This is a genomic window from uncultured Pseudosulfitobacter sp. (assembly GCF_963976325.1).
In the GTDB taxonomy this organism is placed as follows: domain Bacteria; phylum Pseudomonadota; class Alphaproteobacteria; order Rhodobacterales; family Rhodobacteraceae; genus Pseudosulfitobacter.
Genome location: NZ_CAXBJW010000002.1, coordinates 1 through 56,211, shown reverse-complemented (window position 1 = coordinate 56,211; position 56,211 = coordinate 1). Strand labels below are relative to the sequence as shown.

Here is a 56,211-nt window from a genome sequence, read left to right as displayed (position 1 = left end):
CCGGACGGTCCAGTGCAATCCGCGTGCTTGAGGATCTGGGGTTCGAGGTGATCGACAACATGCCATTGCGTCTGATCCGGCCCTTGCTGGACGATCCGTCCAGCACGCGGCCACTCGCTTTGGGGATCGACCCGCGCACCCGCGACTTTTCCGTCAATGCGGTGATGGACGCCATCGGCCAGATCGCCGCCGTGCCCGGGTTGGTGCCCGAACTGCTGTATCTTGATTGTGACACCGATGTGCTGTTGCGCCGCTTTTCCGAAACCCGCCGCAGGCACCCGCTGGCCGATGGTGACCGGCCCGAAGCGGGCATTGCCCGCGAGCTGGAGATGCTGGGGCCCTTGCGGGCGCGGGCCGACATCCTGATCGACACATCGCAGTTGAACGTTCACCAGTTGCGCGCTGCGGTCGAAGAATGGTTCGCGCCGGGCGATCAGGGGCATTTGTCGGTGTCGGTCGAAAGCTTTTCCTACAAACGCGGCCTGCCGCGCAGCGTCGATATGGTGTTTGATTGCCGGTTCCTGAAAAACCCGTACTGGGAACCGTCGTTGCGGGCGGCCAATGGGACCGAAAAGGCGGTTCAGGACCATATCGCCACAGATTCGCGCTATGCGGAGTTTGTCGCCAAGACCACCGATCTCGCGTTATGGTTGTTGCCTGCCTTCGCGGAAGAGGGAAAATCGCATCTGTCGATCGCATTTGGATGTACCGGCGGGCAACATAGGTCGGTTGCCATAGCGGAAACCTGCGCAGTGGCCCTTGCGAAGGCAGGCTGGCAAGTGTCAATTAGGCATCGCGAATTGGACCGCCGGAAAAAGGACGGAGCAGAGTGATCGGAATTGTGATTGTGGCGCATGGTGGACTGGCACGAGAGTATCTCGCTGCCATCGAACATGTTGTCGGATCGCAATCGGGCGTCCGCGCCATCGCGATCGAGGCCAACCATGACCGCGCGGAGAAACAGTCCGAAATTTGCATCGCTGCCGATGAAGTTGATGACGGCGACGGAGTTGTCGTGGTCACCGATCTTTATGGCGGCTCGCCCTCGAACCTGTCGCTGCTGGCCTGCCAGCCGCAGGGGCGCCGCATACTTTACGGCGCGAACTTGCCGATGTTGATCAAACTCGCCAAAAGCCGTCACAAACCCGTTGGCGATGCAGTACGTGCAGCACTGGACGCTGGCAAAAAATATATCGACAGCCAGAACGTCAGCGCAGAAAGCCCGAACCACGTATGACCAAATGCACTTTGAAGATCGTCAACGAAAAGGGCCTGCACGCCCGTGCCTCGGCCAAACTGGTCGAAGTCGTCGAAGCTTTTGACGCCCAGGCCGAAGTGGCCAAGGACGGCATGTCGGCCTCGGGCGACAGTATCATGGGGCTTTTGATGTTGGCAGCCTCCAAAGGAACCTTTATTGACGTTGAAACCTCTGGACCGGATGCCGAGGCACTGGCCGAGGCGCTGACGGCACTGGTCGCTGACAAGTTCGGCGAAGGCGCCTGAGACATCGGCGATCTCGGACCTGACAGCATGACAAAGGGTGACACAGACGTGGTTGACAGCTCGCAGGGCGCACAAGGCTTGACGCAGGCACAAGGCGAAACGGTTACGTTTACCAAATACGACCGTCGCAGCCTGTCCTACGCCTCGACCTTTGACGACCCGTGGAAAGCGTCGTTCATCCGCGTCATGGAAGCGTTCACCGGCAAGCTGACGATCCTGCGTCTGATCCGCAAGTTCGAGCGTCAGGGTGCCCCGCAAGGGCAGGCTTTTTGGCGCGCCTGTCTGGATGTCATGGGCATCCAGCTGACCACGCCGCAGGTGCAACTGGACCGTATCCCCAAAGAGGGACCGGTGATCGTTGTGGCCAATCACCCGCACGGCATGGTTGATGGGATGATCTTTGGCGATCTGATCGGCCGCGTGCGCCCGGATTACCGCATTCTGACCCGCTCGTTGCTGACCGCCATCGACGAGGTGGCGGGCAGCTATATGATCCCGGTGCCGTTCCCGCATGACCCCGACGCGCAGCGCAAGGGCGTCGAGATGCGCGCCAAGGCGATGAAGCACCTGAAAGAGGGCGGCGTTGTGGCGCTGTTCCCGTCCGGACAGGTCGCGGCGTCGGAAACCTATTTTGGCCCGGCGGTCGAGGCTGAATGGAACGTTTTCACCGCTGCCCTGATCCGTCGTTCGGGCGCCACGGTCGTGCCGATGAAGTTCCCCGGTCAGAACAGCCGCGCCTATCAGATCGCCAACAAACTGTCGCCGATGCTGCGTCAGGGCCTGTTGCTGCACGAAATCGTTTATTCGCTGAACAAGCCGCAAGGCCCCATCGTTGGCGATCCGATCCCGCAGGAAGATGTCAAAGCCTGGGCCGATGATCCGCGCGGCTTTATGGCGTGGCTGCGCGAGCACACGCTGAACCTCAAGGGCTGACAGCGCTTTTCACTTTGCCAAAGCGTTTCGGGAAATACCTGAATCACTTGTTCGCTGCCTTTCGCCTTCGGCTCAAACGCGAAAAGTGATGCCGTGTGATTTAAGGGTGATTTAAGGTTTTCCCGAAACGCTATGAGAAACTCCGGGACAGGCGCCAAGCGCCGGGGGCAGCGCCCCCAGCCCAGAGCATTTTCAAATAGCGTCCTAGCGCGTTGGAACAGGTGTCTCGCCGCGATAATCATAGAACCCACGCTGGGTCTTGCGGCCCAGCCATCCGGCCTCGACATATTTGGTCAACAGCGGGCAGGGGCGGTATTTCGTATCGGCCAGCCCGTCGTGCAGCACGTTCATGATGGCCAGGCAGGTGTCCAGACCGATGAAATCCGCCAGCTCCAGCGGCCCCATGGGGTGGTTCGCGCCCAGCTTCATCGAGCTGTCGATCGACTGCACGTTGCCCACGCCTTCGTACAGGGTATAGACCGCCTCGTTGATCATCGGCATCAGGATGCGGTTGACGATGAAGGCGGGGAAATCTTCGGCGCTGGCCGCTGTTTTGCCCAGCTTGTCCACCACCTTTTTGCACGCATCATAGGTTTCGGCGTCGGTGGCAATGCCACGGATCAATTCGACCAGTTGCATCACCGGCACGGGGTTCATGAAGTGAAAGCCCATGAATTTCTCGGGCCGGTCCGTGCGGCTGGCCAGACGGGTGATCGAGATCGACGAGGTGTTGGATGTCAGGATCGTGTGCGGTTTCAGATGTGGCAGCAGATCCTCGAAAATCGCCTGTTTGACGGTTTCGCGTTCGGTGGCCGCTTCGATGATCAGATCGCTGGGGCCCAGATCGGTCAGCGTCACCGTGGTGGTGATTCGCGCCATCGCGTCGGCCTTGGCCTCGGCGGTGATCTTCTCGCGGCTGACCTGCCGTTCCATGTTGCCGTCGATCAGCTTGACGGCTGCTTGCAACGCGTCCTCGCTGATGTCTGTCATGGTCACGTCATAGCCTGCCAGCGCCATCACATGGGCAATCCCGTTGCCCATTTGACCCGCGCCCACGATTCCGACTGTTTTGATGTCCATGCGATGCCCCTTATTTGTTAGCGCACCATATCCGCGCCATCCGTCTGGCTGCAAGGTGTGAACGGCCCTGCGTTTGGTCAGACCCCGTTAGCAATTTCTAAGGACCTGCGCGCTATACCCACCGTTGGGTGAAATTGTGAGGTGGGTGTAATGACCTATGATGCTGTGGGCCAAGGGTCCCTTGACTATCTTCCGTGCCGGTATGGCACATCCAAAGTGTTGTTTCGCGGGCCACGGAAGTCTTTGAAGAAACCGTATATCGCGTTTTTCGGCGGCACGGAAACCTATGGTAAATTCGTGGCCGAGCCGTTCCCCGACCTGCTTGAGAAAAAGCTGGGGATGCCGTGCGTCAATCTTGGCTGCACCAACGCGGGAATCGAGGTGTTTGCATCCGACGCGCATCTGACCGAAATCGGGGCAGGGGCCAAGGTAACCGTGATGCAGGTGCTAAGCGCGCAGAATATGTCCAACCGGTTCTATTCGGTCCATCCGCGCCGCAACGACCGTTTCCTGAAACCGTCCGGTCTGCTTGAGGCTATTTTCCGCGATGTGGACTTTGCCGAGTTCAACTTTACCAAACATATGCTGACGCATCTGAACACGGTGTCGCCCGAGCGGTTCCGCACGGTTCGCGAGGAACTGCAAAGCGCCTGGGTCGCGCGGATGCGTCATTTGCTGGGCCGGATCACCGGGCGGACCGTGTTGCTGTGGTTCGGCGAGGCTGACCCGGACAACCGCGACAACGGGATGGCCCGCGATCCGTGGTTCATCACCCGCGAGATGATCGAGACGCTGCGCAGCGATGTGACCGAGATTGTCGAAGTGCTGCCGTCGGAATACGCCCGCGAGCAGGGCACCGAAGGCATGGTGTTTTCCGAACTTGAACGGCCGGCGGCGGAAACCATGCTGGGCCCGGTTGCCCATCAAGAGGCAGCAGCGGCCCTGGCACCGGTGCTGCGCAAGCTGGTGGGTCAGGCGGCCTGCGCCGACACCTGAGAGCAAAAAGGCCCGCCGTTACGGGCGGGCCTTTCGTTCGTGATCCTGTGACGGATTACAGTTTTTCGATCAGTTCCGGCACAGCGGTGAACAGGTCGGCGACCAGACCGTAATCGGCCACCTGAAAGATCGGCGCCTCTTCGTCCTTGTTGATCGCGACGATGATCTTGCTGTCTTTCATGCCTGCAAGGTGCTGGATCGCGCCCGAGATGCCGACGGCGACATACAGTTCGGGGGCGACAACCTTGCCCGTCTGGCCAACCTGCCAGTCGTTCGGGGCATAGCCGCTGTCCACAGCCGCACGTGACGCGCCGACGGCGGCGCCCAGTTTGTCGGCCAATTGTTCGATCAGCTTGAAGTCTTCTTCCGAGCCGACACCACGGCCACCGGACACAACCACACCGGCCGATGTCAGTTCGGGGCGGTCGCTGGCGGCAACCTTGTCTTCGACCCAGGACGACAGACCGGGATCAGCGGCTGCCGACACGGTTTCGACCGAAGCGGAACCCCCTTCACCGGCCGCATCGAATGTCGATGTGCGGAAGGTGATGACCTTTTTCGCGTCTTTCGACTTCACGGTCTGGATCGCGTTGCCTGCGTAGATCGGGCGTTCGAACGTGTCGCCATCGACAACGCCGGAAGCGTCGGAAATGATCATCACGTCCAGCAGCGCCGCAACGCGGGGCATCACGTTTTTTGCGTCGGTGGTGGCGGGGGCGACGATGTGTTCGTAGTCATCGGCCAACGACACGATCAACGCGGCCGTGGATTCCGCCAGACGGTGGCCCAGCGTTGCATCCTCGGCGACCAGCACCTTGGCCACGCCGTCGATTTTCGCAGCCGCGTCGCCTGCCGCAGCAGCAGAGCCGCCCGCGCACAGAACGGTCACATCACCCAGCGCCTTGGCGGCGGTGACAGCCTTGGCGGTGGCGTCCATCGCCAGTTCGCCGTTGTTGACTTCAGCAAGAAGCAGAACAGCCATTACACCACTCCCTTTTCTTTGAGTTTCGCAACCAGTGCGTCCACGTCTGCCACGATTTCGCCAGCCGCGCGGGCTTCGGGCTCTTTCGTGCTGACCACTTCCAGGTGCAGCGCCGTATCAACGCCGTAATCGGCTGCTGTTTTCTCATCCAGCGGCTTTTTCTTGGCTTTCATGATGTTGGGCAGCGACGCATAGCGCGGCTCGTTCAGGCGCAGGTCGACCGAGATGACGGTCGGCATGTTGACTTCGATGGTTTGCAGACCGCCGTCAACTTCGCGCGTGACCTTGGCTTTGTCGCCCGCAATCTCGACTTCCGAGGCGAATGTCGCCTGGCTCCAGCCCAGCAGGGCCGACAGCATCTGGCCGGTGGCGTTCATGTCGTTGTCGATCGCCTGTTTGCCGCACAGCACAAGGCCGGGCTGCTCTTCGTCGACGATCGCCTTCAGGATTTTGGCGACGGTCAGCGGTTCGATGTCTTGGTGTACGTCGTCCGCCGCGATCACCAGAATCGCACGGTCCGCGCCCATGGCCAAAGCTGTGCGCAGGGTTTCCTGCGCTTGTTTGACACCAATGGACACCGCAACGATTTCTTCTGCCTGACCGGCCTCTTTCAAACGGATTGCCTGTTCTACGGCAATCTCGTCGAACGGGTTCATCGACATTTTTACGTTTGCAAGATCAACACCCGATCCGTCCGCTTTCACACGAACTTTCACGTTATAGTCGATCACGCGTTTGACAGGCACCAGCACCTTCATGAGCGTTCCTTCCTTGACAAAATTCGACTCACCAGATGGCAAGCCAACAATTCATTCCGAACGGTTTACCCAAGCCCGCGTTGGGGAAACAGGGTAAAATCGTCACAATATGGGCTGGCGACGCCGCGTTTCGGCCTTGCCCGCCCGGTTTGAATGCCTAGCGGTTGGCGCCGGGCACCCACAGAACGTCGTCTTTGCCGCCATTGTTGGCGATCCGCGAGGCGACAAAGAACCAGTCGCTTAGCCGGTTCAGGTATTTCACCGCTGCCGGATTAACCTGTTCCAACGTGGCAAGTTCCACCGCCAGCCGTTCCGCGCGGCGCGATACGGTGCGGCACACGTGCAGATGCGCGGCCAGCGCGGCACCGCCCGGCAGCACGAAGCTGCGCAGCGGCTCAAGTTCGGCGTTCATCACGTCGATCTCTTCTTCCAGCCGCTTCACCTGCGCGTCGATCATGCGCAGGGGCGGGTATTCGGCCGCGGCGTCTGCTTCCATATCGGGGCGGCACAGGTCGGCGCCCAGATCGAACAGGTCGTTCTGGATGCGCGCGAGGGCCGCATCGGTTTCGCCAGTTGCCTCAAGCCGCGCGACACCGACAAAGGCGTTCAACTCGTCCGAGGTGCCATAGGCGTTGACCCGTGCGGCGTGTTTGACCACGCGCGTGCCGTCGCCCAAGGCGGTTTCGCCCTTGTCGCCGGTGCGGGTATAAATCTTGTTCAGTACAACCATTTCAGCCCCCTGACTGACGCCACAGCACGGCGATCACGATCAGCACCACGGCGATAAATTGCGCGATGATCCGCATCCGCATCAGTTTGTTCGCATTTTTGGACGCCCAGCCATCGCCTTTGGCAAAGCCGCCCAATCCAGTGACCAGCACCAGAACGACCGCCGCACAGGCCAGCAGGATCAAGATGAACATTGGATCAGAGGTCATGCCCGTTTCCTTATTGCGTCTTCGACATCAGATGTAGCGGCCCGCGCGCCGAAAGCGAACCTGTTTCGCCAATTCGTCTTGCGCCAATTAGACGCGCGTCAGCAACCAGTCCAGCGCGCGGGTCGGCAGTATGCGGCGCATCACCCCCATGAAATGCGTGGGGACGGTCACGAAATAGCGGGGACGGGGGCGGCGGCTTTCGATGGCATGGATCAGCTTTTTCACCACGGCCTCGGGTGGCAGTTCAAAACTGTCGGGGCCGCTGTCCTGCGCGTACAGCCGTTTGCGCAGTTCGGTTTCGTACTGCGTGGCGCGGGCCGATGCCTTCCAGTCGATCCAGCGTTCGAAATGTTCCACCGCGTTGATGCGAAACCGGCTGGTGACGGGGCCGGGTTCGATCAGGCAAACGTGCACGCCGGTGCCACGCATTTCGATGCGCATGGTGCTGCTCAGACCTTCGAGCGCGTGTTTGCTGGCGTTGTAGGCACCGCGCATGGGCAGGGTGATGAACCCCAGAATGGACGAACATTGCACAATCCGCCCGTGCCCTTGGGCGCGCATCACCGGCACCACGGCGCGGGTCAGCGTGTGCCAGCCAAAGAAATTCGCCTCGAAAATAGCGCGCAGGGCGTCGGTGGGCAGGTCTTCAACGGCGCCGGGGCAGGCGTGGGCGCCGTTGTTGAACAGCGCATCCAGCGTGCCGCCTGTCGCCTCAAGCACTTCGGCCAGCCCGCTGGCGATGCTGTCCTCGTCGGCGTAGTCGATGCGCGGGCTGTCGAACCCCTCGGCTTGCAGCCGGGCGCAATCCTTGGACTGGCGACAGGCCGCAAAGACGCGCCATCCGCGTGCGCGCAGGCCATGGGCCGCTGCATAACCGATGCCCGACGAACATCCGGTGATCAGAATGGTTTTCATATAAAAACTGCCCGCAAATTCATGCGGGCAGGTGTGTCACGCTGTCGTGCGTTTGGCAATCAGCCGCTGGTCAGCAAAAAGTCGGCCATCCACCCTTCGGGGCCGCCGTCCATCGGGCGCAGTTTCACCCAACCGTTGCCGGGGTCTTGCAAAATCTCGACCTCGACGCCGCGTGTCAGGCTGTCGACCACACCGAAGCTTGTGCCGGGACCGCCGCGCACGTTCACGCGGTTGCCGGACACCGCGCGGACATCAAGCGCGCTGGCATCTTCATCAGGCAAGATGTCATTTTCGGGCAGTGCGTCCTGAGACACCTGCACGGCAGGCTGGGCGGCGGGGATCAGGCTGGGGATGACGATGCTGTTGGTGTCCAGCGATGCGGTGCTAAGTGTCGCGCCACCGAATTTGGCAGGGCTGGCGACCGCAGGGCTGGCGACGGCTGCGGTTGGCAGCGTCTTTGACGGGGCGTCTACATTGCGTGTCGTGGTCAGGTTCAGGGCGACGCGTGACACTTCAGCCGTGTCGATATTCTGGGATTTCACGCCTGCCAACAATGTCTTGGGCGCATCGGGTGCAATCGGATTTGGCTCAACCGGATCAAGGCGCGACATGCGCAGCACTTCGCCGTCGAAATCGGCCCCCCCGCTCATTTCGAAAAAGACCACACCCAAAAATAAAAACGTCAAAACAATAAAACGAAACATTCCAAAATCCCCCAAGGAAACCCGGCAGACGCGGCAGCTTTAGCGCGGGTGAGTTGAACTTATCAGGCGGCCGCAGGACGCGCAGTGAGAAAACCAAGCCATTGTTCCCCGCATCCATCGCCGTGTTGAAAAAGCAACGCCACTACCGGCGAAGTTGTTCCCCAATAAAGTTCAGGTGTTTTGCCCTCTTGTTCCGTTTGGGGCAGATAGCTACACACCCCCTATGTCAGATATTATCCAGCCGCCCAACATGGACCTGTCCGAGCCCCTGCGCCGCGCGCTGGGGGATCGTTATCTGACCTATGCGCTGTCCACGATCATGCACCGCGCGCTGCCTGATGCCCGTGATGGTCTGAAACCGGTGCACCGCCGCATCCTGTATGCGATGCGCGAATTGCGCCTGTCGTCCAAGGGTGGCTTCCGCAAGTCGGCCAAGATCTCGGGCGACGTGATGGGGAACTATCACCCGCACGGCGATGCCGCGATCTATGACGCGATGGCGCGTCTGGCGCAGGACTTCAACGTCCGCTACCCGCTGGTCGACGGTCAGGGCAACTTTGGCAACATCGACGGCGACAACCCCGCTGCCAGCCGCTATACCGAGGCGCGCATGACCGCCGTGGCCGAGGCACTGCTGGACGGGCTGAACGAAAACGCCGTTGATTTCCGCGACAACTACGACGGCACGCTGACCGAACCGGTCGTGCTGCCCGCGCAATTCCCCAACCTGCTGGCCAACGGGTCGTCCGGGATCGCTGTGGGGATGGCCACCAACATCCCGCCGCACAACATCGCCGAGCTGTGCGATGCCTGTCTGCATCTGATCAAGGTGCCCGATGCGCGCGACGACACGCTGCTGAATTTCGTCAAAGGCCCCGATTTCCCCACCGGCGGGATTATCGTCGAGCCACCCGAAAGCATCGCTGAAAACTACCGCACGGGCAAAGGCGGCTTTCGCCTGCGCTGCCGCTACGAGGTCGAGGACCTGGGCCGTGGGCAATGGCAGATCGTTGTCACCGAGATTCCCTATCAGGTGCAGAAATCCAAGCTGATCGAAAAGCTGGCCGAGGTCATCCAGACCAAGAAGGTTCCGATCCTGGGCGACGTGCGCGACGAAAGCGCCGATGATATACGGCTGGTGCTGGAACCGCGTTCGAAGAACGTCGATCCCGACGTGCTGATGGGGATGCTGTACCGCAATTCCGATCTGGAAGTGCGGTTCTCGATGAACATGAACGTGCTGATCGACGGCGTCACGCCCAAGGTCTGCTCGATGAAGGAAGTGCTGCGTGCCTTCCTTGATTTCCGCCGCGAAGTGCTGGAACGGCGCAGCCGCCACCGCATGGAAAAGATCGACCACCGGCTTGAGGTGTTGGAAGGGTTTATCGTTGCCTTCCTGAACCTGGACCGCGTGATCGACATCATCCGCTATGACGACGAACCCAAGGCCGCGCTGATGCGCGAGGACTGGGGCCGCGAACATGTGCGGGCGATGGACGAAAAAGATTACCAGACACCGCCGCCCGCGACCGAGGAGTCGCTGACCGAGGTGCAGGCCGACGCGATCCTGAACATGCGCCTGCGCAGCTTGCGCCGTCTGGAAGAGCTGGAGTTGCTGCGCGAGCAGTCCGCATTGATGGAAGAGCGTGCGGGGCTTGAGGATTTGCTGGAAAATCCGCACCTGCAATGGGACGCGATCAGCGCCCAGTTGAAAGAAACCAAAAAGCAGTTCGGCAAGGACTGGTCGATTGGCGACACACCGAACGCGGGCGCACGCCGCACCACATTTGCCGAGGCCGGACAGGTCGAGGATGTGCCGCTGGAAGCGATGATCGACCGCGAGCCGATCACCGTGGTGTGCAGCCAGATGGGCTGGATCCGTGCCATGACCGGCCACATCGACCTGAACCGCGAGCTGAAGTTCAAGGACGGCGATGGTCCGCGTTTTGTATTCCATGCGGAAACCACCGACCGGTTGCTGGTGTTCGGATCGAACGGGCGGTTCTATACGCTGTCCGCTGCCAACCTGCCCGGTGGGCGCGGCATGGGCGAACCCCTGCGTCTGATGGTCGATCTGCCGAACGAGGCACAGATTGTGGACCTGTTCATTCACCAGCCCGAGGCGCGCCTGCTGGTCGCCTCGACCGCCGGTGACGGTTTTGTCGTGCCCGAAAACGACGTGATCGCCCAGACCCGCAGCGGGAAACAGGTGCTGAACGTGCGTGGCGAGGTTTCGGCGTTGGTCTGCAAACGTGTGACCGGCGATGCCGTGGCCGTCGTGGGCGAGAACCGCAAGGTTCTGGTGTTCGATCTGGACGAACTGCCCGAAATGGGCCGCGGCAAGGGCGTGCGTTTGCAGAAATACAAGGATGGCGGCCTGTCTGATGCCACCACCTTTACCCTTGCGGACGGCCTGACGTGGCTGGACCCGGCAGGGCGTACGCGCACGGAACTGGAGCTGGACGAATGGCGCGGCAAACGCGCCGGCACGGGCCGCATGGCGCCCCGCGGATTTCCACGCGACAACCGATTCAACTAAAGATATTCTTGCAACCGTAGGCCGTATTATTGTTAGAGCGGCGGACGGAAATGCGCAGACAACATGCGCAGACAACACGTTACGTTTTCACGAAGGACAGATAAAATGAGTGCAACCATACACGGCCAGTATCATGGCAAAGCGGGGCCTTTGTTCTCGCTCTATTTCAAAACCGCATTTTTGACTTTGATTACACTGGGCATCTATCGTTTCTGGGCCAAGACCCGGTTGCGTAAATACATCTGGTCTGCGACCGCAGGCGACGGCGACAGCTTTGAATACACCGGCACCGGTCTGGAAAAGCTGTTGGGCTTTCTTTTCGCAATCGTGGTGCTGGCGATCTATCTGGGCATCGTCCAGATGGCGCTGCTGTACTTCGGTCTGAACCTGTTCACCGAGCCACGCAATGAAATCGAGGCGCTGGCGCAGGTTGGGGCGATTTATATCACCCTGCTGGCGGTGCTGCCGCTGCTGCTGTTCGCCACCTATCGCGCACGCCGCTACAAAACCGCGCGCACCCGCTGGCGGGGGCTGCGTTTTGGCATGGACAACGGCGCATGGGGCTATGTCTGGCGGGCGCTGGGGCATGGGTTTCTCAGCGTCATCACCCTGGGGATACTGCTGCCACGCCAGACCTTCTGGCTTGAGAAATACATGACCGACCGCACGTGGTATGGCGACGCCAAGTTCGAACAGACCGGCCGCTGGCAATCGCTGTATCCGGGGCTGAAACATGTGCTGTTCGCGGTGCTGGTCATTGTGATCGGCTTTGTGCTGGCCATCATGATCGAGGCTCCGCTGTTGGCAGGCGTTTCGGCTCTTGTGGGCTACATCTGGCTGATCGTGGGCGGCGTCTATTACCGTATCTACGCGTTCAACGTACTGACCCGCGCGAAAATGCTGGACGGCGCGGTGACCTTTGATTCGGGCGCACGCACCGGGCGCGTGATTGGCATCGTGCTGACCGGCATTCTGGCGATTATCGGTGCGATCATCGTTGGCCTTTTGCTGATGGGGTTGATCCTGATGGCCTCGTTGGGGCTGAGCTTTGGCGGTGTGGGCGCGATCTTTGGCGGTTATGCTGATCCTAGTGACTTTAACGCGGCCAGCGCCCTTGTGAGCAGCATCGCGATCGCGGTCCTTTACGTGGCGCTGATCCTGGCCTTGGGTGGCCTGTCGCTGGTGATGATCACACAGCGGATCATCGCGCATGTGGTGAGTTGCGTGGTCGTGGCCAACGCCCCGCATCTTGATCACGTCAAGCAACGCGCCGCCGACCCCGGTGCCGACGCCGAAGGCTTTGCCGACGCGCTGGACATTGGCGGGGCCATCTGAATGGAGGTGCCTGCGCGGTATTTCGACGGCGAAACAGGTCTGCGGCTTGACGTGGACCTGACGCTGGACGTGGCCGCGCAGGTGCTGATCCTGTTGCATCCCGACCTGCCGGACGGGGTGCAACGCTGGCCGCTCAGCGCCTTGCGTGCGCTAAGGGATCAGGCCCGCACCGATCAATTGGTGCTTAGCCTGCGTGCCGATCATTCCTATGACAGCGCCCTGATCGCCACCGCCCGTCTGACGGTGTCCGATCCGCAGATGGTACGCGACATCACGCGGCTGTGTCCTGACCTGAAACGCCGCGAGGTGCCGCGCGGCACGACCAGGCGCGTTGTGACGCGGCTGGGGCTGGCGGTGGGGGCGCTGGCGCTGATGATCTTTGTGATCGTGCCTGCGATGGCCGGCACCCTGGCCATGATCATCCCCATCGACAGCGAAGTGGCCTGGGGCAAATCCATGGTCCGGCAGATGGAACGCGTCCTTGGCGCGACCGAGGCAGGCGGGCTGGTCTGTTCGTCCCCTGCGGGCGATGCGGCCTTGGAAAAGCTCACCAACCGGCTGACCGACGCGACCGGCGTGGAATATGATCTGAATGTTTCGGTGATGGACCACGATATGGTCAACGCCTTCGCCGCGCCCGGCGGGCAGATCGTCGTGGTGCGCGGCCTGCTAAAGGCCGCCGACACGCCCGAGGCGGTCGGTGCGGTTCTGGCCCATGAAATCGCCCACGTCGAACACCGCGACAGCACGCGCGGCGCGCTGCGTGCCGCCGGGTCGGCAGGGCTGTTGGGGCTTGTGCTGGGCGATTTCGCAGGCGGCACCGTTGCCGTGGCCATGGCCGAATGGATGCTGAACTCCAGCTACACCCGCGACGCCGAGGCCAAGGCAGACACCTACGCGCTGACCATGCTGGACAATGCCCAAGTCACGACCGAAGGCTTTGCCGATTTCTTTGACAGCCTGGCCGAAATCGAAAGCATAATGCCAGATCTTCCAGTCTATATGTCCAGCCACCCGCAAACCGCCGCCCGCGCCGATGCTGCCCGCGCTTTTGCCGCGACCCAAGGACCGACGCAGCCGCTGCTGACACCAGCCGAATTCGCGGCCCTGCAATCCATCTGCGACTGATCACGCTTCATCTTGCCGGTTAAACTCCGGGGGCGGCCGCAGGCCGGGGGCAGCGCCCCCTAAACCGGCTCGGCCGTCAGCCAGACGCCGCCCTCGGGGCGCAAGGTCAGGATCATCACCGGTTCAGGATCGCGCCCTGCCACGGGCTTGAACCGGAACCGCGACAGCAGGGTCGCAAGGATGATCACCGCTTCTTGCAGCGCGAATGACGCCCCGATGCAGATGCGCGGCCCGTCGCCAAAGGGCAGATAGGCATAGCGGTCAATCGCCTTGCGGTCGGCAAAGCGTTCGGGCCGGAAGGCATCGGCGTCTTCCCACAGCAGCTTGGACCGACCCAGCGCATAGATCGGGATCATCACCGTGTCGCCCGGCAGTATCTCGCGCCCGCCCAGCGTGTCCTTTTTCAGCGCGGTGCGCGACACGATCCCCGCAGGCGGGTAAAGGCGCAGGGCCTCGTCTACGATCTGGCGAATATAGGGCAGGTTGGCCACGTCATCGGCCCCTGCCGCGCGGCCCTGCAACACCGTTTGCACTTCGGCGCGGGCGCGGTCCTGCACGTCCTGATCAAAGGCCACCAGATACATCGACCACGCCAGTGTCAGCGCTGTGGTCTCGTGGCCGGCCACGATAAAGGTCAGCAGATTGTCGCGCAGCTCGGCGGTGGACATGGTGCGCCCCGACTTGGGGTCTTCGCCCGCCAGCAGCAAATCCAGCAGGTCGGGCACCGCGCTTGTGCCCCGCGCGGCGCGGTCTTCGATGGCCTTGTCTGCAACGGCTTTCATCTCTTTCAGGGCCTTGCCCGACATCACCCGGCCGGGGCGCGGGATCCAGTCGGGAAAGCCAAGTATGTCGAACAGTGAAATCTTGCCTGCCTCGGCGATATAGTCGTCGATGGCCCCGTGCACGCCGTCGCGGTCAAATGTGTCGCCACCTGAAAAGGTCACGTCGGCGATCACGTCAAAGGTTGTCGTCACCATCTCGTCCAGCAGGTTGACCGCACGCGGCCCTGCCGCCGCGATCCTGTCGCAAGCCCGCTCTGCCGCGTCAGACATGATCGGCGCCAGCGCCGAGACGTTGCGGTGCGAGAACACCGGGGCCGCGGTGCGCCGTTGCCAGCGCCAATGCGCGCCTTCGGCGATGAACAGCGATTCTCCGATGGCGGGTTTCAGCAGGTTCTTGGTGACCAGCGATTTGGGGTACTGGTCCAGCCGGTCCAGCAACATTTCGCGTATGGCGGCGGGGTCCATCACCATGTGCCAGCGCTTGCCGGTCTTGCCGGACACCATTGGCTGTGTCGTCGCAATCTCGGGGATGATCGACAGCACGTTGCGCCGCGCCTCTTGCAGGCTTTTCAACAGGCCCCACGGCTCGGTCACCAGCGGCACGCGGACGGGCAGAGGGCTGTGGGTGGCTTGTGGCAGAACCGTGTCGGGCATCATGCTCTCCTTGTTGCACCATGATATAAGTGCATCTGCCCGGGCTGCAATCGGCTGCGGCCAATTGCGCCTTTGGCGTTCATCGGCTAGGCCTTTGCCCGAACAATCCTTTTGGGGGGACTGCAATGCTGCGGCTTGTGATGATGATGTGCGTGATGGGCCTGCTGACAGCCTGTGGCGGCGCCAATGATATTAACGACAAACCTGTGCCACTGGGCAACTTCAACCTGATGCACAACGTCGTTGTGGCGCCCAAGGCACAAAAGGGCCCGCTCAGCCGCGATGCCACCGAAGAGCAACTGACCACGGCCGTGCAAAAGGCCATTGCCCAGCGGTTCGATCGCTACGAAGGCGACAGCAACTATCACTTTGGCGTGTCTGTCGAAGGGTATGTTCTGGCGGCACCGGGCGTGCCGGTGTTGTTGTCGCCCAAGTCGATCCTGATCCTGAACCTGACGGTCTGGGACGATGCGGCGGGCAAAAAGCTGACGGACAAGCCGCACACGATCACCGTGCTTGAAACCTTTGGCACAGGCACTGTTGTCGGATCTGGCTATACGCTGTCTGCCGAGGAGCAACTGGAACAGTTGTCCGAGAACGCGGCCAAAGCGATCGAACGCTATCTGGTCAAGCAGATGAAGGAAGAAGGCTGGTTCGTCACAACAGGGTCGGGCCGCCCCGATGCTGCGGTGGCCGACGCGCCTGCGACGACCACGCCGGCAGCGGTTGTCGCCGCAGAATAAGCCGCGCGATGCCTCTTGGCTGCGTCTTCGCCGGGTATCGAACGGCCACCAAAACGGCGAAGACCGCTTGATTTTCCTGCGCAATAGCAATACATGCCGCGCGGAACGCATTTGGGTCCGCAAGGATTCCACCAACAAAAAGGGCGCCTCTCATGGGTAAGGCAAAGTTTGAACGTAACAAACCGCACGTTAACATCGGCACAATCGGCCACGTTGACCACGGCAAAACCACGCTGACGGCTGCGATCACCAAATACTTTGGTGACTTCCGCGCGTACGACCAGATCGACGGCGCGCCCGAAGAAAAAGCCCGCGGCATCACCATTTCGACCGCCCACGTCGAATATGAAACCGAAGCGCGCCACTATGCGCACGTCGACTGCCCCGGCCACGCCGACTACGTCAAGAACATGATCACCGGTGCCGCCCAGATGGACGGCGCGATCCTGGTTGTGAACGCAGCCGACGGCCCGATGCCGCAAACGCGCGAGCACATCCTGCTGGGCCGCCAGGTGGGCATTCCCTACATGGTTGTCTACATGAACAAAGTGGACCAGGTGGACGACGAAGAACTGCTGGAACTGGTGGAAATGGAAATCCGCGAGCTGCTGTCCTCGTACGAGTACCCCGGCGACGACATTCCGATCATCCCCGGCTCGGCCCTGGCCGCAATGGAAGGCCGCGACCCCGAGATCGGCGAAGAGTCGATCAAGAAACTGATGGCCGCTGTTGACGAATACATCCCGACACCCGAGCGTGCCGTGGACCAGCCGTTCCTGATGCCCGTCGAAGACGTGTTCTCGATCTCGGGCCGTGGTACAGTTGTGACCGGCCGTATCGAGCGTGGCGTGATCAACGTTGGCGACGACATCGAAATCGTCGGCATCCGCGACACCAAGAAAACGACCTGCACAGGCGTGGAAATGTTCCGCAAACTGCTGGATCGTGGTGAAGCTGGTGACAACATCGGCGCCCTGCTGCGCGGTGTGGACCGTGAAGGCGTTGAGCGTGGTCAGGTTCTGTGCAAACCCGGTTCGGTGAACCCGCACACCAAGTTCGAAGCCGAAGCCTATATCCTGACCAAGGATGAGGGTGGCCGTCACACGCCGTTCTTCGCGAACTACCGTCCGCAGTTCTACTTCCGGACCACAGACGTGACCGGCACCGTGAACCTGCCCGAAGGCACCGAAATGGTTATGCCCGGCGACAACCTGAAGTTCGACGTTGAACTGATCGCACCGATCGCCATGGAGCAAGGCCTGCGCTTTGCGATCCGTGAAGGTGGCCGCACCGTCGGCGCCGGCGTGGTGTCGAAAATCGTCGAGTAAGCCGTTTTGCGGGCCACGCGCCTGCATGACGCCGCAATAGAAAAGGCCGCAGCACCCGCTGCGGCCTTTTTGCATTTGGTGTCGCGGATGTACTGCCCAAGGGCGCAAGCTGTCGTGCGCGTGGGATGCAAACAGGTGTTGGTGGGGGGAATGCCACCGCACAAAAGGACCGCAGCCCATGACCGACACGCCCGCCCCCGCCGACCTGCGGCTGCGCGACTGCCCGAACTGGACCTACCTTCTGCGCGAGTTCGATGTGCTGTATCGCAACGGTTCTGCCGGTGGCAGCCCGTCGATCCGCAGCCACCGCAAACGGGTGCGTGACAGGTTGTCGGCCTGTGTCGTTTCGAACCCGGTGGTGCTGCCGCGCCCGCACGAGGTAAAGCCGGTGACCGCCCATTTCGCCCGTGCGCTGGATCTGGGCGAGCGGTCCGCGATGCAAGGCATGGCGCGGGCGCTGCGCGAGGTGCGCGGCGATCTGACGTGGGAATATGGATACGAGAAACTGCCCAAGGCGCTGGCGCAGAAATATGCGTACTGCGAGGTTCTGGGGCCGAAGGGGCCGGTGCAGTCTGATGGGCTGATCCTGGGATTCGTCCTGTTTGCGCCCGCCACGACATATCCGCAGCACAGCCACCAGGAGATCGAGGAAAGCTATATCTCGGTGTCCGGCGCGTGGTCCGAGAACGACACCGCCGTCTATGCGCCGGGGTCGCTGATCCTGAACCGTTCGGGCGACGAACACCGGATCACCACGGGCGAGCTGGATCCCTGTCTGCTGGCCTATGCGTGGACCGGCGCTGCCGGTCGGCTGGCCGAGCCGATGATGAAGCTGACCGGCACGCGCAAGGTCGGAGAGACGGCCAAGTCACAGGGGCCTTATTAGGGGCGCAAAAAAAAGGCCAGCGCATAGGCTGGCCTTTTTGGGGGAATTCGGGGCGGTTCAGGCGGCGGCTTTGTTCACGCCACCGGTCGCAATCGCTGTCATGTGGCGGTCGCCATCATATGTTTCGTCCAACAGCTTTTGCAGCTTGGCCGCGTCATCATCCAGACCCAGACGGTTGGCAAAGGCGACGACGCTGCCGTATCCGGCCAGCGCATAGTGCACCATCCGCTGATATTGCGTGATGATCACAGCGTCGCGCGCGTCATCGTCCGAGATGTCAGCTTTGATGCCGTGGGCACGGGCTTCGGTTGCCAGACCCTCCATGCCTTTGCAATGCTCGCCCTTGGGGTCCAGGTCGTGCGTGGCGCAGATGGTTTTCAGCACGTCCAGACCTTCGGAAATGCCGTTCACGCCGGCAATCAGGGCTTTGCTCAACTCTTCGTCCTTGGCGGCACGGCCCAGATCGGTGGTGGCTTCCATGGACTGCGTGCAGGCGCTGTGCAGGTCTTGCAGTTGGTCGAAGTATACATCTTTAAGATTGTTGATGGTCATGGTGATCTCCTGTTGGGGGTGTGCGTTGTATTCAGCGAGACAACACGAAGAGGCCGCTTGGGGTTCCAAAGGGATGACCAGCAAAACCGGCGCGTGCCGCACCAAAGGGCTGGGTGCGTCTGTCGCTGATGACAATCGGCACAGATGCTGGCACATAATCCGCATGACACGTTCCTTTGCAGACCCGACCCAAATCCATCCCGTCTTGTTGCCCGACGGCACGCCGCACCTTGGTACGGTGTTCCTGCGACCCGCGCTGTCACACCCGCGCATCACCGTGGGCGACTACAGCTATGCCAGCGCCCATGTGCCGCCCGATGATTGGGCCGCGCATCTGGCCCCTTATCTTTACGACTTCTCGCCCGAGGCGTTGCACATCGGCAAATTCTGCCAGGTCGCGGACGGGGCGCAGTTTATCACCGCCTCGGCCAATCACCGCTATGACGGGTTCTCGTCCTTTCCCTTTGCGATCTTCGGCGGGGGTGACATGGCGGGTCGTCCGTCAATGCCGGGGGCCGGGCCGGATACGGTGATCGGGCATGACGTCTGGATCGGACAGGGCGCGCGCATCCTGCCGGGGGCAAGGATCGGGTCGGGCGTGATCGTGGGTGCTGGTGCGGTGGTGTCAGGGCAGGTGCCCGATTACGCCATTGTCAGCGGCAATCCGGCGCGCGTCGTCAGGATGCGCTTTGACGCCGATACAATCGCGGCGCTGCTTGAGATTGCTTGGTGGGACTGGCCCATTTACCGGGTTCTGGCGCACGAGGCGGCGATATGCGGGGCCGATTTGGCCGCATTGCGCGGCTAGGCGACGGAAGGCTGCGGGGGCTGCGTATAACGACCTATTGCACCAAAGGAGTTTTTCGATGCCATTTGTCTTTCGCACCTTTCTGATCCTCAGCCTGCTTGAGGCTGGCGCCATCTTTGGCTTTTTCTACGCCTGGGTCTGTTCGACCATGTGGGGGCTGGATGCCGCCCCGCCCGAGGTCGCAATTGCTGCAATGCAGGCGATGAACGCGTCGGTGCGCAACGGCGTCTTTGCTGTCAGCTTTTTCGGCACGCCGTTGGTATTGGTACTGACCCTGGTGCTGGCCTTTGCCACGGGGCACCGCAGGGCAGGGGTGATTCTGGCGGCGGCTTTGGTCTGTGCGGTGGCGTCGGTGCTGGCGACGATGTCGGTCAACGTGCCGATGAATCAGGCGCTGGCACAGGTTACACTGCCGTCGGATCAGGCAGGCGCGATCTGGGCCGCCTATTCGGGGCCATGGCAGCTTTGGAACACGCTGCGTACCGTGACCAGCGGTGCGGCGCTGTTGCTGGTGGGGCTGGCCGTGATGCACGCACGGGCGCCGCGATGACGATCCTTGGAGTTTGTGGTCAAAACACACTTGCAATGCGCCCGCGTGCCGCGTAATCACGCAACGATCGCGTAGGGGTATAGCTCAGCTGGTAGAGCGACGGTCTCCAAATCGGATACGATAGTCCGACAAAACAATCACTTAGGTCAGATTAGTTATCAGGACATTACCAGAACGGGTAGTGAACGTGATAACGCGCCGTTTCGCGCTCTGGGGGTCTCCTCATGAGCCATGACGCGACCAATTGGGCCATCAAACAGCGTGGCCTCGACCCCGCAACAAAGCTCCTTCTGTGGCAGCTGGCTGACCGGCACAACAAAGATACGGGCCGGTGTGATCCCTCTCAGGAGCGGCTCGCTGCGGATTGTGAGATGAGCCGAGCCTCGATCAATCGCCACCTTGCAAAGCTGGAAGAGGCCGGTCTTATACGACGGTTTCAACGCATCGATCCGAGGACAAAACGACAAGAGAGCACCACCTATCAACTTGCCTTTGACACCGAATTTACCGCGTCTCAGAATGAGACACGGGCCGTGTCTCAAATCGACCCTGACCCGTGTCTCAAATATGGCGATAGCCGTGTCTCAATTTGCGACACTAACCCTGTAAGGGAACCAGGAAGAAAACCCGCGTGTGATGCGCGCGAGGTGAGCGATGCGGAGTTCGAGGCTTTTTGGCAGGCGTGTGCCCACCCGAGAGATCGAGCCAAAACGCGTAAGCTGTACGCCAAGGCGGTCGAGCAGGGTACAGATCCTGCGTGGCTCTTGGCTGCTGCCAAGCGGCATTGCAAAGAAAACGCGGACGTGCCCCGAATTTACGTGATCAGATCCGACAACTGGCTGGATCAAAAAGCGTGGCTGGCCACTGGATGCGCCGCGGTGGAGCAGCCTGAGGTTGACGGCGTCGAGGCGCTTGCCAGAGCGATGGCCGAGAGGATCAACGCAGGAAAGCGCGTCTATTCTCTGTCAGACAACGTTCGTCAGAAGATGCTCGACTTGAAGCTCGTGACGCCCGAGGAGCTCAAACGCTTGGAGGTTCGATGATGACGGACCGTCCGCCACTCGATCGACATCGGTTCGATGCGCTGATTGCGGGCCCAGAAAAGCTATGGGGCTTGGAGGCGATAGCCAGAACGCTGGGGGTCTCGACCTCGACCGCCCGTCGACTGGCGCGGCGGGAGGATGTGCCAATATCGAAGCCCGATGGATCGCGCCATTTTGCCTTGCGTAGTGAGCTGCTGGGATGGGCGAAGTGCAGATGATGTCCGGGGGGGTGGTCCAAGACTTTGGGGGCCTTCGGGGGACCGGCGCGGGGTACTTCGCTCGAGATTTGCCCGAAATAGAGTTTTTTCGTGATAGGGTTTGGAAGGGTTTGGTAGGTTTTGGTAGGTTTTGGCAGCTTGGCGAGACGGATTTTTCCGTGAACCCTGACGCCATGAACATTTTCAGACGCAAACCCAAGACCGAAACCAAGGGCCTCGCCGAACCCGGCGATGACCTCTACGCGCTGTTTGGGCTGACCCCCACGACCACGGGCGGCGCAGTTGTGACACCTGACGCGGCATTGCGGGTCCCTGCGGTTGGGTCCGCGATCCGGGCAATTTCTGATGCGGTGGCCACTCTCGACGTCACCGTCAAGCAGATCGAGGCTGACGGCACCGAAGTCAACGCGCCGAGTCATCCGGTTATGTACTTCCTGCGCGACCAGGCCAACGAATGGACGGATGGATTTTCGATGATCCGCGACCTGGTCATCGATGCGCTGTCAGACGACAAGGGTGGCGTGGCCTTCGTCAACCGCCTTGATGACGGGCGCGTGGCCGAGATCATCCGTTACCGGCGTGGGGTGATCGATGTTCAGTTCGACCAGACAACGGGCGAGCCCTCTTACAAGATCGACTCGCTAGCCGTTCCTGCGGCCAACGTGATCCACCTGCGCAGCCCATTCGGGCGAGCGCCGCTGTCCCTTGCCCGCGAAGCGATCGGCACCGCTATGGCGCTGGATGCCCACGCTGCCAAGCTGTTTGGACGTGGGGCTCGCCCATCGGGCGCTCTCACCTTCGAAAAGAACATGGGCGAGGAAGCGGTGAAGAAGACCCGCGCTGCATGGCGCGCCACTCATGAGGGCAACGACGCGGGCGGGCAAACCGCGATCTTGTACGATGGTGCGACCTTCGTGCCCTTCACGTTCAACTCGACCGATTCCCAGTTCATCGAAAACCGCAAGTTTCAGATCCTCGAAATCGCACGTGTCTTCCGGGTGCCGCCGTCAATGCTGTTCGATCATGACCGCGCCACCTGGAGCAACACCGAACAGATGGGGCGGGAGTTCCTCAGCTACACGCTGGAACCTTGGCTCAGGGCTACGGAAGGTGCCCTGCGCCGCGCATTGTTCTCGCCCGAAGACCGCCTGCGATACGCCATTCGGTTTGACCGCGACGATCTGACCCGTGCGGATCTGGCCACCCGTGCCACCGTGATCAACAACCTGATCAGTTCGCGCACCATCAACCCCAATGAGGGTCGCGAATGGCTCGGCTTGCCGCCCTATGCCGGCGGCGCGGCTTTCAGCAATCCCAACATCACAACTGAGCCCGCCTTGCCGCCGAAGAAGGACGCCGAAGATGCAGCTTGATGATATCCATAATCACAGCGCCGACCAGGAGCGCGGTCACTGGTTCGAGCTCTTTGACCCGGTGACCAGTGAGAAAACTGGAATCCGCGTCAAAGTCGCAGGGCCGGACAGTGAGGTGCAAAACAGAGCCCGTCTTCGTCTCGCTGATGACCTGTCAGAGCTTGCGAATTCTGAGGGTCGTGTGTCGGCAGAGGCGCGCGAAAGCGTTCGCGTAGATAGCCTCGCCCGCTGTGTTCTGGATTGGGAAATCTCCGAGGCGGGCCAGCCAGTTCCGTTCAATCACGCGAACATCCTGCGCCTGCTGAAGGCCGCAAACTGGGTGCAAGCCCAGATAGATGCCTTTGCATCCGACCGCGCCAGCTTTCGGAAGGATCTCTGATGGATCGCCTCTTCCTTGAAACCAAGCTCGACGCCTTTGATGATGGCACGATTGAGGGCCTTGCATGGCCCTTCGCACTGCCTGACCGCGTTGGCGACATGATCACCAAGGGCGCTTTCGCGGGTGCCGCCCTGCCGCTGCCTATGCTGTTCGGCCACGACCAAAACGACCCTGTGGGCATCTGGTCAGGTGCTGAAGAGCGTGAGGACGGACTGCACCTCAAGGGGCGTCTTCTGGTGGATGAGGTTGTTCGGGCGCGTGAGGTGCGCGCGTTGGTCCGGTCTGGCGCTGTGCGCGGCATCAGCATTGGCTTTCGCACCAAGAAGGCAACGCCCCGCCCGCGTGGCGGTCGGACGATCGAGGCATTGGAACTCCTCGAGGCGAGCCTCGTGACAATTCCGATGCACCCAGGGGCGAGGGTAACCTCGGCCAAGTCGGCAGTCGAGGCACTCAGCCTTGCCGCCAAAATTCAACGCGCGACTGCGCAGCTCACGAAGAGGTAAGACATGCGACATTTGAAGATGAAAGAGCTGCTCGGCAGCACGTCCTTGACGATCAAGGACGGCGGTGAAGACGATCCACAAGACATCGTCACAAAGGCCTTGGAAGACCTGACCAAGACGATGGAAACGCGTCTCTCGGATATCGAGAGCAAGGCTGACAACACAAAGCTGGCGGCTCGGCTGGATAAGCTCGAAGCCAAGGGAAATCGTGCCAATGGTGGCGGCGACGATGACTTGGACGAAAAAGCCGCCATCGAAAAAAAGGCCTTCGGGGTATACCTGCGCCACGGCAACGGCACGCCTGAAGAAGAGCGCAAGGCGCTGACGGTCTCGAATGATGAGCAGGGCGGTTACCTTGCTCCGGCTGAGATGTCGACCGAGTTCATCCGCAACCTGGTCGAGTATTCGCCCATCCGCACCGTGGCCAGTGTTCGCGGCATCACGTCACCTTCGGTGAAATATCCCAAGCGTACGTCGATCACAAACGCCCAGTGGGAAGGTGAAGCTGAAGACAGCGAAGAATCCACCGTTGGCTTCGGGCAAGTCGAAGTTCCGGCAAACAAGCTGATGACATACGTCGACATCAGCAACGAGCTGCTGTCCGACAGTGGTGGGACCGCTGAGGCTGAGGTGCGGCTCGCCCTGGCCGAGGATTTCGGCAAAAAAGAGGGCGCTGCCTTCGTCAACGGTACGGGTGCTGGGCAGCCTGAAGGCGTCATGACCAATGCCAATATCGCGCAATATCTGAACGGCTCGGCCACGGTCCTCTCTCCGGACGCTATGGTCAAGATGATGTATGCGCTCCCGGCCATGTACCGCAATGCTGGCACCTGGATGATGAACGGCACCACGATGGGTATTGTCCGGACGCTGAAGGATGGCGATGGCCGGTTCCTCTGGCAACCGAGCTTCCAGGCGGGCCAGCCCGAAACCATCCTCGGTCGCCCGGTGATCGAGGCAGTCGACATGCCGGACATCGCATCCGGTGCCTTCCCGATCCTCTTCGGCGATTTCTCCGCATACCGGATCGTGGATCGTCTGGCGATGTCGATGCTGGTCAACCCGTACCTGCTGGCAACCAAGGGCCTGACCCGTATCCATGCAACCCGCCGCGTTGGGGGCCGTGTCATTCAGGCCGCCCGCTTCCGCAAACTTAAAATGGCTACCAGCTAAGGAGATCTAACATGCGTGATATTGCGCCCAATTTCGGACTTTCTCAGGCCGTTGCGCCTGCGGTGCTGTCCGCGACCAACACAAGCGCTGCGATCGACCTTCTGGGGTTCAACAGCGCGGCCCTGGTCATCAACACCGGCGCTATCGAAGCGGCGGGAGACTTCACGGCAAAGCTCCAGGAAAGCGATACAACCACATCTGGCGATTTTGCTGATGTCGGGGCCGAGCATCTGGTTGGCACTCTGCCTGCGACCTTGGTGGCGTCCTCTGTCTACAAGCAGGGCTACATCGGAAATAAGCGGTACGTCCGCACGGTCATCACCAAGAACGGCGGCACGTCCATCGCCGCTGGCGCGGTGATTGTGAAGGGTCACCCAGCCGAAGCTCCGGTTACCTGAAGATGAATAGCGGCGCGCGCTCCTTAAAGGGCTTTGAGAACGGTCCGAGACAGACAGCTGTCCTCCCTGCGCGGCGCTTCTTCAGAGGGTCAAGGACAGTAATATCTCAGGGGCAGGTTTCGACCTGCCCCATCACTGACATCGGCAGGGGTTTTTATGGCAACGAAAGCTCCCCGGATATGCGGCTGCGGAAAATTGGTTCTCTCAGGGGAGCGCTGCGCATGTCAGAAAGTGCGCGATGCGGAACGCAAAGCGCGCTTCGATCGGAAGCGGCCCAACTCAAGTGCCAGAGGCTACACCGGATCATGGGATCGGGCACGTGCCGACTATCTGGCGCAACATCCATTCTGTCGACGCTGTGGCGCACGCGCCGTCGTTGTCGACCACATCAAGCCGCATCGCGGCAATTCGGAATTGTTCTGGGACAGATCGAATTGGCAACCGCTTTGCACATCACATCACTCCAGCGCCAAACAACGTGAAGAACGGCGCACTATCAAAAGGACTTAAACCATGCCCATCTTTGCAACAGCTGGAGCGAAAGTGTTCATCGGCACCGTGCTTCCAATGAAGGACGAAGATTTCGTTGTCGGAGACTTCTCCGCGATTGTCTGGACCGAGGTCACAAAGCTTGAATCCATGGGGTCACTTGGTGATGCGGCCAGCGAAATCGAGGCAACACATATCGGCAGCATTCGGACCCAGCGCATCAAGGGTTTGCGCACGGCACAAACGATGGAGATCATCGCTAACATTGACTATAGTGATGCCGGTCAGCTTGCTTTGATCGCAGCGGAAAAGACCTCTGATGATTACGCTTTCAAAGTAACCTTTGACGATGCGCCAGCAGGGGGTACTCCATCCGAACGATATTTTGTCGGCTTGGTCGGTAGCGTGACGGAAGCCTATGACACCGCGAACTCAATCATGAAGTTGAGCAGCAGTCTTTGGGTAAACAGCAATATCGTACGCGTCGATGCGGCGGGGGCCTAGGTCTGAGCAATGGCCATCCTCGATCTGGATCAGCTTAAAGAGCATCTCGCTTTCACCGATGATATCGGCGGGGTCGACGATGCTCTGCTACAGCGCATTCTGGACGCAGCTCAAAACCATATAGAGCGCCTCCTCGGTTTCAAGATCGAGGAGGTGTTTGGCGGAGACGAACAGGAGCCGGTGCCGCCCGCGCTGATCGAGGCCGTGAGCCAGCTTGCCGCTTGGTGGTACGACAACCGTGAGGCGGCTTCTGACACGGCCCGCATCTTGCCGTTCGGCGTGACTGAGATCGTCAACGAATACCGGGAGTTTACCTTTTGACAAGCGACGGCGGTCTTTCCAGCTTCCAGCGGCGCATGCGGGCAATTCCGAAATCGGTGCGCAATGCCGTCGATCCCGCGTTGTTGCAGGGTGGGTACGAGATTGCGGACGCTATTGAGGCGTTGGCACCAGAGGACGAAGGTGATCTCAAAGGGTCCGTCGCGGTAACGCGAGGCGGGAAGGCCACGCCCGCATATTCGGCGCCCGGTGGAACGCACGTTGTCCCAGCCAACCAGGTGGCGGTGACAGTCGGAAACACCGATGTGCGATATCCACATCTTGTCGAGTACGGCACTGCCAACGCACCTGCACAGCCCTTCTTCTGGCCCGGCTTTCGTTTGGCACGGAAGAAGGCCGAAAACCGGATCAAGCGCGTGATGCGAAAGGCCATAAGGGATGCAAAGGGATGAGCGCTGATCTTGCTGTACAAAAGGCCATACGCGCGCGCCTGATCGCCACCACGGCGGTAACGGACCTCGTGCCTGCGAACAGCATTCTCGACCGCAATTCACGCCCTGCGCCGCGCCCTGGCATCGTGATCGGTGAAGCGCAAGAGGTAGATGAAGGCGACAGCATCAGCCGAACTCGAACCCGCATCTTTCACACGATCCATGTGTGGAAGACTGAGCCGTCGCGCGAAGGCGTCAAGATCATCGCCGCCGCGATCCGCACCGCGATCCGCAGTGCGCGCCTTGATTTGGGTGCGGGATATCATTGCGCCGACTGGCGCTTGGCGAGTACCCGCACTATGAGCGATCCGGACGGTGAAACGTCGCATGCCGTCATTGTGGTTGAATGCCTGGTCGAAGAGGTGGCTCCATGAGATCTGGCAAACTTGTGCATGTGATCGAAATACAGAGCGCCATCGAGACGGTGAATGACGCCGGCACTGCGACCTCGACATGGCAGAGTTTCGCTTCCCTACGCGCTGAGCTGGTCGAGCGTAGCACTGAGGAATTCCTGCGCAACGCTGGAGAAACTTCGGAAACAACCATCGTGTTCCGGACGCGCTTCGTGGCGGGCATCAGGGATCAGTATCGCGTAAGTTTTGACGGTTCGACCTATGGCATCGAGGAGCTGGTCACCATCGGGCGGCGCAAGGGTCTGGAAATCCGTTGCAAGGAGATCAAGCCATGAGAGGATCAAAACCGCACATTCGGGTGGAACGCGAATCGCTTGCCGAAAGGCCTGCGCCTGATTTTCTATCCGATGCTGCCAAGGCGGAATGGAACCGCATTGTTCCCATCCTCGCCAAGCGCAAGATCCTGACCGAGGCGGATGTTGGCTGCCTGGAAAATTACTGCATGGCGATCGGTACCGTCCGCGAAATGGATCAGGAGATCCAGCGCATTGGCGCCGTTCAGAAGATTTACAAGATCGACAAGGACGGCAACTCGCTGATGATATCGATCCGGAAGAATCCTGCTGTGGGCATCCGGAATGAGGCAATGACACAGTCGCGGCTGCATGCGGCCGAGTTGGGTGCAACGCCGGTTTCGCGCTCGCGACCGACCCTCGATGATGAGGATGATGATGACGATCTGTTCGGCTGGACAGGCGCTGCCTAATGCTTGTCCCGTCCTGGATCGATCGCCCCGAAGAGATCGCCGACCCGCTGGGCCGTGGAGATCTCGCGGTGAACTGGCTTCGCAAGCTCAAGCATCCCAAGAACCCTGCACCTGGGCATCCGTTCCAACTGGATGAGTGGCAGGAAAATACCATTCGTCGCATTTACGGGCCTCGCCATGAAGACGGCTCGCGCGTCGTGCGTCGTGTTGTTCTCTTGCTGCCACGTGGCAATCGAAAGACCAGCCTTGCGGCTGCGATCACGTTGCTGCACCTGATCGGTCCTGAAAGCCTTCCCGGCGGTTTGATCGTCTCAGCAGCATCTGCGCATGAGCAGGCAATGGAACTGTTCAATGAAGCGGCCATGATCGTGCATTATGACCGGCGTCTCGAAAAGCACTTGAGCGTGCGCGAGTATGTTTCACGCATCGCCTGCCCAAAGCGCCAGACCCGGTACATTGCGGTCGCTTCGGATGGCAAGGTACAGCACGGAAAAACACCCAACGTGGTTATCGCTGACGAACTGCACGCCTGGGAAGGGCGCGCTGGTCTGCGCCAGTGGGAAGCGCTGGACTCGGCGCTGGTCAAGGTGCCCGGTACCTTGATGATCGTGGCAAGCACTTCCGGGCGAGGTCAGGAAAACCTTGCCTGGCAGACGGTTGAATATGCGATCAAGGTGCAGAAGGGTGAGATCGACGATCCCGCAACTTTGCCCGTGATATTCATGGCCGAGCCGGAAGATGATTGGAAAGACGAAGCTCTCTGGCATGCGGTAAATCCCGGTCTTCAACACGGTTACCCGGATCTCGCGGCATTTCGCGACAAGGCCCGTAAGGCAGAACACTCACCCTTTGATCGTGATAGCTTTCTTCAGTTCAATCTCAATCGCTGGCTCGATCAAACGACATCGCCATTTGTCGAGATGCATGTCTATGACCAGGGCTCGCACGAGGTCGATCCCGAGGAGTTGGAGATCGTGCAAGCGCCCTGCTACATAGGGGTGGACCTGTCGAAGAATGAAGATCTGACGGTTGTGGTGGCCTGCTGGCAGGATGGCGCAGACGGCTACCAAGTGGTGCCATTTTTCTTCTGTCCCGAGGACAATCTGCGCGCCCGTGGTGAGATGCATGGCGTCGACTATGTCAGCTGGGCCGAAGATGGATTTATCATCCCGACGCCCGGCAACACGGTAGATCTTCGGACCGTCGAAGCGCATATCCGTGAACTCTGCGCCCGGTTTAACGTTCGTGAAATCGCATTCGACCCGACGTATGGGCGCTCGATGATGGCTGACCTTTGCGAGGATGGACTACCGGCGGTCGAGTTTCGTCAAGGCTGGGTGAGCATGGCCCCCGCGGTAAAAGAACTGGAACGCGCAATCCTGGGCGGTAGGTTCAAGCACGGCGGGCAACCGGTGCTGCGGTGGAACTTCGGCAACATTCAACTTCACATCGACGCCTCGGGAAACAAGAGTTTTCACAAGGGCAAGAGCGGCAACAAGATTGATGGCGCCGTGGCAACTGCAATGGCCGTAGCGCGCTGCGCGGCGGCGGAGGATCACTTCGTTACGGAAGCCGCCTGGTTCGATGACGACATGTTTACAGCTTAAGGAAAACCAATGGATGAAGAACGCTTGATCGTCGCGCTCGAAGCTCGGATCCGAGACTTCGAAAAGAACATGCAGCGGGCTGAACAGCGCGGCACCAGATCCTACCAGAGCCTCCAGCGTGGCTCACGCGGGGCCACCGCAGCGATGGAACGGGACATGGTGCGATCGACCACCCGCATCAACCAGGCTCTCGCCACGACATCCAGCAAGATCGGTTTGGTGGGTAAGGCATTTGTCGCGGGCGCAATCGCGAGCGGTATGGCTGCGATCACTTCTGGCGCGGGCGCTGCGGTCCGCAGTCTTGCCGAACTCGACCGGCAGGCCAAGCGGTCGGGTCTGAGCGTGACTGCCTTCCAGAAGCTGAAATTCGTGGCTGAACAGAATCGCATAGACGTTGACGCGATGATCGATGGCATCAAAGAAATGCAGCTCCGGACTGATGAATTTGCGGAAACCGGCGGAGGCTCAGCAGCTGATGCTTTGAAGCGATTGGGCTACCGGGCCCGCGAACTCGGTAAAAAGCTCGAGGATCCCTCCGAGCTGTTTCTCGACATGATTGATCGCATGGAAGATCTCGATCGCGCTGCGCAGATCCGGGTCGCAGATGAGGTTTTCGGGGGAACTGGCGGTGAGCGCTTCGTCGAGCTGCTCTCCCAGGGTGACGACGGAATCCGTAAGATCATGTCCCGGGCGGATGAACTTGGCATCGTTATGGACGAAGAGGCAATCGCGAAAGCTGCCGAACTGGACCGGAAGTTCGCCGAAATCACTGCGCGCGTTTCTACCCTCAGCAAGACGATTGTGGTGAACCTCGCTGGTGCGATCGAAGAAGCATTGACTGTCGATGTCGATGAAATCTTTGGGTCAGCAGAGCGCGCAATTTCCATGATGGGCGAAGCCAACTATCGGGCCATGAAAGGTGCTTCGGACGTCACCGGAGACCAGCGCGAGGATGTGGAAGACCTCGTCGAAACTTATGAAGAGCTGTTTCGCGCTATAAATGCCGCTACTGGTCCTGATGGCATTCGACTGATGGACGTCGCGGATATCGACGCCGCTCATGAACTTGCAGCAATCTTGCAGGACATCGATCGCGAAATGCAGGCGTTCACCAACGGCGAAACGAAGGCCGCCGATTTTGAGGGGCAAGTTTTCGACCTGGTTGCAGAGGCGGAAAATCTGACCTCTGAACTTAGTGATGTCGATGCCCAAAGATTTGGAAATGTTGTGGATGCCATTGGCGGCATCGCAAGTGCCCTGGCGAAGGCTGCTCAAAATGCGGCAGCCTTGCGCGCCAGCTTGCCTGAAGGCGATACCGAAACATCTGTCACATACGGTCCACAGAATGGAAGGCCGCGCCGCATCATACCTATAAGTGAATTAGCTCCCAGCACTTCACCCCGCCCGCACACTCCCGGTGTTGATGCCAGCTTTGGATTTCCTGACCCAGTCAAGCCTGGAGGCGGTGGCGGTGGCACCTCTGACGTCGACGACTACCAAAGTCGGGTGGAACAAACCCGCGAAGAGATCGCCATGCTGGAGGCGGAGGCCGTAGCGCTGACCGCCGTCGCAATGTCAGGGCGCGAGTATGCCGACGTGATGGAATACGCCCGCAAAAAAGCTGAGCTTCTCTATGACGCACAGAAGGCCGGGAAAGAGATCACGCCTGAGCTTGAAGCGGAAATTGATCAGCTCGCTCAGGCCTACGCTACAGCTGGCGCAGCTGCGGAAGAAGCAGCAGATCGCATCGACGCAATTAAAGAAAATGCTGAACGTGGCGCTGACAGAATGTCCGACATGTTCATGTCAATTGTGGATGGCTCGATGTCGGCAAAGGATGCCTTGGCTGCTTTGCTCATCGAAATTGCCAAAGTGCAAATGCAAAAGGCTTTCCTCGGGCTTGCGGAAAGTGGCGGCGGCGGCAGCTTCTTGCAGACAGTCGGTAGCTGGCTTGGGTTTTCAGGGGGCGGCTATACCGGTGCTGGTGGTAAGCATGATCCGGCCGGTGTGGTCCATAAGGGAGAATATGTCGTTCAGGCCAGTCAGGTTGCAAAGCCTGGCATGAGAGGCTTTCTCGACGCGCTGAACAGCGGTCTACCCGGTTTCGCGCGAGGTGGGCTGGTGCCTGGTTGTGAAGGCGGCAATGAAATTATTATTGGGAGGCCGGAATGAGTATTGTCGCACTACAGGTGAGAGAGGATTACGCTCTAATCGCTGGCGACGGTGTGTGTACAGATCCCGAAACTGGCGCGGTCGCTGGATATATGTCTAAGATCACAGCCATGCCTGATCTGGATTGTGCCATTGCTATAACCGGCGTCGGGGGCTTCAATCATGCGCTTCAATGGAACATGCCATGTTGGGTAAAGGACTTTGATGGTTTTATCGAAGCCCTCCCTGATCTCGCGCGGCTGACACACGAAAAACTATGCCGGGATAATATGATCAGGGGCGATGACAACAGAGCAAATTTGATGGCTGCTGGTTGGTCAATTGAAGAACAACGGTACAAGGCGGTTCGTGTTGTCAGCTATGAGAAGGGCACTACCAATTCGGAGACAGGAGACACTGCTGTCCTTGCACCATTTGTGGCGCATGAATTTACCAGTGGTGGTATGTGGATGTCATCAGCGCCGAAGGAAAATAACATGAAGCTGTTTGGCTTGACGGAAGCCATAGACGGTGAAAGCGACGTAGATTCAATCACCCGGGCTATCTGTGCTGGGCGGGCTTCCAGCGGCATGGTTTTGGATGGTGAGAGAAGTTACCACTATAACGCAGGTGGTTACGTCCAGATCGCCTTAATACAACGCGGCCACATCAACACCTGGATCACGCATCGATGGCCTGAGGACATTATTGGTTTTCCCGTGCGGCCGGAATTTGGATCTCCATTGCCACCGCACCTCAAATTAATTTCGTCGGAATGAAGCTCGAAATCGCCCTCTGCAAGGCTCTCGAAGCTGAGTTTGATCGCAAGGAAAACAAGCTGCCGCCTGGAGCTGTTGTTCTTTGGGAAGCGTTCACCCAACTGTCGAGGCAACGCTCAGTCAGCAGCAACGGTCCAAACCCTTTGAGCTTTAGTGATATCCATGCGTGGTCACAGCTTATGAGAATGCCGATCCAGCCGCATCAGACGCGGGCTATCCTTGCGATGGATCAGGTGTGGATTAAGCGCTACTACGCTCGGCAGGGGCCGCCTGAAGGGGTGGAGGCTCTGCCTACTCGATCTACCCATGAGATGACGCCAGCTATGTTCGATTTGGCGATGGGCTGAAGCTCAGCGGTGAATCACTTCCAGAGGGTATCAGGAAGCTTTGACTTGAGTGCTGCGGTGACTTCGTCCAGTTGGTCACGCGATTCCTGGAGCTTTCGGATCTGATCATCCATCTCCTTTGCATACGCCCGTGCCATTTCAGGCAGGTCCCCAGGGCCTGCTGAAAGGCTCTGTTCAAGCCTCCTGACAATCTCAGCATTCATCGACCGACCATGTTCTTCAGCGGCCTCACGTATTCTATCTCGCATGCCGTCTGGCAAGCGAAGCATGAATTGATCTGATCCTCTTCCCGCGCTTTTGGACATCGGCTAACCCAATATTTTAGGTAGCACTGTGATATGATAGGTTGACAGTCAATAGTAGCACGGTGTTAGGTATCACCGTGCTACATGGAGATTCCAATGACACCTAGAAGGCAAATCCAGCTCCGTCTGCCTGAAGATCTGAAGGAGTGGCTGGAACAGCAAGCCGCGCAGAATGGGTCTTCCCAGAATAGCGAGATCATCCGGGCCGTTCGTGAACGAGCTACCCGAATGCAAGAAAGCGTAGCGACCTGAAATCAAGCGGGCCGGTGGGTGCAGCAACACCTCAACCGGCCCTTACCTAAGAACGATCTATCAGAGGAGATCGCACAATGGCTGTGGCCAAACCTATCACCGTACCTTGCCCTCAGGAAGGGCTAAACCGTCGCAAGCTGCTGATGGGGCTGCCCCTTGCTGGCGCCGCACTGGCCTTGCCCATAGCGGCGAAGGCTGAATCTGATCGGGACCGCATGATCCGCGTTGTCTATCAGCTTGAAGCGCACGAAGGCTGGGAGTCTGCAAACGTCGTCGCGGCTATGGCGTTCGCAGCGTGGCAAATCCGTAAGGCACTCGGCCTCACTATGCCGGATCCTAAGTATGCTCAGATGCATGTCGATTTCCAAAAGGCTGCGTTTGAGCGATACCGCCAAATCTACATATTTAGTTGCGGTACCACGGACGGCGAACAATGCAGCGAAAGGGCGTTGGCATGAACATTCAAATCACCCAAGCCAGCCATGCCACCACGCGTCGCCGTCTCATGAAAAGCTTGCCAGCTGCCGCATTGACCTTTTGCGCGGCGAACACGGCGTGTTGTGGGGCTTCACAGCAAATCCCAAAAGATCCTTTTTTGGATGCATACAACATTTGGATCCAGTCTCAAATCGAGTTTAGTCGGGTCGATAATCTATCAGCAAGTGGGGCTTCTAAATATGATGAACTCGATCGGATTTGGGAAGTCGGAGCTGAAGCGGTTGATTTGATGGCAGACATCTCTCCATCATCACCCGAAGGGCTTGCTGCGCTGGCGCACGTGATTTTCGCCTACCATGGCCCGAACGACGATCCTGGCAGCGCTGCCTATTCTGAAGCAATCAAATATACAGACATCAGATTGCTTGAGAACCTTTACAAGACGCTCTCGGGAGAGCGTGCGCTCCCAGATGGTTTCTGAGTCCGCTCCTGGCCTGAAAAGCTTACACACTCATCTATCGGACTATTTGTCTAATTGAGTTGACCTCGACTTCCATTGGTGATTTTATCCAATGGAAGCCGTTGGGGATGATATTATGCACTTAGGTCAAACTGCCAAGTTCCTCGCGGAGGTTTTCAAGCTTCCTGAAGCTACTCCCCAAATGGTTGGACGAATTATGCGTGAAAATGGTCTGGTCGCCAAAGGCGCAAGGGGCCGCAATGCCCCTCACCTGACCGATGTAGAGCTCGCGCGATTTATCATCGCACTGATGGTTTCCGAAGGTCCCGCAAGCTCAGTCGAAAGGCTCAGATTTTTTGGCCAGCTTCCCTTGGCGGATAGCTTGATTAACGGCGTGCCAAAGTATGATGGCCCCCCACCTCCGGTAACGTTCGAGGGCGCTTTTGCGAAGCTGCTTGAGAACGTGAGGGAAAATAGCTGGGAGGCTGGGTGCGAGAAAAGCTGGCAGGTGGATATTGATATTTCATACGCGAACGCCGCAATTCTCACGCCTCTCCGTCCAGATTTAGGCGTGCCTTCGGAAAATCACTCCTTCCATCAATTTGAAACGGAGCTCGACGATGATTCAGTCGAATCCCCGTTCCCCTACTTGACCGGCCTCGAGCGCACCGTCCGCATCGGCTTTCATACCCTTTTCCGCATATCTCGTGCTGACAAATCAGAAGCAGAGCTGCTGGAGGAAATAGGTATCCGAGATTTGGAGGGGCAGGATGATGCAAGGTAAATTCACAGGCGTATGTGGCAGCAGAAAAAATCTTGAGCTGGCGCTTCTTAAAACGGGCGAGACGCCGGAAGAGATTGAGGCCAGCTTCCAGGGCTATCTGTCGTCAAAGGCGTCCTGCGGACGCGGGTGTGGCGGCACCAATGTTGTCTCGCTGGCATCTCACAGGCGTGCAATGGCCACTGGTGAATAAGGGACCAAGTTAGATATGAGCCGCGCGTTTCCACTCTTTGCAGACGAAAAGACAGCCGCTGACTTGTTTTGCATGAAGCGAGATGAGTTTCGTCAGCTGGTTGATCGCGGGCATCTTCCTCGACCCCGAGACATGGGCGGCTTTGAACGCTGGGACGTTGAAGAACTGCGCAGGATTGGTCGTGGCGACGCTATGAGTGGTGGGGAGTGTGACTGGTGAGCAGGTGGGGCGGAAAGAAGTATCTGATAGAAACCAAGCCGGGATTTATCTACGTCCGAAAGCGTGGAAAATATATTGGCAGGATCTTTGCGCGGGAGGGCACCGCTGAGTTTGATCGCGAGTATTGGGATATACTGACGGGGCGCGCTGTCGAGCCAAGGACATCGTGGCGAACTCTAATTGGTTCGTACAGGAACTCATCTCGATGGATAAATCTCAAGCCCAACACAAAAAAGACCTATGAATTTGTTCTGATCTACATGCTGGACAAGAACGGTAGTAAGGATGTGACGCGTCTGCGCCGAAAGGATGTTATTGCGGCTCAGGAAGCCAACAGCCACAGGGCAAAGTTCGCCAACGATATTCCACGAATTCTGTCTGTCCTGTGCGAACACGCCATTGATATCGGGTGGATGGATCATAACCCTGCGAAGGGTGTAAAGAAAAAACCCATCCCAGAAGATAGGCAAAGACCGCACATTCCATGGACAGATGCCGCTGTCAAAAAGTTTCGGGCTGAAGCGAATGAGCGCGCTTTGCTGATATTCGAGATCGGCGTGGGCAGTGTCCAGCGGCCGGGTGATTGGGCGACTTTCCTCTGGGGAGATTACGATGGTCAGAACTTGGGCCTACGCCAGAATAAGACTGGCAAGGAGCTTCCTTGCCTTCCCTGCACGCCAGAGCTGAAGGCAGCGCTCGACAGAGAGAAACGAAGGATTGGTGGCTCTCCTCACCCCTCACGCCCTATTTTGATAGCGCGCGGAGGAAGCGCGCTGACAATCAGCGGCATTACGCAACTCATGCTCAAAGAACGCAGGCGACTGGGCCTTGAGGCGTACGATCAACACGCCTTGCGGTATCGGGGTGTGATGGAGCTGGCGTGGGCCGGATGTGACGACGAAGAGATCATGTCCTACAGCGGGCACAATACCAGGGAAATGGTGATCAAGTATGCAGGTCTGGCTCGCCAGATCATGCGTGCCGCTACGGCGGCAGAGAAGAGGAGGCTATGGGCACGGCTATGAACAGAACAAGTACAGAACGGAAACGTGATAACCAGTGTGATAACCGGTTGACGGCTGCAATGATAAAACTTAATGAACACAATACACAGGGGTATAGCTCAGCTGGTAGAGCGACGGTCTCCAAAACCGTAGGTCGAGGGTTCGAACCCTTCTGCCCCTGCCATCATCTTCCTGACCAGTGTTGACCGACGTGCGCGCGACCCTTGGGGCCTTGGCATTATGCCGGGTGTTTGCAAGATCAATGCGTTTATGCAGCGCTGTCCCCTTATTGGAAACTGTGCCCTCTTTTTGCCGCAATTGCGTCGCGTCCGTGGCGCATTTTGACGATAGCTCACCGGTGTTCGGTAACGAGTGCCAAGAGGTTTCCCCGATGTCCGATTCTGCCCAAACTGGCCTTGGTCCCGAAACCCTTACGCTTATTCGTGATATGGTGTCCGACACCGAACCGGTCCACATGCCGGAACCGCGCCGCGCGGCGCCATCGCCTGTGCACACCGCCGCGATGCACACCGTTGCGCCGTCGCAAGCTGCATCTTCTGGATATGCGCGCCGGCCCCCGAACGCAGTCTTGGCGCGGGTGCGGGCGTTTCGCCCCAGCCGTCGTCAGATATTCTGGACCGTTTTCGCGTTGATCGTCCTGCTGCGTCCCGCATGGATCGTGCTGACGCTGGTGCTGGGCGCTTTTGTGACCTTGGGCGTTTTCGTGGGCTTTGGGGCGGATCGCGTCTGGTCCGGTGCGGTCAGCCTGTTGAAGTGGTACATGCTGCGCGCTCCGGTCCGCGGTGCACGCCTGACGGCGCGGATCGACCGGTTTGCCTGTCGCTGGGACAATCTGCTGGACCGGTTCCCCGATGGCTGGGTTGACGGGCTGTACCTGCCCGATCTGCAATCGTTGCTTGATGCGGACGACCGTCACGACGCCGTTATGGCCACCCGTCTGCAACGGATGCAGGACCAGTCCCCGAACGACAAGGCCGCAGCCTGAAGGCGCCCGCCCGCAAGAGGTCTTGAATTCACGCCCGCAGCCCGTTACATGGGCCGGACCAATCCGATAGGAGCCTGTCATGGCCACCACCAACCCGCTGCAATTTATCCAGCAAGTGCGCACCGAAGTCAGCAAGGTCGTATGGCCCACGCGGCGCGAGGTGATGCTGACCACTGTGATGGTGTTCATCATGGCAGCTCTGGTTGCCGTCTTTTTCGCGCTGATCGACATTCTGATCCGTGGCGGATTGCAGCAGATCCTGACCTATTTCGGCTGACCGCCGCGCCCTGCGCCGGTCCTTGCCAAAAGCCTAACAAACCCGATCAAGGCCTTGAAACTCTGCGATTGTCGGAGTAGATGGCAACCCTGACCTGACAGAGGGCGTGCGGCGATTCGTGTTGCGCGCCGATTTTTTGTTCAAGTCATTCGGGCCAAGTGTCTGAAAATTATTAAGAATTTGACACGGTTTCGTGTCGCACCAAGAGAGGCAGACGAGCTTATGGCGAAACGATGGTATTCGGTCAGCGTTCTTTCGAACTTCGAAAAGAAAATTGCCGAACAAATTCGTACTACCGCCGTCGAGCAGCAGCTCGAAGGTGAGATCGACGAAGTTCTGGTGCCGACCGAAGAGGTCATCGAGGTGCGCCGCGGCAAAAAGGTCACGACCGAGCGTCGCTTTATGCCCGGTTACGTGCTGGTGCATATGGAGATGTCCGACCGTGGGTATCACCTGATCAGTTCGATCAACCGCGTGACCGGCTTTCTGGGCCCGCAAGGCCGCCCGATGCCGATGCGCGATGCCGAGGTGAACCAGATCCTGAACCGCGTTCAGGAAGGCGAAGACAGCCCGCGCACGCTGATCCACTTTGAAGTGGGCGAGCGCGTCAAGGTGAACGACGGACCGTTCGAGGATTTCGACGGCATGGTCGAAGAAGTTGATGATGACGCGCAGCGCCTCAAGGTGACGGTGTCGATCTTCGGGCGCGAAACGCCCGTTGAACTGGAATTCACTCAGGTCACGAAACAGAGCTGAGTGTAAATTGTGGGAGGCGAGGGTGCCGCGGCATCCGGACCGGACCACACAACATAAAGCCCCAAGGGACGCGTCCTGCGGGGGTTGAAATAGGAGAAGGCCCATGGCCAAGAAACTCGTTGGCACGATGAAGTTGCAAGTGCCCGCCGGTCAAGCAAACCCCTCCCCGCCGGTCGGTCCGGCGCTGGGTCAGCGCGGCATCAACATCATGGAATTCTGCAAGGCGTTCAACGCCAAGACCGCAGATATGGAGCCCGGTGCGCCGTGCCCGACCGTGATCACGTATTATCAGGACAAGTCCTTTACCATGGACATCAAGACGCCTCCTGCGTCGTATTTCCTGAAAAAAGCGGCCAAGGTGAAGTCTGGTGCGAAAACGCCCAGCCGTGAAACCGTCGGCACTGTGACCACCAAGCAGATCCGCGAAATCGCCGAAGCGAAGATGAAAGACCTGAACGCCAATTCGATCGAAGCGGCGATGCAGATCATCCTGGGCTCTGCCCGCTCTATGGGCATCGAGGTGAAGTAAGATGGCAAAGTACGGAAAACGCACCACCGCTGCCCGCGAAGCATTTGCTGGCAAAGAGAACCTGTCGGTTGAAGACGCCGTTGCGCTGATCAAGGGCAACGCCAAAGCCAAGTTCGACGAAACCATCGAGATTTCGATGAACCTGGGTGTCGACCCCCGTCACGCTGACCAGATGGTCCGCGGCGTGGTCGGTTTGCCGAACGGCACAGGCAAAGACGTGCGCGTCGCTGTCTTTGCGCGTGGCCCCAAGGCCGACGAAGCCAAAGCAGCCGGAGCCGACATCGTTGGCGCCGAGGACCTGATGGAAATCGTGCAAGGCGGCAAGATCGAATTCGATCGCTGCATTGCAACCCCGGACATGATGCCGATCGTCGGCCGTCTGGGCAAGGTTCTGGGCCCCCGCAACCTGATGCCGAACCCCAAAGTGGGCACGGTCACCATGGATGTGGCGGACGCGGTCAAAGCTGCCAAAGGCGGTGAAGTCCAGTTCAAAGCCGAAAAAGCGGGCGTCGTGCACGCTGGCGTCGGCAAAGTGTCGTTCGACACCGACAAGCTGGCCGAAAACATTCGCGCCTTCGTCGGTGCCGTGGCCAAGGCGCGTCCCGCCGGTGCCAAAGGCACATATATGAAAAAGGTTTCGCTCAGCTCCACTATGGGCCCGGGCGTGTCGGTTGACGTGGACAACGCGGTTACCGAGTAAGCATTTCGGGGCAGGGGAAACCTTGCCCCGCACAAGATCCCGCGCAAGCGGGTTGGCGGGGACGCCTTTTGCAAGGTTCCCCCGTTCTGTCCGAGACGGAGGGTGGATGCAGCCGCATTCATAATTCCTTCCTGAGATGGGAAACGAGATTTAAAGGATCCGCCTTGCGGTGATTTTGGCCTCGGTCCCTGAAACGGACCTAAGTGGTGGCCCCTCGGGGTTGCTGAATTGAGCCGGGGGGAAACCCCCATACTTGGAGTGAAACTGTGGATAGAGCCCAGAAAGAGAAAGTGGTCGAGGAACTCGGCCAAATCTTCGAAAGCTCTGGCGTCGTTGTGGTAGCCCACTACGCCGGTCTGACAGTTGCGAACATGCAAGATCTGCGTGCCCGTGCCGCCGAGCACGGAAGCGCAGTGCGTGTTGCCAAAAACAGGCTCGCCAAAATCGCCCTTGAAGGACAGCCCTGCGCAAGCATCGGTGACCTCCTGACGGGTATGACCGTTCTGACCTTCTCCGAAGATCCCGTGGCTGCTGCCAAGGTGTCCGAGGACTTTGCCAAAGACCACGACAAATTCGTGATCCTCGGCGGGGCCATGGGTGAGAACGCTCTGGACCGGGCTGGTGTTACAGCTGTGTCGAAAATGCCTTCGCGCGAGGAGCTTATTGCTTCGATCGTGGGCTGCATCGCCGCACCTGCAAGCAACATCGCCGGGGCCATTGGCGCGCCTGCAAGCAACATCGCATCCATCTTGTCCACAATCGAGGACAAGGCGGCTGCATAAAGCAACGTCATACTGGCGTGTGGTTGACCCATCACGTTGGAACACACATATCGTAACGGAAAGAGCTGAACATGGCTGATCTGAAAAAACTGGCAGAAGACATCGTTGGTCTGACCCTGCTGGAAGCACAAGAACTGAAAACAATCCTCAAAGACGAGTACGGCATCGAGCCCGCCGCTGGTGGCGCTGTGATGATGGCTGGTCCTGCTGACGCCGGTGGCGCAGCCGAGGAAGAGAAGACTGAATTCGACGTCGTTCTGAAAAACGCAGGCGCATCGAAAATCAACGTCATCAAAGAAGTCCGCGGCATCACAGGCCTGGGCCTGAAAGAAGCCAAAGACTTGGTCGAAGCCGGTGGCAAGATCAAAGAAGGCGTGTCGAAAGACGAAGCTGAAGAAATCAAAACCAAGCTGGAAGCAGCTGGCGCTGAAGTCGAACTGGCGTAAGCCAACTGCATGGGGCTTGCCCCATGTCGCATTCAAGGCTGGATCCGGAATTTTCCGGGTCCAGCCGAACCTGTCTTGGCAAGGGCTTCTGAATGAAGCGTTTTCCAGGATGTGGTTTCAAAGGTCGGGAGGCACTCGGTGGGACGAGGGCCATGAATTGACCGAAACCCAACCATCTCGACTGGGCGGTGTACCGTGGCCCGACGGTGCGCGCGCTCGCAGAGAATCTGAAAGGTGACAGTTCACATGGCGCAATCCTTCCTTGGCCAGAAACGTCTTCGTAAATATTACGGCAAAATCCGCGAAGTGCTGGAAATGCCGAACCTGATCGAGGTTCAAAAATCCTCGTACGATCTTTTCCTGAACTCCGGCGACGCTGAAACCCCCACCGATGGTGATGGTATTCAAGGCGTGTTCCAATCGGTATTCCCGATCAAGGATTTCAACGAAACTTCCGTGCTGGAATACGTCAAATACGAGCTGGAAAAGCCGAAATATGACGTTGAAGAATGCCAGCAACGTGACATGACCTACAGCGCGCCGCTGAAAGTGACGCTGCGCCTGATCGTGTTTGATGTCGACGAAGACACAGGCGCGAAATCGGTCAAAGACATCAAAGAACAAGACGTGTTCATGGGCGACATGCCCCTGATGACGCCGAACGGCACTTTTGTCGTGAACGGCACCGAACGTGTGATCGTTTCCCAGATGCACCGTTCGCCGGGCGTGTTCTTTGACCACGACAAGGGCAAGACCCACTCTTCGGGCAAACTGCTGTTCGCCTGCCGCATCATTCCCTATCGCGGCAGCTGGCTGGACTTTGAATTCGACGCCAAGGACATCGTGTTCGCACGTATCGACCGTCGTCGGAAGCTTCCTGTCACAACCCTGCTGTATGCGCTGGGTCTGGACCAAGAAGCGATCATGGACGCCTATTACAAGACCGTCACGTTCAAGCTGGAGAAGAACAAGGGCTGGGTCACGCCGTTCTTCCCCGACCGTGTGCGCGGCACCCGTCCCACATATGATCTGGTGAACGCGGCTTCTGGCGAAGTGATTGCCGAAGCCGGCAAGAAAATCACCCCCCGCGCGGTCAAGCAGATGATCGACGCAGGCGACGTGGAAAACCTGTTGGTTCCGTTCGATCACATCGTTGGCAAATTCGCAGCCAAGGACATGATCAACGAAGAAACCGGCGCGATCTACATCGAAGCCGGTGACGAGCTGACGCTGGAATACGACAAAGACGGCGATCTGATCGGCGGCACAGCCAAAGAGCTGATCGACGCAGGCGTCACCGAGATCCCCGTGCTGGACATCGACAACATCAACGTCGGTCCGTACATGCGCAACACGATGCACAACGACAAGAACATGAACCGCGACACCGCGCTCATGGACATCTATCGCGTGATGCGCCCGGGCGAGCCGCCCACCGTCGAAGCGGCGTCGAACCTGTTCGACACGCTGTTCTTTGACAGCGAGCGTTACGACCTGTCCGCCGTTGGCCGTGTGAAAATGAACATGCGTCTGAACCTGGACGCAGAAGACACACAGCGCACCCTGCGCCGCGAAGACATCGTTTCGTGCATCAAGGCGCTGGTCGATCTGCGTGACGGGCGTGGCGACATCGACGACATTGACCACCTGGGCAACCGTCGTGTGCGTTCCGTTGGCGAGCTGATGGAAAACCAGTACCGCGTTGGCCTGCTGCGCATGGAACGTGCGATCAAGGAACGCATGTCGTCCGTCGAGATCGACACCGTAATGCCCCAGGATCTGATCAACGCCAAACCGGCGGCAGCGGCTGTGCGCGAATTCTTCGGCTCCAGCCAGCTTTCGCAGTTCATGGACCAAACCAACCCGCTGTCCGAAGTGACACACAAACGCCGTCTGTCGGCGCTTGGGCCGGGCGGTTTGACCCGCGAGCGTGCAGGCTTTGAGGTGCGTGACGTTCACCCGACCCACTATGGTCGGATGTGCCCGATTGAAACGCCCGAAGGTCCGAACATTGGTCTGATCAACTCGCTGGCCACCTTTGCCCGCGTGAACAAATACGGCTTCATCGAAACACCCTACCGTGTCGTCAAAGACTCGGTGGTGACGGATGAAGTGCACTATATGTCCGCGACCGAGGAAATGCGTCACACCGTGGCGCAGGCGAACGCCAACCTCGACGAGAACATGCGTTTTGTGAACGATCTGGTGTCGACACGGAAATCGGGCGACTACACGCTGTCCCCGAACGAAAACGTTGATCTGATCGACGTGTCGCCGAAACAGTTGGTTTCGGTCGCCGCATCGCTGATCCCGTTCCTTGAAAACGACGACGCCAACCGCGCCTTGATGGGCTCGAACATGCAACGTCAGGCCGTGCCGCTTCTGCGGGCCGAGGCGCCGCTGGTCGGCACCGGCATCGAAGAAGTCGTGGCGCGCGATTCCGGCGCTGCGATCATGGCGAAACGGGCCGGTATCATCGACCAGGTCGATGCGACCCGTATCGTTGTGCGTGCCACATCCGATCTGGAACTGGGCGACGCGGGTGTGGACATTTACCGCATGCGCAAATTCCAGCGTTCGAACCAGAACACCTGCATCAACCAGCGTCCGCTGGTCAAAGTGGGTGACACGGTTCAGAAGGGCGAAGTGATTGCCGATGGTCCGTCCACCGATATGGGCGAACTGGCCTTGGGCAAAAACGTGGTCGTCGCGTTCATGCCGTGGAACGGCTACAACTACGAAGACTCGATCCTGATTTCTGAGCGCGTGTCGCGTGATGACGTCTTTACCTCGATCCACATCGAGGAATTCGAAGTCGCCGCCCGTGACACCAAGCTTGGGCCAGAGGAAATCACCCGCGACATTCCCAACGTCGGTGAAGAAGCGCTGCGCAACCTCGACGAGGCTGGCATCGTGTACATCGGTGCGGATGTTGAACCGGGCGATATTCTGGTCGGCAAGATCACACCCAAGGGCGAAAGCCCGATGACGCCGGAAGAAAAGCTGCTGCGCGCCATCTTTGGTGAAAAGGCATCAGACGTCCGCGATACATCGCTGCGGGTGAAACCGGGTGACTTCGGCACGGTCGTCGAAGTGCGCGTGTTCAACCGCCACGGTGTGGAAAAAGACGAACGCGCCCTGCAAATCGAGCGTGAAGAAGTCGAAAGCCTGGCCCGTGACCGCGACGACGAACTCGCGATCCTCGACCGCAACATCTATGCCCGTCTGGGCGACATGCTGTTGGGCAAGGAAGTGGCCAAGGGTCCGAAAGGCGTGAAAGCCGGCAGCACTGTCGACGCTGACATGCTGGACGCCTACCCGCGTTCGGCCTGGTGGCAGATTGCGTTGAAAGACGAGCAATCGGCACAGGTGATCGAGGCCCTGAACGAGCAGTACGAAGTGCAAAAGCGCACTTTGGACGCCCGTTTCGAGGACAAGGTCGAGAAAGTCCGCCGTGGCGACGACCTGCCGCCGGGCGTGATGAAGATGGTCAAAGTCTTTGTCGCGGTAAAGCGCAAGCTGCAACCGGGCGACAAGATGGCGGGCCGCCACGGGAACAAAGGGGTTATCTCCAAAGTGGTTCCCATGGAGGACATGCCGTTCCTGGCCGATGGTACACCTGTCGACTTCTGTCTGAACCCGCTGGGCGTGCCGTCGCGCATGAACGTCGGTCAGATCCTCGAAACCCACATGGGTTGGGCCTCGCGTGGGCTGGGCATCAACGTGGACGAGGCATTGCAGGAATACCGCCGGTCGGGTGACCTGACCCCGGTGCGCGAAGCGATGCATCTGGCTTACGGCGATGATGTCTACGACGAGGGCATCAAGGACATGGAAGAGGATGTGCTGCTGGAAGCGGCGGGCAACGTGACCCGCGGCGTTCCGATCGCCACGCCCGTCTTTGACGGCGCGAAAGAGGCGGACGTGAACAACGCGCTCAGCCGTGCAGGCTTTGACACATCCGGTCAGTCGATCCTGTTCGACGGTCGCACAGGCGAGCAGTTTGCCCGTCCCGTGACCGTTGGCATGAAGTACCTGCTGAAACTGCATCACCTTGTGGACGACAAGATCCACGCGCGTTCGACCGGGCCGTACAGCCTGGTCACCCAGCAGCCGCTGGGTGGTAAGGCGCAATTCGGTGGTCAGCGCTTTGGTGAGATGGAAGTCTGGGCTTTGGAAGCTTACGGCGCCGCCTACACCTTGCAGGAAATGCTGACAGTCAAGTCGGACGACGTGGCCGGACGGACGAAAGTCTATGAAAGCATCGTCAAAGGCGAGGACAACTTTGAAGCCGGCGTGCCGGAATCCTTCAACGTTCTGGTCAAAGAAGTCCGAGGCCTCGGCCTGAACATGGAACTCCTGGACGCTGAGGAAGACGAATAACGGCGGCGGGCGGGGTTAACCCCGCCCTCCCGTTGCTCTCTTCCAATGCCTCCCTTTCAAGGATTTGAAAATGAACCAGGAACTTACAAACAACCCGTTCAACCCGGTCGCACCGGTCAAGACGTTTGACGAAATCAAGGTCTCGCTGGCCTCGCCGGAACGCATTCTGTCGTGGTCCTTTGGCGAGATCAAAAAGCCCGAAACCATCAACTACCGCACGTTCAAACCCGAGCGTGACGGCCTGTTCTGCGCGCGCATCTTTGGCCCGATCAAAGATTACGAATGCCTGTGCGGCAAATACAAACGCATGAAATACCGCGGCGTCGTCTGCGAGAAATGCGGCGTTGAAGTCACGTTGCAAAAGGTCCGCCGCGAGCGGATGGGCCACATCGAGCTGGCGTCGCCGGTTGCGCACATCTGGTTCCTGAAATCGCTGCCTTCGCGCATCGGTCTGATGCTGGACATGACACTGCGTGATCTGGAACGCGTGCTGTATTTTGAAAACTACGTCGTGATCGAACCCGGCCTGACGGACCTGACTTACGGTCAAATGCTGACCGAAGAAGAGTTCATGGACGCGCAGGACGCCTATGGCATGGACGCCTTCACCGCCAACATCGGCGCTGAAGCGATCCGCGAAATGCTGTCGATGATCGACCTGGAAGCCGAAGCAGACAACCTGCGTGCGGATCTGAAAGAGGCCACAGGCGAACTGAAGCCCAAGAAGATCATCAAGCGCCTGAAAGTCGTGGAAAGCTTCCTGGAATCCGGCAACCGCCCCGAGTGGATGGTTCTGACCGTGATCCCCGTGATCCCGCCAGAACTGCGCCCGCTGGTGCCGCTGGACGGTGGCCGCTTTGCCACGTCGGATCTGAACGACCTGTATCGCCGCGTGATCAACCGGAACAACCGTCTGAAGCGTCTGATTGAACTGCGTGCGCCCGACATCATCGTGCGCAACGAAAAGCGGATGCTGCAAGAATCCGTCGACGCATTGTTCGACAACGGCCGTCGTGGCCGCGTCATCACCGGTGCCAACAAGCGCCCGCTGAAGTCGCTGTCGGACATGCTGAAGGGTAAGCAAGGTCGCTTCCGTCAGAACCTTTTGGGCAAGCGCGTCGACTTTTCGGGTCGTTCGGTCATCGTGACCGGCCCGGAACTGAAGTTGCACCAGTGCGGTCTGCCCAAAAAGATGGCGCTCGAGCTGTTCAAGCCGTTCATCTATTCACGTCTCGAGGCCAAGGGCCTGTCGAGCACGGTGAAGCAAGCCAAGAAACTGGTCGAAAAAGAACGTCCCGAGGTTTGGGACATTCTGGATGAAGTCATCCGCGAACACCCCGTCATGCTGAACCGTGCGCCGACGCTGCACCGTTTGGGCATTCAGGCGTTCGAACCGATCCTGATCGAAGGCAAGGCGATCCAGCTTCACCCGCTGGTCTGCTCGGCCTTTAACGCCGACTTTGACGGTGACCAAATGGCGGTTCACGTGCCCCTCTCGCTGGAAGCCCAGCTTGAAGCGCGCGTTCTGATGATGTCGACCAACAACGTTCTGTCGCCTGCCAACGGCGCACCGATCATCGTTCCGTCGCAGGATATGATCTTGGGTCTGTACTACACGACCCTGGAACGTTCCGGCATGAAGGGCGAAGGCATGGTCTTTGGCTCGATCGACGAGGTTCAGCACGCGCTGGACGCGGGTGAGATTCACCTGCACTCGAAGATCACGGCACGGATCACGCAGATCGACGACGACGGTCAGGAAATCCTGAAGCGCTATGAAACCACGCCGGGCCGTGTCCGTCTGGGCGCGCTTCTGCCGCTGAACGCCAAGGCACCTTTCGATCTGGTCAACCGTCTGCTGCGCAAGAAAGAAGTGCAGCAGATCATTGATACCGTGTACCGGTATTGCGGCCAGAAAGAGAGCGTCATCTTCTGTGACCAGATCATGACCATGGGTTTCCGCGAGGCTTTCAAGGCCGGTATTTCGTTCGGTAAGGACGACATGCTGATCCCTGAAACCAAGTGGACCATCGTGGATGAGACACGCGAACTGGTGAAAGACTTTGAACAGCAGTACATGGACGGCCTGATCACTCAGGGTGAAAAGTACAACAAAGTTGTCGACGCCTGGTCGAAGTGTAACGACAAGGTCACCGACGCCATGATGGGCGCGATCTCGGCAGCTCAGCTTGACGAGACCGGCGCCGAAATGGAACCGAACTCGGTTTACATGATGGCCCACTCCGGTGCGCGTGGCTCGGTCACACAGATGAAACAGCTGGGCGGGATGCGCGGTCTGATGGCGAAGCCGAACGGCGACATCATCGAAACGCCGATCATCTCGAACTTCAAGGAAGGTCTGACCGTTCTTGAATACTTCAACTCGACCCACGGCGCCCGTAAGGGTCTGTCGGACACCGCGTTGAAGACGGCGAACTCGGGTTACCTGACCCGTCGTCTGGTGGACGTGGCGCAGGATTGCATCGTGCGCATGATCGACTGCGGCACCGAAAACTCGATCACGGCTGTTGCGGCTGTGAACGACGGTGAAGTTGTGTCGTCGCTGGCAGAGCGTGTTCTGGGCCGTGTCGCGGCCGAGGACGTGTTGAAACCCGGCACCGACGAAGTGCTGATCGCACATGGCACGCTGATCGACGAACGCATGTCCGACGCTGTTGAAGAAAACGGCGTTGCGTCCATGCGTATCCGTTCGCCGCTGACCTGCGAGGCCGAAGAGGGCGTTTGCGCCACTTGCTACGGTCGTGACCTTGCGCGTGGTACGCGCGTGAACACCGGCGAAGCGGTCGGCATCATCGCCGCCCAATCCATCGGTGAACCCGGTACACAGTTGACGATGCGGACCTTCCACATCGGCGGCGTGGCCCAGGGTGGTCAGCAATCCTTCCTGGAAAGCAGCCATGCCGGTAAGGTTCGGATCGAAAACGGTATCACCATCGAAAACGAAGCTGGTGAAACCATGGTCATGGGCCGGAACATGAAGCTGGCGATCCTGGACGAAAACGGTGAAGAACGTGCCAGCCACAAGGTTGGCTACGGCTCGAAACTGTTCGTCAAGGACGGTGACACCATCGCGCGTTCGGCCAAACTGTTCGAATGGGACCCCTACACCCTGCCGATCATCGCCGAGAAATCCGGTACGGCCAAGTTTGTCGATCTGGTCAGCGGCATCGCCGTCAAGGACGAGACCGATGACGCGACAGGCATGACCCAGAAGATCGTGATCGACTGGCGCGCTGCCCCCAAAGGCAACGAGCTGAAGCCGGAAGTGATCCTTGTGGGTGAAGATGGCGAACCGGTCCGCAACGATGCGGGCAACCCGGTGACCTATCCGATGTCCGTGGATGCGGTTCTGTCGATTGAAGACGGCCAAGAGATCAAGGCCGGTGAAATCGTCGCGCGTATCCCGCGTGAAGGCTCCAAAACCAAGGACATCACCGGTGGCCTGCCGCGTGTGGCCGAACTCTTTGAGGCACGTCGCCCCAAAGACCACGCCATCATCGCGGAAATCGACGGCTATGTGCGCTTTGGCAAGGACTACAAGAACAAGCGCCGCATCGCGATCGAAAGCTCGGAAGATCCGGATCACAAGGTCGAGTACATGGTGCCCAAGGGCAAGCACATTCCCGTGGCGGAAGGTGACTTTGTCCAGAAGGGCGACTACATCATGGACGGCAACCCGGCACCGCACGACATCCTTGCCATTATGGGTGTCGAGGCGCTGGCCGACTACATGATCGACGAAGTGCAAGACGTTTACCGCCTGCAAGGTGTGCGGATCAACGACAAGCACATCGAAGTCATCGTGCGTCAGATGCTGCAAAAGTGGGAAATCCAGGACAGCGGCGACACCACGCTGCTCAAGGGCGAACACGTCGACAAGCAGGAATTCGATCAGGCCAACGCCAAGGCGATTTCGAAAAAGGGCCGTCCCGCAACGGGCGAACCGATCCTGTTGGGCATCACCAAGGCAAGCTTGCAAACCCGCAGCTTCATCTCGGCGGCGTCGTTCCAGGAAACCACACGCGTTCTGACCGAAGCATCGGTTCAGGGCAAACGTGACAAACTGGTCGGCCTGAAAGAGAACGTGATTGTTGGTCGTTTGATCCCTGCGGGCACCGGTGGTGCGACACAGCAGATGCGCAAGATCGCGTCGGACCGCGACAATGTCGTGATCGAGGCACGCCGCGAAGAGGCGGAGAAGGCAGCAGCCCTCGCCGCACCCGAGCCGCAGGCGCAGGACGATGTGGTGGGTGGCGACGTGTTCAACACCATCATTTCGGACGAAGACAGCCGCGATTGATCGCACTGACATAAAACTGCAAAAGCCCCCGGTTCGCCGGGGGCTTTTTGCGTTTTGGGGCAAGGCGGTCACGGTTTTTCCGCCCGCTGTCCTGAAAATGAGCAAGAGGGCTTTTTCGTTGCATGATCATCGCTTAGCGTGAGGCCGAACAGGCAGGGCGCGGCATGGCGGACAAAAGCAAAGTACAGATCAAAGGGCTGATCCGGTTTTCGTATCTTTCCGAAAACGGCTTTGCCAAGTCCAAGCAGGGCGTCGATAAGATGCGCGAAATGCTGTATGATCCCGCGCGGCTGGAACGCCGGTTCGCATGGTTTGAAAAGCTGGCCTTTCACACATTGTCCTTGCAGGACGACACGGATTTCAGCGCCGCGATCCTGATCGGTGACAGCTTTCCCGATGCCTACCGCACCCGGCTGGAAAAACTGGTCGACGGGTTCGCGCCGGTCAAGATCGTGTCGCTGCCGCCGATGACTCATGTACAGGCGGTGAAACAGGCCTATTTCGCGCTGCCCGACGACCCCGAGGCGACGCACATCGCAACCTTCCGGCAAGATGACGACGACGGGATGCACCGCGCCACGACCGCGCGCATTCGCAAGGTGTCGCGGGCATTGCTTGCGGCGCGGCCGGTCGACGCGCCGTTTGTCATCGGCTTCAATCGCGGGTTCTACCTGAACACCAGCGCCGACCCGATGCTGACGGAACGGTTCGAACGTACGCCCTTGGGCATCGGTCTGACGCTGGTCGCGCGCAAGGGCGACCATGCCACGGTGTTCCGCCGCAACCACCGCCAGTTCACGCAATACTACGACTGCTACACTGAGGTGGCCGAACCCATGTTCATCCGTTCGGTGCATCAGGACAACGATTCAGGGGCCGAGCCGTCAGGGCGCGAGGGCAGCTTGCGCCCGCGTGGCATTCTGCGTGTGCTGCGCAAGGGCTTTGGCCTGACGCCCGAAATGCTGGAAGGTCTTTGATGTCCCCCAATGTGCTGGGCGCGTTGCTGATGATGGCGTCGATGGCGTGTTTCACGCTGAACGACACTGCGATGAAGCTGACCGACGGGGTGTTGCCACTGGGACAGTTGCTGACCCTGCGCGGTATCTTTTCGACGCTGCTGATCTTTGCGCTGGCCCGCTATCTGGGCGCGCTGCGGTTCAATTTGCGGTGGCGCGACTGGGTGCTTGTCGGCATCCGTTCGACCAGCGAGGTCGTGGCGGCCTATTTCTTTATCACGGCACTGATGAATATGCCGCTGGCCAACATCACGTCGATCCTTCAGGCGCTGCCGCTGACCGTGACCCTGGGCAGCGCGCTGGTGTTCCGCGAGGCCGTGGGGTGGCGGCGGGCGGTGGCGATTGGTGTGGGCTTTGCCGGCATGTTGTTGATCGTTCGACCGGGAACCGAAGGGTTCAACGTCTGGTCGCTGTACGGATTGGCTGCGGTGCTGTGTGTGACCGTGCGCGATCTGGCCACGCGGCGGCTGTCGCCGGATGTGCCGGGCATGACCGTCACTTTCAGCGCCGCCTTTGCAGTACTGCTGTTTTTTGGTGCTTTCAGTTTGGGCGAAACATGGCAGCCGGTCACGCCGCGCCTGTGGGCCCTGCTGGCGGGATCGTCGGTGTTCATCTTTGGCGGTTACTATTTCAGCGTGCAGGTGATGCGCACCGGCGACATCGCGTTCATCGCGCCGTTCCGGTACACGGGGCTGATCTGGGCGTTGGTGATGGGGTGGCTGGTGTTCGGCGACTGGCCCGCGCCGCTGACCCTGCTGGGGGCGGCCATCGTGGTGGGCATGGGGCTGTTCACCCTGTACCGCGAGCGGCAGTTGCTAAAGCGCTGAGAACACCCGCCGCACGTGATCCGCGTCGATGTTGAACACGTCGCGCAGATGCGCCTCGCCGTCGGCATCCAGCAGTTCCAGCGGTACGGGCTTGACGTTGCCCTTCTGGCGGCTGTCGTTGAATTCATTGTGCCCGCGCAGCACCATATCTTCGTTGGTGATGGTGACCGTGGGCATGTTCTGCGCCACCTTGACGTGGGCAAAGTTCATCACGCTTTGCACGATCTTGGGTTTGAACATCAGCCCCAGCCCGGCCGTGGTATAGGGCAGTTTCGTCGGCATCGCCTCGATCCCCTTTGCACTGGCGCGGGCGACAAAGCCCTGGTTAAAGTCGATGGCCACATATTTGTTCTTGGCCGCCAGCCCCTTGATGTCGCGCGCCACCTCGCGCAGCCGTTCGACATATCGCACGCCGACGGCGTCGTCGTCGTCCATGCGGAATTGCAGGCAATGTTCCCCGTCAAAGGCGCGCACCTCGTTGATCGCATCCTGCATGATCTTGCGGTGCCGCTTGGGCGGATAGGCGGCAACAATCGCCTGCGGCACATCCGCCAGCAAAGCGTCGAGCCGTTGACGGTAGTGGTCGGGCAGGCTGTCGCCGATCACCACCAGAAAGGTAAAATCGGGGTCGGTCTGCGCGCGCAGCGGGGGCAGGGTGATGGTTTCAAACGTGGCAAAGCGTTCTTCCATCCGCGCAGGGGAATAGAGATAGGCAATGCGCTCTTCCAGCGTGGGGTGATCCACCTGAAAGCCGCCGATTGCGGGGTACGAAAACCGGCACAGCCCGATCACTTGCATTGCAACGCCCTTTTGTCCGAATATGCACAGGTGACCATGACAAGCCGCGCAGGCCTGTGCAAGATGCCACCCTGCGTGCGCGCTCGGTCTGGTGCTGTTGACACCCGCTGCGACTCCCCCTATACGCGCGTCATCTCGGTGAGGGAGCGGCCTGCTCTCGTCCCGAAATCAGATATGAAGTGCGCACGAACCGGTCTCCTATGGACCCGTTCCTCTGGAAACACACTGCAACGTTCGCCTCGGTACGGGAACGTCGCGGTCATTTCTGCATTGGCGCGTTTCGCGCAACGTATAACGCATCTTTCGGGATGCACCTGAGTTGGTCCGTGGACGCGCGGACGATTGAATTGAAACCGCGGGGTTTTCCCGCAGCACATGTGTAAGACGGGGAAAAAACCGGAATGCCAACGATCCAACAGCTGATCCGCAAGCCGCGCCAGCCTAAAATCCGACGTTCGAAATCGACGCACCTGCAAGAATGCCCGCAAAAGCGCGGCGTTTGCACACGCGTTTATACAACAACGCCTAAGAAACCGAACTCGGCCATGCGTCGTGTTGCGAAGGTTCGCCTGACCAACGGTTTCGAAGTCATCAGCTACATCCCGGGCGAAGGCCACAACCTTCAGGAGCACTCTGTTGTCCTGATCCGTGGCGGCCGTGTAAAAGACCTTCCCGGTGTCCGTTACCACGTACTGCGTGGCGTTCTGGACACCCAAGGCGTCAAAGACCGGAAACAACGTCGTTCGAAATACGGCGCGAAACGTCCGAAGTAATGGTTGGTGGTGCCACCTTTGCCCGATGGGCAGGGGTGGGCCGCCTTTTGGGTTTTGCCGCATCGCAAATCCCGCCCGATCTGACCGCAGCCTGACTGCGGCCCAGATTGAAAAATTCGCTCTCGCATCTTGCGAAACATATCAAAATGCCGCCAGCGCAGTCATAGCGACCGCTGAGTGGCCACCGAAGAGGGAAGCTGAGGATGTCACGTCGTCACGCCGCTGAAAAACGCGAAGTCCTGCCCGACGCCAAGTATGGCGATAAGGTTCTGACAAAATTCATGAACAACCTGATGCTGGACGGTAAGAAATCGACCGCCGAACGCATCGTCTACAACGCACTTGAGCGCGTTGAAGGCAAAATCAAACGCGCACCCGTGGAAGTGTTCCACGAGGCGCTGGACAACATCAAACCCTCCGTCGAAGTGCGTTCGCGCCGCGTCGGTGGTGCGACATACCAGGTTCCCGTCGAAGTGCGCCCCGAGCGCCGCGAAGCCCTGGCAATCCGCTGGTTGATCAAAGCCAGCCGCGCACGGAACGAAAACACCATGGAAGAGCGCCTTGCAGGCGAGCTGATGGATGCCGTTCAGTCCCGCGGCACCGCGGTGAAAAAGCGCGAAGACACACACAAGATGGCCGACGCCAACAAAGCGTTCAGCCACTATCGTTGGTAATACGTCGGTTCTCCGACGCAATCTCTGAGGAAGCAGCCCAATGGCACGCGATTATCCGCTCGACCGCTACCGCAACTTCGGCATCATGGCACACATTGATGCCGGCAAAACCACCTGTTCGGAACGCATCCTGTTCTATACAGGCAAGTCGCACAACATCGGTGAGGTGCACGATGGCGCCGCAACCATGGACTGGATGGAACAAGAGCAAGAGCGTGGGATCACCATCACCTCGGCTGCGACCACCACGTTCTGGGAACGCACCGAAGACGGTGAGACACCCGACACGCCCAAGCACCGCATGAACATCATCGACACCCCCGGCCACGTCGACTTCACCATTGAAGTTGAACGTTCGCTGGCGGTTCTCGATGGTGCGGTTGCCGTTCTCGACGCCAACGCCGGTGTCGAGCCGCAAACCGAAACCGTGTGGCGTCAGGCTGACCGCTACAAGGTTCCGCGCATTGTGTTCGTCAACAAGATGGACAAGATCGGCGCGGACTTCTTCAACTGCGTTCACATGATCCAGGACCGCACCGGCGCGACACCGTGCCCGATCCAGATTCCGATCGGCGCCGAAACCGAGCTGGAAGGCATGATCGACCTGGTCACCATGGAAGAATGGGTCTGGGAAGGTGAAGATCTGGGCGCAAGCTGGTTCAAACGTCCGATCCGCGACAGCCTGAAAGATCAAGCTGACGAATGGCGCGCGAAAATGATCGAAATCGCCGTCGAAATGGACGACGACGTAATGGAAGCATATCTGGAAGGCGAAGAGCCTGACGTGCCGACACTGCGCCGCCTGATCCGTGCCGGTACTTTGGCGATCAAATTCATCCCCGTTCTGTGTGGCTCCGCGTTCAAGAACAAAGGCGTGCAGCCGCTGTTGAACGCCGTGATCGACTATCTGCCGTCGCCGATGGACGTTGTCGATTACATGGGCTTCAAACCCGGTGACGAAACAGAAACACGTAACATTCCGCGTCGCGCGGATGATACAATGGCGTTCTCGGCGCTGGCGTTCAAAATCATGAACGACCCCTTCGTCGGCACCCTGACCTTCACACGCATCTATTCGGGCGTACTGAACAAGGGTGACACGCTGTTGAACTCGACCAAGGGCAACAAAGAACGTGTTGGCCGTATGATGATGATGCACTCGAACGAGCGTGAAGAAATCACCGAAGCGTTCGCGGGCGACATCATCGCGCTGGCGGGTCTGAAGAACACCACAACCGGTGACACGCTGTGCGCTGTCAACGATCCGGTCGTTCTGGAAACGATGACATTCCCCGATCCCGTGATCGAGATTGCCGTCGAGCCCAAGACCAAAGCCGACCAAGAAAAAATGTCGATGGGCCTGCAACGTCTGGCCGCCGAAGATCCCTCTTTCCGCGTCGAGACCGACATCGAATCCGGTCAGACCATCATGAAGGGCATGGGCGAACTTCACCTCGACATCCTGGTCGACCGTCTGCGTCGCGAGTTCAAGGTCGAAGCGAACATCGGTGCCCCGCAAGTGGCCTACCGCGAGACCATCGGTCACGAAGTCGAACACACCTACACCCACAAGAAACAGTCGGGTGGTTCGGGTCAGTTCGGCGAAGTGAAAATGATCATCTCGCCGACAGAGCCGGGCGAAGGTTTCTCGTTCGAAAGCCGCATCGTTGGTGGTTCGGTGCCCAAGGAATACATCCCGGGCGTTGAAAAAGGCATCCGTTCGGTCATGGACAGCGGCCCCCTGGCCGGCTTCCCCGTGATCGACTTCAAGGTTGCGCTGATCGACGGTAAATTCCACGACGTTGACTCGAGCGTTCTGGCGTTCGAAATCGCGGCGCGGATGTGTATGCGTGAAGGCATGCGCAAAGCCGGTGCGAAGATGCTGGAACCGATCATGAAAGTCGAAGTTGTGACACCGGAAGAATATACCGGCGGCATCATCGGCGACCTGACATCGCGTCGCGGTCAGGTTCAGGGTCAGGACACCCGCGGCAACGCGATTGCGATCGACGCATTCGTGCCGCTGGCCAACATGTTCGGCTACATCAACACCCTGCGGTCGATGTCTTCGGGTCGTGCGAACTTCACCATGCAGTTCGATCACTACGAAGCTGTTCCGCAGAACATCTCGGACGAGATTCAGTCCAAATTCGCTTAACGGGATGGCGGGGGATGCCCCGCCCTACCGACCACTCGTAGGGCGGGGCCTGGGCCCCGCCTCCCCACCAAGACAAATAGGAGACCTCCCCCATGGGTAAGGCAAAGTTTGAACGTAACAAACCGCACGTTAACATCGGCACAATC

At 59.3% G+C, this 56,211-nt stretch carries 60 protein-coding genes and 1 tRNA gene (1 of these 61 only partly in view); 51 read left to right on the top strand and 10 right to left on the bottom strand.

The genetic code is table 11. The features are described from left to right. The 4 genes in view from rapZ to AAC077_RS07305 are tightly spaced (at most 48 nt apart) and all read left to right on the top strand, a layout consistent with a single transcriptional unit that may run on beyond the window. Positions 1-833, top strand: the 3' portion of a protein-coding gene (gene rapZ / locus AAC077_RS07320) for an RNase adapter RapZ (protein WP_339768100.1). Its footprint begins 58 nt before the window's first position; 833 of the gene's 891 nt are visible here — the last part of the coding sequence; its start codon lies off the left edge, out of view; its stop codon occupies positions 831-833. Then, on the top strand, positions 830-1,237 hold the full coding sequence (locus AAC077_RS07315; RefSeq protein ID WP_339768098.1) for a PTS fructose transporter subunit IIA: 408 nt from the start codon (positions 830-832) through the stop codon (positions 1,235-1,237). Before rapZ ends, AAC077_RS07315 begins: the two co-directional genes overlap by 4 nt. Continuing rightward, positions 1,234-1,503 carry an HPr family phosphocarrier protein gene (locus AAC077_RS07310; RefSeq protein ID WP_089421220.1) on the top strand — a complete coding sequence of 90 codons (270 nt, stop codon included), beginning with the start codon at positions 1,234-1,236 and terminating at the stop codon, positions 1,501-1,503. Before AAC077_RS07315 ends, AAC077_RS07310 begins: the two co-directional genes overlap by 4 nt. 48 nt (positions 1,504-1,551) lie before the next feature. Continuing rightward, entirely contained in the window at positions 1,552-2,436 is an 885-nt protein-coding gene (locus tag AAC077_RS07305) for a lysophospholipid acyltransferase family protein (RefSeq protein ID WP_339769464.1), read from the top strand. 204 nt (positions 2,437-2,640) lie between these two features. On the opposite strand, the gene AAC077_RS07300 is transcribed toward AAC077_RS07305, so the two are convergent. Further along, positions 2,641-3,516 (bottom strand): 3-hydroxybutyryl-CoA dehydrogenase, encoded by an 876-nt coding sequence (locus AAC077_RS07300; protein WP_339768095.1) that lies wholly within the window; start codon positions 3,514-3,516, stop codon positions 2,641-2,643. 150 nt (positions 3,517-3,666) lie between these two features. On the opposite strand from AAC077_RS07300, the gene AAC077_RS07295 reads away from it, so the two are divergent. Continuing rightward, the gene (locus tag AAC077_RS07295) at positions 3,667-4,512 is read left to right on the top strand and encodes a DUF6473 family protein (RefSeq protein WP_339768093.1); all 846 of its coding nucleotides are present in this window, start codon (positions 3,667-3,669) and stop codon (positions 4,510-4,512) included. Positions 4,513-4,567: 55 nt separating this feature from the next. Here the strand turns inward: AAC077_RS07295 and AAC077_RS07290 are convergent, their stop codons facing one another. The 6 genes from AAC077_RS07290 to AAC077_RS07265 all read right to left on the bottom strand — a co-directional run bounded on the left by AAC077_RS07290 (position 4,568) and on the right by AAC077_RS07265 (position 8,755). Beyond that, on the bottom strand, positions 4,568-5,494 hold the full coding sequence (locus tag AAC077_RS07290) for an FAD-binding protein (protein ID WP_339768091.1): 927 nt from the start codon (positions 5,492-5,494) through the stop codon (positions 4,568-4,570). Next, positions 5,494-6,252: an electron transfer flavoprotein subunit beta/FixA family protein gene (locus tag AAC077_RS07285; protein WP_339768089.1), complete on the bottom strand. Its 759-nt coding sequence runs from the start codon at positions 6,250-6,252 to the stop codon at positions 5,494-5,496. The genes AAC077_RS07290 and AAC077_RS07285 overlap by 1 nt, the downstream gene beginning before the upstream one ends. A gap of 157 nt (positions 6,253-6,409) precedes the next feature. Then, positions 6,410-6,982: a cob(I)yrinic acid a,c-diamide adenosyltransferase gene (locus AAC077_RS07280; protein WP_339768087.1), complete on the bottom strand. Its 573-nt coding sequence runs from the start codon at positions 6,980-6,982 to the stop codon at positions 6,410-6,412. Position 6,983: 1 nt separating this feature from the next. Further along, positions 6,984-7,190 carry a twin transmembrane helix small protein gene (locus AAC077_RS07275; RefSeq protein WP_339768085.1) on the bottom strand — a complete coding sequence of 69 codons (207 nt, stop codon included), beginning with the start codon at positions 7,188-7,190 and terminating at the stop codon, positions 6,984-6,986. An 87-nt stretch (positions 7,191-7,277) separates the two neighbouring features. Beyond that, positions 7,278-8,105: an SDR family oxidoreductase gene (locus AAC077_RS07270; RefSeq protein ID WP_339768083.1), complete on the bottom strand. Its 828-nt coding sequence runs from the start codon at positions 8,103-8,105 to the stop codon at positions 7,278-7,280. Between the two features lie 59 nt (positions 8,106-8,164). Further along, positions 8,165-8,755 (bottom strand): SH3 domain-containing protein, encoded by a 591-nt coding sequence (locus tag AAC077_RS07265; RefSeq protein ID WP_339768082.1) that lies wholly within the window; start codon positions 8,753-8,755, stop codon positions 8,165-8,167. 277 nt (positions 8,756-9,032) lie between these two features. Between AAC077_RS07265 and parC the strand changes: the two genes are divergently transcribed. The 3 genes from parC (at position 9,033) to AAC077_RS07250 (ending at position 13,811) form a co-directional block, all read left to right on the top strand. Then, entirely contained in the window at positions 9,033-11,348 is a 2,316-nt protein-coding gene (gene parC, locus AAC077_RS07260; protein ID WP_339768081.1) for a DNA topoisomerase IV subunit A, read from the top strand. 105 nt (positions 11,349-11,453) lie between these two features. Beyond that, a complete protein-coding gene (locus AAC077_RS07255; RefSeq protein ID WP_339768079.1) occupies positions 11,454-12,683 on the top strand; it encodes a DUF898 family protein in 1,230 nt (409 codons plus the stop codon). After that, positions 12,684-13,811, top strand: coding sequence for a M48 family metallopeptidase (locus AAC077_RS07250; RefSeq protein ID WP_339768077.1), 1,128 nt, complete (start codon positions 12,684-12,686; stop codon positions 13,809-13,811). Positions 13,812-13,870: 59 nt separating this feature from the next. Here AAC077_RS07250 and AAC077_RS07245 read toward each other — a convergent pair whose 3' ends face one another. Then, a complete protein-coding gene (locus AAC077_RS07245; protein WP_339768075.1) occupies positions 13,871-15,247 on the bottom strand; it encodes a cytochrome P450 in 1,377 nt (458 codons plus the stop codon). 125 nt (positions 15,248-15,372) lie between these two features. Between AAC077_RS07245 and AAC077_RS07240 the strand changes: the two genes are divergently transcribed. The 3 genes from AAC077_RS07240 (at position 15,373) to AAC077_RS07230 (ending at position 18,204) form a co-directional block, all read left to right on the top strand. Further along, positions 15,373-15,990 (top strand): hypothetical protein, encoded by a 618-nt coding sequence (locus AAC077_RS07240; protein WP_339768073.1) that lies wholly within the window; start codon positions 15,373-15,375, stop codon positions 15,988-15,990. Positions 15,991-16,142: 152 nt separating this feature from the next. Continuing rightward, on the top strand, positions 16,143-17,318 hold the full coding sequence (tuf, locus tag AAC077_RS07235) for an elongation factor Tu (protein ID WP_339768071.1): 1,176 nt from the start codon (positions 16,143-16,145) through the stop codon (positions 17,316-17,318). Positions 17,319-17,496: 178 nt separating this feature from the next. Beyond that, the gene (locus tag AAC077_RS07230; protein WP_339768069.1) at positions 17,497-18,204 is read left to right on the top strand and encodes a dimethylsulfonioproprionate lyase family protein; all 708 of its coding nucleotides are present in this window, start codon (positions 17,497-17,499) and stop codon (positions 18,202-18,204) included. A 57-nt stretch (positions 18,205-18,261) separates the two neighbouring features. Here the strand turns inward: AAC077_RS07230 and AAC077_RS07225 are convergent, their stop codons facing one another. After that, the gene (locus tag AAC077_RS07225; RefSeq protein WP_339768067.1) at positions 18,262-18,756 is read right to left on the bottom strand and encodes a DUF892 family protein; all 495 of its coding nucleotides are present in this window, start codon (positions 18,754-18,756) and stop codon (positions 18,262-18,264) included. Between the two features lie 163 nt (positions 18,757-18,919). On the opposite strand from AAC077_RS07225, the gene AAC077_RS07220 reads away from it, so the two are divergent. The 37 genes from AAC077_RS07220 to AAC077_RS07040 all read left to right on the top strand — a co-directional run bounded on the left by AAC077_RS07220 (position 18,920) and on the right by AAC077_RS07040 (position 51,662). After that, positions 18,920-19,564, top strand: coding sequence for a CatB-related O-acetyltransferase (locus tag AAC077_RS07220; RefSeq protein ID WP_339768065.1), 645 nt, complete (start codon positions 18,920-18,922; stop codon positions 19,562-19,564). A 58-nt stretch (positions 19,565-19,622) separates the two neighbouring features. Beyond that, entirely contained in the window at positions 19,623-20,114 is a 492-nt protein-coding gene (locus tag AAC077_RS07215) for an anthrone oxygenase family protein (protein WP_339768063.1), read from the top strand. A gap of 224 nt (positions 20,115-20,338) precedes the next feature. After that, positions 20,339-21,157, top strand: a complete 819-nt coding sequence (locus AAC077_RS07210) for a helix-turn-helix domain-containing protein (RefSeq protein ID WP_339768061.1) — start codon at positions 20,339-20,341, stop codon at positions 21,155-21,157. Between the two features lie 391 nt (positions 21,158-21,548). Further along, a complete protein-coding gene (locus tag AAC077_RS07205) occupies positions 21,549-22,748 on the top strand; it encodes a phage portal protein (RefSeq protein WP_339768059.1) in 1,200 nt (399 codons plus the stop codon). Further along, a complete protein-coding gene (locus AAC077_RS07200; RefSeq protein ID WP_339768057.1) occupies positions 22,738-23,127 on the top strand; it encodes a hypothetical protein in 390 nt (129 codons plus the stop codon). Before AAC077_RS07205 ends, AAC077_RS07200 begins: the two co-directional genes overlap by 11 nt. Beyond that, a complete protein-coding gene (locus AAC077_RS07195) occupies positions 23,127-23,630 on the top strand; it encodes an HK97 family phage prohead protease (RefSeq protein WP_339768055.1) in 504 nt (167 codons plus the stop codon). The genes AAC077_RS07200 and AAC077_RS07195 overlap by 1 nt, the downstream gene beginning before the upstream one ends. A 3-nt stretch (positions 23,631-23,633) precedes the next feature. After that, positions 23,634-24,803 (top strand): phage major capsid protein, encoded by a 1,170-nt coding sequence (locus tag AAC077_RS07190; protein WP_339768053.1) that lies wholly within the window; start codon positions 23,634-23,636, stop codon positions 24,801-24,803. A gap of 11 nt (positions 24,804-24,814) precedes the next feature. Then, positions 24,815-25,201 (top strand): hypothetical protein, encoded by a 387-nt coding sequence (locus AAC077_RS07185; RefSeq protein ID WP_339768051.1) that lies wholly within the window; start codon positions 24,815-24,817, stop codon positions 25,199-25,201. Positions 25,202-25,357: 156 nt separating this feature from the next. After that, positions 25,358-25,711 carry an HNH endonuclease signature motif containing protein gene (locus tag AAC077_RS07180; protein WP_339768049.1) on the top strand — a complete coding sequence of 118 codons (354 nt, stop codon included), beginning with the start codon at positions 25,358-25,360 and terminating at the stop codon, positions 25,709-25,711. Between the two features lie 3 nt (positions 25,712-25,714). Beyond that, on the top strand, positions 25,715-26,194 hold the full coding sequence (locus AAC077_RS07175) for a hypothetical protein (RefSeq protein WP_339768047.1): 480 nt from the start codon (positions 25,715-25,717) through the stop codon (positions 26,192-26,194). Between the two features lie 9 nt (positions 26,195-26,203). Continuing rightward, complete coding sequence (locus AAC077_RS07170) at positions 26,204-26,515, top strand: head-tail connector protein (RefSeq protein WP_339768045.1); 312 nt, start codon at positions 26,204-26,206, stop codon at positions 26,513-26,515. Beyond that, positions 26,512-26,925, top strand: coding sequence for an HK97-gp10 family putative phage morphogenesis protein (locus AAC077_RS07165; protein ID WP_339768043.1), 414 nt, complete (start codon positions 26,512-26,514; stop codon positions 26,923-26,925). The genes AAC077_RS07170 and AAC077_RS07165 overlap by 4 nt, the downstream gene beginning before the upstream one ends. Further along, positions 26,922-27,338, top strand: coding sequence for a DUF3168 domain-containing protein (locus AAC077_RS07160; protein WP_339768041.1), 417 nt, complete (start codon positions 26,922-26,924; stop codon positions 27,336-27,338). Before AAC077_RS07165 ends, AAC077_RS07160 begins: the two co-directional genes overlap by 4 nt. Next, positions 27,335-27,652 carry a phage head closure protein gene (locus AAC077_RS07155; RefSeq protein ID WP_339768040.1) on the top strand — a complete coding sequence of 106 codons (318 nt, stop codon included), beginning with the start codon at positions 27,335-27,337 and terminating at the stop codon, positions 27,650-27,652. The genes AAC077_RS07160 and AAC077_RS07155 overlap by 4 nt, the downstream gene beginning before the upstream one ends. Further along, the gene (locus tag AAC077_RS07150) at positions 27,649-28,083 is read left to right on the top strand and encodes a phage terminase small subunit P27 family (RefSeq protein WP_339768039.1); all 435 of its coding nucleotides are present in this window, start codon (positions 27,649-27,651) and stop codon (positions 28,081-28,083) included. The genes AAC077_RS07155 and AAC077_RS07150 overlap by 4 nt, the downstream gene beginning before the upstream one ends. Then, the gene (locus tag AAC077_RS07145) at positions 28,083-29,690 is read left to right on the top strand and encodes a terminase TerL endonuclease subunit (RefSeq protein ID WP_339768037.1); all 1,608 of its coding nucleotides are present in this window, start codon (positions 28,083-28,085) and stop codon (positions 29,688-29,690) included. The genes AAC077_RS07150 and AAC077_RS07145 overlap by 1 nt, the downstream gene beginning before the upstream one ends. Before the next feature lie 9 nt (positions 29,691-29,699). Then, entirely contained in the window at positions 29,700-31,862 is a 2,163-nt protein-coding gene (locus AAC077_RS07140; protein ID WP_339768035.1) for a hypothetical protein, read from the top strand. Next, positions 31,859-32,620 (top strand): hypothetical protein, encoded by a 762-nt coding sequence (locus AAC077_RS07135; protein ID WP_339768033.1) that lies wholly within the window; start codon positions 31,859-31,861, stop codon positions 32,618-32,620. The genes AAC077_RS07140 and AAC077_RS07135 overlap by 4 nt, the downstream gene beginning before the upstream one ends. Continuing rightward, entirely contained in the window at positions 32,617-32,967 is a 351-nt protein-coding gene (locus AAC077_RS07130) for a hypothetical protein (protein ID WP_339768031.1), read from the top strand. The genes AAC077_RS07135 and AAC077_RS07130 overlap by 4 nt, the downstream gene beginning before the upstream one ends. Before the next feature lie 389 nt (positions 32,968-33,356). Next, positions 33,357-33,524: an Arc family DNA-binding protein gene (locus AAC077_RS07125; protein ID WP_339768029.1), complete on the top strand. Its 168-nt coding sequence runs from the start codon at positions 33,357-33,359 to the stop codon at positions 33,522-33,524. A gap of 77 nt (positions 33,525-33,601) precedes the next feature. Continuing rightward, positions 33,602-33,982, top strand: coding sequence for a hypothetical protein (locus AAC077_RS07120; protein WP_339768028.1), 381 nt, complete (start codon positions 33,602-33,604; stop codon positions 33,980-33,982). Further along, a complete protein-coding gene (locus AAC077_RS07115; protein ID WP_339768026.1) occupies positions 33,979-34,443 on the top strand; it encodes a hypothetical protein in 465 nt (154 codons plus the stop codon). Before AAC077_RS07120 ends, AAC077_RS07115 begins: the two co-directional genes overlap by 4 nt. A 91-nt stretch (positions 34,444-34,534) precedes the next feature. Continuing rightward, complete coding sequence (locus tag AAC077_RS07110) at positions 34,535-35,206, top strand: hypothetical protein (protein WP_339768024.1); 672 nt, start codon at positions 34,535-34,537, stop codon at positions 35,204-35,206. Then, the gene (locus tag AAC077_RS07105) at positions 35,193-35,396 is read left to right on the top strand and encodes a hypothetical protein (protein ID WP_339768023.1); all 204 of its coding nucleotides are present in this window, start codon (positions 35,193-35,195) and stop codon (positions 35,394-35,396) included. Before AAC077_RS07110 ends, AAC077_RS07105 begins: the two co-directional genes overlap by 14 nt. A 215-nt stretch (positions 35,397-35,611) precedes the next feature. After that, complete coding sequence (locus AAC077_RS07100) at positions 35,612-36,640, top strand: tyrosine-type recombinase/integrase (protein WP_339768021.1); 1,029 nt, start codon at positions 35,612-35,614, stop codon at positions 36,638-36,640. 87 nt (positions 36,641-36,727) lie between these two features. Continuing rightward, positions 36,728-36,803 (top strand) — tRNA-Trp (locus tag AAC077_RS07095). Between the two features lie 207 nt (positions 36,804-37,010). Then, the gene (locus AAC077_RS07090) at positions 37,011-37,625 is read left to right on the top strand and encodes a hypothetical protein (RefSeq protein ID WP_339768019.1); all 615 of its coding nucleotides are present in this window, start codon (positions 37,011-37,013) and stop codon (positions 37,623-37,625) included. 79 nt (positions 37,626-37,704) lie between these two features. Next, the gene (secE, locus tag AAC077_RS07085; RefSeq protein WP_339768017.1) at positions 37,705-37,902 is read left to right on the top strand and encodes a preprotein translocase subunit SecE; all 198 of its coding nucleotides are present in this window, start codon (positions 37,705-37,707) and stop codon (positions 37,900-37,902) included. A gap of 222 nt (positions 37,903-38,124) precedes the next feature. Next, the gene (gene nusG / locus AAC077_RS07080) at positions 38,125-38,658 is read left to right on the top strand and encodes a transcription termination/antitermination protein NusG (RefSeq protein ID WP_339768014.1); all 534 of its coding nucleotides are present in this window, start codon (positions 38,125-38,127) and stop codon (positions 38,656-38,658) included. A gap of 103 nt (positions 38,659-38,761) precedes the next feature. Continuing rightward, on the top strand, positions 38,762-39,187 hold the full coding sequence (rplK, locus tag AAC077_RS07075; RefSeq protein ID WP_028957946.1) for a 50S ribosomal protein L11: 426 nt from the start codon (positions 38,762-38,764) through the stop codon (positions 39,185-39,187). Between the two features lies 1 nt (position 39,188). Continuing rightward, positions 39,189-39,887, top strand: coding sequence for a 50S ribosomal protein L1 (rplA, locus tag AAC077_RS07070; protein WP_339768012.1), 699 nt, complete (start codon positions 39,189-39,191; stop codon positions 39,885-39,887). 266 nt (positions 39,888-40,153) lie between these two features. Continuing rightward, a complete protein-coding gene (gene rplJ, locus AAC077_RS07065) occupies positions 40,154-40,669 on the top strand; it encodes a 50S ribosomal protein L10 (protein ID WP_028957948.1) in 516 nt (171 codons plus the stop codon). A 71-nt stretch (positions 40,670-40,740) separates the two neighbouring features. Beyond that, positions 40,741-41,115, top strand: coding sequence for a 50S ribosomal protein L7/L12 (gene rplL, locus AAC077_RS07060; RefSeq protein ID WP_028957949.1), 375 nt, complete (start codon positions 40,741-40,743; stop codon positions 41,113-41,115). 246 nt (positions 41,116-41,361) lie between these two features. Further along, on the top strand, positions 41,362-45,498 hold the full coding sequence (gene rpoB / locus AAC077_RS07055; RefSeq protein WP_339768010.1) for a DNA-directed RNA polymerase subunit beta: 4,137 nt from the start codon (positions 41,362-41,364) through the stop codon (positions 45,496-45,498). A 70-nt stretch (positions 45,499-45,568) separates the two neighbouring features. Further along, the gene (gene rpoC, locus AAC077_RS07050; protein WP_339768008.1) at positions 45,569-49,819 is read left to right on the top strand and encodes a DNA-directed RNA polymerase subunit beta'; all 4,251 of its coding nucleotides are present in this window, start codon (positions 45,569-45,571) and stop codon (positions 49,817-49,819) included. A gap of 164 nt (positions 49,820-49,983) precedes the next feature. Beyond that, a complete protein-coding gene (locus AAC077_RS07045) occupies positions 49,984-50,796 on the top strand; it encodes a glycosyltransferase (RefSeq protein WP_339768006.1) in 813 nt (270 codons plus the stop codon). After that, positions 50,796-51,662 carry a DMT family transporter gene (locus tag AAC077_RS07040; RefSeq protein WP_339768004.1) on the top strand — a complete coding sequence of 289 codons (867 nt, stop codon included), beginning with the start codon at positions 50,796-50,798 and terminating at the stop codon, positions 51,660-51,662. The genes AAC077_RS07045 and AAC077_RS07040 overlap by 1 nt, the downstream gene beginning before the upstream one ends. Here AAC077_RS07040 and AAC077_RS07035 read toward each other — a convergent pair. Further along, positions 51,651-52,460, bottom strand: a complete 810-nt coding sequence (locus tag AAC077_RS07035) for a putative rhamnosyl transferase (RefSeq protein WP_339768002.1) — start codon at positions 52,458-52,460, stop codon at positions 51,651-51,653. The two genes, AAC077_RS07040 and AAC077_RS07035, sit on opposite strands and share 12 nt — an antisense overlap. Positions 52,461-52,861: 401 nt before the next feature. Between AAC077_RS07035 and rpsL the strand changes: the two genes are divergently transcribed. The 3 genes from rpsL (at position 52,862) to fusA (ending at position 56,065) form a co-directional block, all read left to right on the top strand. After that, the gene (rpsL, locus tag AAC077_RS07030) at positions 52,862-53,233 is read left to right on the top strand and encodes a 30S ribosomal protein S12 (RefSeq protein WP_028957955.1); all 372 of its coding nucleotides are present in this window, start codon (positions 52,862-52,864) and stop codon (positions 53,231-53,233) included. Between the two features lie 203 nt (positions 53,234-53,436). Further along, positions 53,437-53,907: a 30S ribosomal protein S7 gene (gene rpsG, locus AAC077_RS07025; protein WP_028957956.1), complete on the top strand. Its 471-nt coding sequence runs from the start codon at positions 53,437-53,439 to the stop codon at positions 53,905-53,907. A 40-nt stretch (positions 53,908-53,947) separates the two neighbouring features. Then, on the top strand, positions 53,948-56,065 hold the full coding sequence (fusA, locus tag AAC077_RS07020) for an elongation factor G (RefSeq protein ID WP_339767996.1): 2,118 nt from the start codon (positions 53,948-53,950) through the stop codon (positions 56,063-56,065). The last annotated feature ends 146 nt before the right edge of the window (positions 56,066-56,211 follow it).

Coding starts and splice junctions, on each gene's coding strand:
- AAC077_RS07310 (WP_089421220.1), top strand. CDS start 1,234: ATGACCAAATGCACTTTGAAGATCGTCAACGAAAAGGGCCTGCACGCC.
- AAC077_RS07300 (WP_339768095.1), bottom strand. CDS start 3,516: ATGGACATCAAAACAGTCGGAATCGTGGGCGCGGGTCAAATGGGCAAC.
- AAC077_RS07295 (WP_339768093.1), top strand. CDS start 3,667: ATGACCTATGATGCTGTGGGCCAAGGGTCCCTTGACTATCTTCCGTGC.
- AAC077_RS07290 (WP_339768091.1), bottom strand. CDS start 5,494: ATGGCTGTTCTGCTTCTTGCTGAAGTCAACAACGGCGAACTGGCGATG.
- AAC077_RS07285 (WP_339768089.1), bottom strand. CDS start 6,252: ATGAAGGTGCTGGTGCCTGTCAAACGCGTGATCGACTATAACGTGAAA.
- AAC077_RS07280 (WP_339768087.1), bottom strand. CDS start 6,982: ATGGTTGTACTGAACAAGATTTATACCCGCACCGGCGACAAGGGCGAA.
- AAC077_RS07275 (WP_339768085.1), bottom strand. CDS start 7,190: ATGACCTCTGATCCAATGTTCATCTTGATCCTGCTGGCCTGTGCGGCG.
- AAC077_RS07270 (WP_339768083.1), bottom strand. CDS start 8,105: ATGAAAACCATTCTGATCACCGGATGTTCGTCGGGCATCGGTTATGCA.
- AAC077_RS07265 (WP_339768082.1), bottom strand. CDS start 8,755: ATGAGCGGGGGGGCCGATTTCGACGGCGAAGTGCTGCGCATGTCGCGC.
- parC (WP_339768081.1), top strand. CDS start 9,033: ATGTCAGATATTATCCAGCCGCCCAACATGGACCTGTCCGAGCCCCTG.
- AAC077_RS07255 (WP_339768079.1), top strand. CDS start 11,454: ATGAGTGCAACCATACACGGCCAGTATCATGGCAAAGCGGGGCCTTTG.
- AAC077_RS07250 (WP_339768077.1), top strand. CDS start 12,684: ATGGAGGTGCCTGCGCGGTATTTCGACGGCGAAACAGGTCTGCGGCTT.
- AAC077_RS07245 (WP_339768075.1), bottom strand. CDS start 15,247: ATGCCCGACACGGTTCTGCCACAAGCCACCCACAGCCCTCTGCCCGTC.
- AAC077_RS07240 (WP_339768073.1), top strand. CDS start 15,373: ATGCTGCGGCTTGTGATGATGATGTGCGTGATGGGCCTGCTGACAGCC.
- tuf (WP_339768071.1), top strand. CDS start 16,143: ATGGGTAAGGCAAAGTTTGAACGTAACAAACCGCACGTTAACATCGGC.
- AAC077_RS07230 (WP_339768069.1), top strand. CDS start 17,497: ATGACCGACACGCCCGCCCCCGCCGACCTGCGGCTGCGCGACTGCCCG.
- AAC077_RS07225 (WP_339768067.1), bottom strand. CDS start 18,756: ATGACCATCAACAATCTTAAAGATGTATACTTCGACCAACTGCAAGAC.
- AAC077_RS07220 (WP_339768065.1), top strand. CDS start 18,920: ATGACACGTTCCTTTGCAGACCCGACCCAAATCCATCCCGTCTTGTTG.
- AAC077_RS07215 (WP_339768063.1), top strand. CDS start 19,623: ATGCCATTTGTCTTTCGCACCTTTCTGATCCTCAGCCTGCTTGAGGCT.
- AAC077_RS07210 (WP_339768061.1), top strand. CDS start 20,339: ATGAGCCATGACGCGACCAATTGGGCCATCAAACAGCGTGGCCTCGAC.
- AAC077_RS07205 (WP_339768059.1), top strand. CDS start 21,549: ATGAACATTTTCAGACGCAAACCCAAGACCGAAACCAAGGGCCTCGCC.
- AAC077_RS07200 (WP_339768057.1), top strand. CDS start 22,738: ATGCAGCTTGATGATATCCATAATCACAGCGCCGACCAGGAGCGCGGT.
- AAC077_RS07195 (WP_339768055.1), top strand. CDS start 23,127: ATGGATCGCCTCTTCCTTGAAACCAAGCTCGACGCCTTTGATGATGGC.
- AAC077_RS07190 (WP_339768053.1), top strand. CDS start 23,634: ATGCGACATTTGAAGATGAAAGAGCTGCTCGGCAGCACGTCCTTGACG.
- AAC077_RS07185 (WP_339768051.1), top strand. CDS start 24,815: ATGCGTGATATTGCGCCCAATTTCGGACTTTCTCAGGCCGTTGCGCCT.
- AAC077_RS07180 (WP_339768049.1), top strand. CDS start 25,358: ATGGCAACGAAAGCTCCCCGGATATGCGGCTGCGGAAAATTGGTTCTC.
- AAC077_RS07175 (WP_339768047.1), top strand. CDS start 25,715: ATGCCCATCTTTGCAACAGCTGGAGCGAAAGTGTTCATCGGCACCGTG.
- AAC077_RS07170 (WP_339768045.1), top strand. CDS start 26,204: ATGGCCATCCTCGATCTGGATCAGCTTAAAGAGCATCTCGCTTTCACC.
- AAC077_RS07160 (WP_339768041.1), top strand. CDS start 26,922: ATGAGCGCTGATCTTGCTGTACAAAAGGCCATACGCGCGCGCCTGATC.
- AAC077_RS07155 (WP_339768040.1), top strand. CDS start 27,335: ATGAGATCTGGCAAACTTGTGCATGTGATCGAAATACAGAGCGCCATC.
- AAC077_RS07150 (WP_339768039.1), top strand. CDS start 27,649: ATGAGAGGATCAAAACCGCACATTCGGGTGGAACGCGAATCGCTTGCC.
- AAC077_RS07145 (WP_339768037.1), top strand. CDS start 28,083: ATGCTTGTCCCGTCCTGGATCGATCGCCCCGAAGAGATCGCCGACCCG.
- AAC077_RS07140 (WP_339768035.1), top strand. CDS start 29,700: ATGGATGAAGAACGCTTGATCGTCGCGCTCGAAGCTCGGATCCGAGAC.
- AAC077_RS07135 (WP_339768033.1), top strand. CDS start 31,859: ATGAGTATTGTCGCACTACAGGTGAGAGAGGATTACGCTCTAATCGCT.
- AAC077_RS07130 (WP_339768031.1), top strand. CDS start 32,617: ATGAAGCTCGAAATCGCCCTCTGCAAGGCTCTCGAAGCTGAGTTTGAT.
- AAC077_RS07125 (WP_339768029.1), top strand. CDS start 33,357: ATGGAGATTCCAATGACACCTAGAAGGCAAATCCAGCTCCGTCTGCCT.
- AAC077_RS07120 (WP_339768028.1), top strand. CDS start 33,602: ATGGCTGTGGCCAAACCTATCACCGTACCTTGCCCTCAGGAAGGGCTA.
- AAC077_RS07115 (WP_339768026.1), top strand. CDS start 33,979: ATGAACATTCAAATCACCCAAGCCAGCCATGCCACCACGCGTCGCCGT.
- AAC077_RS07110 (WP_339768024.1), top strand. CDS start 34,535: ATGGAAGCCGTTGGGGATGATATTATGCACTTAGGTCAAACTGCCAAG.
- AAC077_RS07105 (WP_339768023.1), top strand. CDS start 35,193: ATGATGCAAGGTAAATTCACAGGCGTATGTGGCAGCAGAAAAAATCTT.
- AAC077_RS07090 (WP_339768019.1), top strand. CDS start 37,011: ATGTCCGATTCTGCCCAAACTGGCCTTGGTCCCGAAACCCTTACGCTT.
- secE (WP_339768017.1), top strand. CDS start 37,705: ATGGCCACCACCAACCCGCTGCAATTTATCCAGCAAGTGCGCACCGAA.
- nusG (WP_339768014.1), top strand. CDS start 38,125: ATGGCGAAACGATGGTATTCGGTCAGCGTTCTTTCGAACTTCGAAAAG.
- rplK (WP_028957946.1), top strand. CDS start 38,762: ATGGCCAAGAAACTCGTTGGCACGATGAAGTTGCAAGTGCCCGCCGGT.
- rplA (WP_339768012.1), top strand. CDS start 39,189: ATGGCAAAGTACGGAAAACGCACCACCGCTGCCCGCGAAGCATTTGCT.
- rplL (WP_028957949.1), top strand. CDS start 40,741: ATGGCTGATCTGAAAAAACTGGCAGAAGACATCGTTGGTCTGACCCTG.
- rpoB (WP_339768010.1), top strand. CDS start 41,362: ATGGCGCAATCCTTCCTTGGCCAGAAACGTCTTCGTAAATATTACGGC.
- rpoC (WP_339768008.1), top strand. CDS start 45,569: ATGAACCAGGAACTTACAAACAACCCGTTCAACCCGGTCGCACCGGTC.
- AAC077_RS07045 (WP_339768006.1), top strand. CDS start 49,984: ATGGCGGACAAAAGCAAAGTACAGATCAAAGGGCTGATCCGGTTTTCG.
- AAC077_RS07040 (WP_339768004.1), top strand. CDS start 50,796: ATGTCCCCCAATGTGCTGGGCGCGTTGCTGATGATGGCGTCGATGGCG.
- AAC077_RS07035 (WP_339768002.1), bottom strand. CDS start 52,460: ATGCAAGTGATCGGGCTGTGCCGGTTTTCGTACCCCGCAATCGGCGGC.
- rpsL (WP_028957955.1), top strand. CDS start 52,862: ATGCCAACGATCCAACAGCTGATCCGCAAGCCGCGCCAGCCTAAAATC.
- rpsG (WP_028957956.1), top strand. CDS start 53,437: ATGTCACGTCGTCACGCCGCTGAAAAACGCGAAGTCCTGCCCGACGCC.
- fusA (WP_339767996.1), top strand. CDS start 53,948: ATGGCACGCGATTATCCGCTCGACCGCTACCGCAACTTCGGCATCATG.